Source organism: Streptomyces sp. NPDC001604 (genome assembly GCF_042893475.1).
Lineage (GTDB): Bacteria > Actinomycetota > Actinomycetes > Streptomycetales > Streptomycetaceae > Streptomyces.
Genome location: NZ_JBIAUY010000025.1, coordinates 1 through 55,517 on the forward strand (window position 1 = coordinate 1; position 55,517 = coordinate 55,517).

Here is a 55,517-nt window from a genome sequence, read left to right on the forward strand (position 1 = left end):
CGGTGTGTTGTGGGCGATGTTGCGTGATGGGCGGCCGTACGACTCCGGTCCGCCGGTTGCGCAGGTGGCTTGACTTCTTCATTAAGACACCTGCGCCCCCAGGGCGGAGAAGAACGCCACGATTCCGTTCGCGGCGCCGAGGCCGAGGGCGGCGCCGGCCGCGACGACCGCGCCCTTCTTTCCGTTGGCCTCGGCCTGGTGACCGCCGGTGTGGTGGCCCCAGGCCCACACGCCGAGCGAGACGGCGAGGGCGCCGACGACGGCGATGATCCCGAACATGTTGATGCTGTTGACGACGTTCTTCAGCACGGACAGGCCGGGGAGGCCGCCGCCCTGGGGGGAGATGCCTGGGTCAAAGGCGAGGAGGACGGCGGCGCGGTCGGCGAGAGGTATGGGCATAGGTGTGGCGGGGCTCCTTGCGTGCGCGGGCCGTACAGGGGCCGGCGGAAGGGAAAGATAGAGGGGAGGGGTGCGCTCGCGGCGCGTGAAGAGGGCCCGGCGGGCGCGGGTCCGGGAGGTGTCCGGGCGGCGCGCGGCGTCAGAGGACGCGGCGGACGGCCAAAATGTCCCAGTCCTTGATCGGGGTGATCCGGACCGGTTTCGAGGTGCGCGGCGCCTCGATGACGAGGCCCTCGCCCATGTACATGCCGACGTGTTCGGGCCGGGCGGCAGTGCCGCGGCTGAAGATCAGGTCACCGGGCTGGAGGTTCTTCGCCGAGACGGCCTTGCCCTCGCCCACCTGCGTGTACGTGGTGCGGGTGAGGTGGACGCCGGCGTGGGCGTACGCCTGCTGCATCAGCGAGCTGCAGTCGCAGCGGCCCATCGGGTCGGGGCCGTAGGCGTTCGTGCACGAGCCGCCCCACTGGTAGAGCGTGCCGAGCTGGTGCATGGCCCACTCGATGGCCGTGCGGGCCTTCGGGGCGGCGTCCTTGGGGATCGTGTATCCCTTCGGGACGCTGCCCTCGGGGATCCGCCCGAAGGACGTGCCGTCCGTGTCCGGCGTGCAGCTGCCGGAGCGGGACTCGGCGTCCTTGGCCTTGGCGGGTTGATCCTTGTCGGCGTTCGGGAACGTGGCGGCGATGGCCTTCTGCAGCGCGGTGGCGAGGTCCTCCCACTGCGCGTAGCCGTCGGGGTAGCCGGATTTCTGGACGGCCTGGGCGGCTTGGGTGACCTGCATCTGCTGCCAGCCGTCGACCTTGAGCAGGGCCTTGTAGAAGCGTTCGGAGGCGTAGACCGGATCGCGGATCTGCTGCGCGGTGCCCCACCCCTGGCTGGGGCGCTGCTGGAACAGGCCGAGGCTGTCCCGGTCCCCGGAGTCGAGGTTGCGCAGCCGTGATTCCTGCATCGCGGTGGCAATCGCGATGATCTGCCCCTTCTTGGGCACGTCAAGGCTGATGCCGGTGGCCACGATGGTCTGCGCGTTGGGGATCTGCTCGGCCGGAAGGTCCAGGGCCTGGATGTGGACATCCTTGCCGGACGCGCCGTCGAGGAGCTTGGTGACCGCCTTGGTCACCTCACTGGTGTCGATGCTGGTCAGGCATCCGCTGAAGGACGCGGTGGTCGCGGCTTGGCTGGAGGACGCCATCGTCATGGCGGCGCCCGCGAGGAGGAGGGGGGAGAGGACGGCGACGCCGATGCCGGCGGCTATGCCCTTCAATCCGGTCCGCCTCCCGGTAGGCGGTCACGGGCCGGCGGACGGATCGCGGGCAGGGGAGGGTAGAGCGATGTCACAGCGAGGTCCTTGGTGAAGTCCCGGCGGCGCGTGCGTCGTTGAGGAAAGGGCGCGACGTCCGGGTGGTGGGTCGTTCGGGTGGCCCGGGTGCCGTTGCGAGTTGCCGCTCGCACCGGCACGGGGCGTCGGGTCAGATGGGGCAGGACATGGGGGTACCTCCACGAAGGCAGGGGGGCGGGGATGCGCCATCGGCGGTGGCCGCCGGGCAGTTCCAAAACAGTAAGGCCGGATCCCCGGTTGCCGAAATCGTGTCTGATCAAGGCTCTGTTTCGGGGTTTTTGGCGGCGATAGCGCTCAACCGGGGATCGTGCCCTACAGTTTTGGCTCCTCCGCTCGCCCTTTTCACGTCGCAGACCGCGGAGCCGTCCGCCCGCATGCGGTTCCTGTGGGGTCATCCAGGCGAGCTGGAGCGTCTCTCTCATCTCACCCGACCCGAATTGGGGTATCTCTTTGCCTTTTTCCCTGCACCAGGGCGACGCACTTAGCGTCCTCGCCGAGCTGCCGGACAACTGCGTCGACTCCGTCATCACCGACCCGCCGTACAACTCGGGCGGACGGACGGCGAAGGAACGCACGTCCCGGTCGGCGAAGCAGAAGTACACCTCCGCCGACGCCGGTCACGAGCTGCCGGACTTCACCGGCGAGAACATGGACCAGCGCAGTTACGGCTACTGGTTGACCCAGATCATGACCGAGGCGCACCGTCTCAGCAGGGTCGGTGGCACGGCGCTGCTGTTCACCGACTGGCGGCAGCTGCCGATCACCACGGATGCCATCCAGGCCGCCGGCTGGCTGTGGCGGGGCGTGCTGGCCTGGCACAAGCCGCAGGCCAGGCCGCAAAAGGGCAGGTTCACCCAGAACTGCGAGTTCATCGTCTGGGCGTCCAACGGGCCGATCGACGCCGCCCGCAACCCGGTCTACCTGCCCGGCCTCTACAGCGCCTCGCAGCCCAGCGGCAAGGCGCGCCAGCACATCACGCAGAAGCCGGTCTCCGTCATGCGGGAGCTGGTGCAGATCGCTCCGCCGGGCGGCACAGTGCTCGACTTCACCTGCGGATCCGGCTCGACCGGGGTCGCGGCGCTGCTGGAGGGTCGCGATTTCATCGGCGTCGAGAAGACAAAGCACTACGCGAAGATCGCCGCCGACCGTCTCACCGAGACAGTGCAACAGACCCTTTCCCAGGATGACTTGACCCTCACTGCCTAGGCTCTCCCTGGCGCGCGGCGCGGTCGGCGACGCGTTTCACGCGTGTTCCCGCCGCGCTGCGCGCAGCGTTATAGCAGCGAAGTCCCGGTTACCGAAACCGGGGATTCTCCGGATGGTTGGAGCCGCAATTCACGCCCTATGGCTGCGGCCCAAGGAGGACCCTTTTTCGTGCCTGAATCCATAGACCCCTCGGAGGACGCGGAGACGGAACCGGTCCGGATACCCGACTCCCCTCTCCTGCCGGAGGACGCAGAGATGGAGCCGGTCCGGGTGCCGGAGGCCGGTCTGGCGAGCGTCCAGGCGGACGTGGCCAAGCTGCTGGCACGGTCCGCAGAGCAGGGCCGCCAGATCGACAGCCTCTCCGCCGCACCACCGCCGGACTCGCCGTTCGCCGCCTACGCGCTGCCGGGGTTCGCGGGCCTGCCGCCAGCACCTGCACCCCCCGAGCCGCGCCCGATCCTTGAGCTGGAGGGCGAAGAGTACGAGGACGAACTCGACTCCCTGTCCGATTGGGTCGATGACTTCCTTCTCCGGGTCTACGGGGCGGAGGTCACGACCGCCGCCCCGTGGTGCGAGCAGTGGCAGGAGCACGCCGACGTCGTCGCCTGGCTTCACGCCCTGTGGCTGGCCTACCAGCAGCACAAGGACCCCGAAGCCGGACTGTCCGGGCTGTTCGTATGGCACCGGGACTTCCTCACCCACGCCATGGCCACCGTCCGAGCCCCCGGCGGGCCGCTGTCCGCGTGCATGACCGATCCCGACCGGCCCGCGCACCGCCTGCTGCCCGGCCCTCGTCCCTCGAACCGGACCACCTCCGCCACCGAGGAGGCCGAGGAACACGGCGGCCACGAGGAGAGCGGCGAGCCGGGCCAGGCCGGCGGATGACCGGCCACGAGGACCGGCCGGCGTTCGGCCTGTCCTTCGACCCCCGCGCCCTGACCGACCTCCTCCAAGCCCCCGGGGACATCCGCGACATGGCCCTGGCCCAGCTCCAGGACATCGTCAACGCCCGCCTGTTCGGCGCCAAACTGACCCGCGACCTCGCCGGGTGCCGCAAGGTCTACGTCGATCACCGCAATGCCTGGCGCATCGTCTACGCCCAGCGGCCGGCACCCGCGAACTCCACGCACACCACCGAGATCCACGTCGTGGCCGTACGCCCGCGCGAGGCGCACGACGTGTACGACACCGCCCGCGCCCGCCTCGGCATCCGCCGGCGCCCCCTGGGCGAGCGCACCCACGCGGCCCGCACCCGCTCGCCGCAGCTGGGCACGCGCCAGCCCGTCCCCAAGCCGGGACCGCCGCCCTACGCGATGCCCGGCCTTCCCCGACCCGCACTGCCCCCGACCCTGAAGGGCCCCGTTCGTTGACGCAGTTTCCCACCCTGATCGACCAGGTCGCCGCCGCCGTACTGGCGCCGGCCCAGGCCAGTGAGAACCCGTACCACCGCGCCATCCTCGACGTGTTCGTCGAGGTCCAGGAACTCGACCGGAAGCTCGCCGAGCTCGCCGCCGCCGAGCGTCCCGGCGTCAGTCCCGCTGAGCAGCTGAGCACCCTGACCGACCTGCTGGTCGAACGGATGGCAGCCGGCGCCGAGCTGAGCGCGCTCCTGGCCACCTCCTGCTGCTGCGCCGCCGCGTACGAGGGCGATTACCCGGCCGAGTACGAGCCGCTGGACGACGAAGAGCTCGACTTCGACCCGGACTTCGACGACGTCGAGGAGCCCGACTTCGACCCGGATTTCGAGGACTTGGAGGGGTTCGACGACGCCGAAGGGCCGGACGGTCTGGACGGCGCCGACGACCTCCACGAGGACGCGTGCGAGGAGTTTCTGTCTTGCCCCAGCCGCCCGCAGACGATCGTCCACGCCTGCCTGACCGTCTTCGACGACGCGGGCGCCCCGGATTACGTGAGCACCGCTCAGCTGGTCGAGCGCCTGCGCGACCTGCCCGGCCAGGCTGACGGACGCTGGAGCTACGCCGACCTCACCCCGCTGCGGCTGGGGCTGCTCCTGCGCGGCTACGGAGTGCAGCCCTGCAAGCCGCGGGCGGCCGATGGCAGCCGCTACCGGGCCTACCGGCGCGCCGACCTGCTGGCCGCCCGCCCCACCTGCTCCTGCTGACGCATCCCGCCCTCGCCCGCACCCGGAAGGTGACGGAGGCGGATTGGGCCCTGGTTGCCGCCTTCCACGCGCAATGCTCCGAGGAAAACCTGCTGCGCCGCTGGGGCCGCACCCGCCTCACGCGTCGCGACCTGTCCCGGCTGCTCGCCCACGCACAGTGCTGGATCGCACTCGGCACGGACAACCGGCCGGTGGCCCTTGTCAGCGTCGGTCCCGTCAGCCGGGAGCCGGGTGTCTTCGACCTCGGACTGCAGGTCGTCGACCACCGCCAGCGTCAGGGCATCGGGACGGCTCAGGCCCGGCAGGCCGCCCGCCTCGCCCAGCTTCGAGGAGCCCACGCCCTCTCCGCGTTCACGCAGGCGTCCAATGCGCCCATGCTCCGGCTTCTTGACCGGCTCGGCCCGACGTCGCACACCCGCGACGGCCCGTACGTCGAGATCCGCGTCGCCCTGGAGGCGCTCGCCCCGGACCCTGAAACCCCACCGCCATGACCTCACCACCGTCCGGTGGGCAGATACCCACCGCCCTCGACCAGCGGATCGAGACCGCCGTGGGATACGGCGTCGAGGAGCTGCGCAGGCACCGCGCCGGCGGACTGCTCGACGCATCACACGCCGCCCTGGCCGACGCGCACCGCGAGCTGGTGGCCGCCGAGCGGGACGTCACCTTCTACCGGGTGCGCCTCGCTCGTCTCGCCTCCAGTGAACTGCCTGTGGACCAGGCGCTGTTCACCCGGATCCACCGCACGCTCGACCAGCTGGCGCAGGCCGCCGGCGTCCGCGATGCGAAGCAGACCGCGGCAGCCGCGGTGCTGGAGCCGATCGAGGCCGCCGCTCCTCGGCAGGTGCCTCGACAGATCGCGACGAAGGACGTCGCGGCCCTGCTCGCCATCGCCCAGGGCGCGAAGCTGCACGAGCACCTCGTCACCCACCGCCTCGCGGTGGCGACTGGCACGCGCACCCGCATCACCTACGCCCAGCTGCAGCGCCTGGAGGCGATGGGCCTGGTGGAGCGCAACAGGGCGCACCCGGTGCAGGCCGGGCAGCCCGTCGCCCTCACCGACGCCGGCCGCGCCGCGCTCACCATGCCCCGGCGCGCGGGCCCGCCCGGGACCACGCCCGTGCCCCTGCCGCCGGCCCTGACCGCCGTCTCCCGTACACGCCGCTGAACCCACGCGCCCGCGCCGCGCGCACGGGCGGCGCAGGCGTCACGACCGAAAGCACCGATGCCCCACCACGAACCCGATTTCCGCCTCGACGGATACGAAGCCGTCAACGACCACGTCGCCGACCAGTTCTGGGGGCACATCGGCAGCGAGCAGGACATGATGACCGTCCTCGCCGAGCACCACAGCGAGGATGCCGAGCACAGCTTCTACCTGATGCACAACGGCGCCGTCGCCTGGGGCATCCCCGGGGATCCGCAGCTCGTCGCCCTGCACCTCAAACGCGACCCGGCCACACGCACCTACCGCTTCGCCCACGAGGAACTGCCGCTGCCGGCGATGGCCCAGTCCTGGCTGATCGCCCGCGGCTGCCCCGAGGAGACGATCCTCCTGCCCGACGGCATGGGCACCAAGGCCGCTAACGAGGCCACCCGCGTGCTGGAGCAGCGCCTGCGCAGCGACGGCGACCACTTCGCCCTGCTCATCAGCTACACCCACGACAGCGACCCGATCCAGACGACCGTGATGCTGCGCGCCCTCGACGAGAAGGCGGCCATGCCCTTCCGCGTGCTGCTCGAAGAGGTCGACCCCGTCGCGTGGACGCACACACTGCGCGAGGGCGGCTTCACCACCTTTGAGGCCGCCACACAGTGGTGGGAAGCGCACTGGAGGGGCGAAGAGCCCCCGCTGCCGACAGCCTCCCCGGCCACCCGGCCCGCCACCGCCGCCCCCGGACTGCCGACACGCCCCGCCCCGCCGCGCGGACCGGGCCGCTGAACTCCCGCTAAACCACTGGCATTTCACTTTCCTGCCCCGACGAAATGCCATCAGCCGTGTGCGAGGCGGCGCGGAACATAGCACGCAATCCCCGGTTACCGAAACCGGGGATTCTCCGGACTCTTGTTCACAGCCCGCACGGCACCCGCCTGCGGCTGCTTCTCCCGTATGCCCTTTCCTCGAAATGGAGCTCAATTCCCCATGCGCTCAACCCGCATAGCCATCTCCGCCGCGCTGCTCGGCGCCCTCGCGCTGCCGCTGCCGCTGGCCTTCACCACCACCGCGAGCGCCGCACCCGCGCAGGCGCCCTCCGTGATCGACCCGACCTGCACCAAGCCCGGACCGTGGACGCTCAGCACCAAGGCCGTCACCATCCGCGCCAAGGCGTCCGTCAACTCCGAGGCACTCGGGATTCTGTACCGAGGCCACAAGTTCACCGTGCACAAGACCAGCGGAAAGTGGCGCTACATCACCGACAGGACGACCGGCGTCAAGGGCTGGGTCTCCGCCAAGTACGTCTCCCGCCCGTCCGGCGTGTGCCTGGACTAGCCCACCGGCACCCCATTTCCCATTCCCACACCGGAATTACCGAAACGAAGGGAAGTTCTTCGTGCTCGACGCCAGCGACGACGTGATGAGCGTCATCACCGAGCGCATCGAGGACCGATTCCAGATGCCGCTCGCCGACCTGCGCCGGGCTGTTGAGGCGGCACCCCAGGCCGATCCCGAGGCCACCACCGTCGTGCACTGGTACGGCCTGCTCGCCGAAACGCAACAGGCCCTCAACACCGCGGAGGACGCGCTCGTCGAGGCGCTGGGCACTCAGCCGCCCGACGTACTCGACGACCCCGTCATGGAGTTGGCCCACCAGGTCAATGCTGCTGTCGCCGCCCGCGACGGCCGCGTCATGGTCGTGAAGTACCTCCTGGACCCCAACGCTCCAGGCAAGCGCGGCCCCGGGGTGTGGCGCGGCGCGTCTCCCGCCGCCCGTCGCGCTCCGGCCCTGCCTACCTCTGCGCCCACGCTGCCCAGTGCGCGGAACACCACGGCGCGCGGGGCCACGCGGTGAGCGTCATCAAAAGGTCCAGCAGCCGTGATGCGGTGCTGCAGGAAGCGTTCGGCGCCGAGGTAGCCGACTTGTACGCGCAGGCAGCGCGCGGCGAGGCGAACGCTGCACTCCAGCGGGCACTGGAACTGCGCAGCTTCCTCGCCATCGCCGAGGAGCAGGTGGCCCGTGTCCGTGACCGCGTCCATGCCGCCACGGCCGCCGACGGCGACATGGACGATCTGTCCGCCGACGCCATGCGGATGGACGCCCAGTGGCTCGAGGCGGCTCTGGCCGGCCGGAACGGCTACACCGCCGCACTCGACGAGCTGCTGCGCACCATGCCTCCGACGACCGAAGTAGCGGGGTCACGCGCCGGGTTGACTCCCAAGATCGCCGCCACCGCTCCGCCCGCCCCGGCAGCATCCCGCGCCGGGGCGGTGCGGGCCCGACGCCCCTGAAAGTCCACCGATTGCCCCCGTCCGACCCCTCGTCCCACGCCGTTTCCCAGCTCGTCGCCCAGCGCATCGAGGCGCTGTTCGGACAGCCGCTCGCTGAACTCGAAGCGCTCGCCGCCGCCACCCCCGAGACCACCCTGCTCGGCGCCTTGACCGGCACCCACAGCGACCTGACCCTCGCCGAACGCAACATCGCCTTCCAGGTACAGCGGCTGCGCGAACTCACCGCCCCCGAGCGGGAGATCGGCCCCTTTGACGCCGGTCACATCCTCGACTGCGCCCGGCGTCTCGCCGAGTCCGTCGCCGCCCGCGACGCCTACGCCAAGAGCACCAGCGCGGTCCTGGGCGGCCTGCGCCGCGTGTCCGCCCCGGACACCCACCCGCCGGCTGCGCCGGTACCCGCCGCCCCGGCAGCGACCGCCTCCCGCACCCGCTGATCCACCCGTACCGCTTGAGGAGCCCCTTTCTTGGCCACCACCGCGCCGCCCGCCACACCGAACGATCTCTTGGGCGTCACCAAGACCCTGGACCTGCTCGCTCCGCGCTGGAGTGTGTGGGTGCTGATGACCGTCTCCTCACAGCCGCTGCGCTACACCGAGTTCAAGCCGAGGCTTCCATGGCTGGCGGACGGGCAGCTCCACCCCCGGCTGCGTCACCTCACGAACGCCGGCGTCATCGAGCGTACGGAGTACGCGCCGCGCCATGTCACCTACGGCCTCACCAGCCGCGGTGCGGCGCTGCTGCCCGTCCTCATGGTGATCGCGTCCTGGGGCGACAGGTACCTGGAGAAGGAGATGGTCGCCAACCAGCACACCAGCGAGGTGGAGTTCGAACGGATCGCACCGGCCCAGAACATCGACGACGCCATTGCGCTGCTCGTGCCGAGGCACGCCACCCCGATCCTGTTCTCCCTGCAGGCCCGGGGCACGGCGACCGCCAAGACGCTGGCGAGCGAAGCCATGCCCGGCTACGGCCTGACCGCCGTCTACAAACCGCTGGAACGCCTGGTCGACGACGGCCTCGTCACGCCCACCGGAACCGGCGGATACCGGCTGACCGCGAGCGGCCGGGCACTCGCCCCCGTCTTCCAGGCGATCTCCGCCTGGGCCACCGCCCCGGCCACCGAAGCCGATGCCCGTCGGCCTCGGGAGCTGGGCGGTGCCCCGTCGCAGAACCGTTCCGGCCCGTGGGCTACCACCCCGACTCGCCTTCCGGCACCGCCAGTTCCGGCCCCAGCGACCGCTCCTTCCGCCCTGACGACCACGCCTGCGGAGGGTCCGGCGTGGAAGTCCGGCGACCTGTTCTCCCACCAGATACCCGCCCGCCCGATCTCCCCGGCAGGAGGCCCGCGCCGATGACCCGCCCCCTGCCCGAGAACCTCCTGCACGAACGACGCGCGATCAGGACCCTGACCCTGCCGGGCCTGATACGCCTGGTCACCGAGATCGACGACAACGGCCCCATCAGCCACCGGCGCGGCTCCCTGCAGGGCGCCTTCGGCGACCTCACCCCCGGGCAACTGCGCCATGCCGTCGACGCCGCACGCGACCTCGGCCTGGTCCACACCGACGAACAGGCCCCCGACCGCTACCGGCTCACCGCGAGCGGCGAGGCCCTGGCCGAGGTGTATGACACCGCGGCCCGCTGGGCCCGCGCCCGCCATTTCCCCGACACCAGCACCGACTTCGTCACCCGCGTCCAGCACACCCTCCAATTGCACAGCCGCAGCCCGCACGCGTCCGGCCCAAGTCCGGAGCCGTCGGCGCCGCAGGAGGCCCTGACCGAGTTTCTGCAGGCGAACCCCCGCGTCCTGCACCACGCCGACGCCCGCTCCGCGCAGCCGCCGGCAGAAGCGGGGCGCGCTGCGTGAGATCCCGTGTCGGACCGCGGCACGCCCGCCGCCCAGTCCCCACTGTGCTGCGCGGCATCTACCTGCCGCGCAGCACGGACGCCGCCGCGTTCGCCATGGCCACGTACGGCATCCCGCTGCTGGTCCTGGCCACCACCAACTCGGCAGCCCTGACCGGACTTGCCTTCGCACTGGAATGGGTGCCGAGGCTGGGGGCGTTCGCCTTCGTCGGCGCCCTGGTCGACCGCCATGGCACCACCGCCGTGCTCCGCTCCGCCTCCGTCGCCCGAGCATTGGTCGTCCTGGCCGCCGCGGTCCTCCTGCCGAGGCAGGAGGCGGGGCTTGGGGCGACGGTCACCGTCATGGTGCTCGCCGCGTCCACCGGGATCCTCACCGAGTGCGCTTACATCGCGGCCGAAACCGCGGGCGGAGTGGCCGGCCGAGCGGCCGGCGCCCGCGCGCACCGGGTGCAATCTGTGCTGCTCGGCATTGACCAGGTCGCCACCCTGTTCGGCCCCGCCCTGGCCGGCCTCCTGCTCCAGTGGACCGGTGCCAGCGGCATGCTGCTGGTGATCGCCGTCTTCTCCCTGCTCACCAGCGCCCTCGCCCCGCGCCAGTACCTCCGCCCGGAGCCCGCCGCGGTACAGCCGGTCGGCAAGGGGCTGCGCACCGGTTGGTCGACCTTGCGGGCACTGCCGGCGCTCGGCTGGCTGGTGGCCGGACTCACCGTGTCCAACCTGGCCGTCGGCCTGCTGCAGGCCGCAGCCCCGGTGATCATCGTCAAGCAGCTCGGTCACTCCACAGCCGACGTCGGGTTCATCTGGTCCATCGCGGCCGTCGCCTCGCTCGGCGCGGTGGTGCTGTGCCGCCGGGCGATTGACCGCTTCGGCCTGTGGCCGGTCGGCGTCGTGTCCGCCACGATCGCCGCCACCGCCTGCCTGGCGGTCTCCTTCGCCGGCACCTACCACGCCTATCTCGCCCTGATCGCCGTCCTCATGGCCGGCGAGGGCGGCATGACCGTCGTGCTGCGCACCCTGCGCTCCCGCCTCATCCCCACGGACGTATTCGGCGCCACCCTCTCCCTGACGATCTTGGTGCTGCTGCTGCCCTTCCCGCTGGCCGGCGTCCTCGTCGCCGTGGTACCGCCCGCCCAGCTCGGCCACGTCATCACCGGCTGCGCCGTGCTCCAGGCCACGGGCCTGGTCACCGCCTTCGCCCGGCTGCGCGCCACCCCCGCCCTGCGCACCTCCTTCGCCTGACCGACCTCCTGCCCACCTCACGGAGACCCGCCATGCCCCTGTCCCACGCCCCGTCCGACCAGCTGGTTCTGCCGATATCCCGACCGTCGCTTCGAGCAGGATCCCGGCCCACGCTGACCGACCGGTTCCTGGCCTTCGACGCCGCGCACCCCTACGTCTACCGCGCGTTGGAGCGCCTGACAGCCGACCGGCTCGCCACCGGAGCCACCCGGGTCGGGCTGAAGGCGCTCTTCGAGGACCTGCGCTGGCAGCTGCCCGCGGGAGTGCGCGGGCTGAACAACTCCTTCACCGCCCTGTACGCCCGAAAGCTGATCGACGACCACCCGCACTGGGCGACTGCCTTCGAGCTGCGGCGCCGCCGCACCCTCTGACCCCGGCCGCCTGCCGTCAACCTCCTCTGTCCTGCCACTGTTTGGAGCCTTGTTGTCCTCTCGCCCAGTCGTCCTGGTTGTCGCAGCCGCCGACATGGAGGCCCAGCTGTACCGCGGCACCTGCCTGGAAAACGTCGCCGCCCACTACGACGTCGTCCTGATCTCGGGCGCCGAGCCGACCTGGGAAAAGGAGCTCCTCCTCGACTACGCCGTCGCCGACCCGACCAACCTGGCGGCACTCGTCACGGCTGGACGCGCGCTCGCCGAACGTTATGAGCTGGCCGGCGTGGTGACGTGGACCGAGTGGTACCTCGTCCCGGTCGCCCGGCTCGCCCGCCAGCTCGGCCTGCCCACCACGGCTCCGGAAGCCCTCCAGGGCTGCCGCAACAAGCACACGAGCCGGAGCCTGTTCGCCCGCCACGGAGTTCCGTCGGCCGTATCCGTCAACGTGCGTACCGAGCGGGAGGCGACCGATGCCGCCGCGCTCATCGGCTATCCCGTCGTCCTCAAACCCGCCGCCCACGCCGCGAGCATGGGCGTCATCCGCGTCGATTCCGCCGACGACCTGCCGGCCGCGTACGCCCTCGCCGCGCGCACCGCCGGCCACGGGGTGGAGAGCACCCAGGTCCTGGTCGAGGAGTACCTCGACGGCCCGGAGGTGAGCGTCGAGTGTGTCACCCACCGGGGCCAGACCACCGTGGTCGCCGTCACCCGCAAGACCGTCGGGATGCGGCCCTTCTTCGAGGAGCTGGCGCACGTGGTCGACGCGAACGACCCGTTGCTCGCCACCGTGGCTCCGGTCGCCGTCGCGGCCCTCGACGCCGTCGGCATCACCGACGGCGTCAGCCACGTCGAACTCCGCATCGTCAACGGCCACCCCCGCCTGATCGAGGTCAACGCGCGCATCGCCGGCGACATGATCGGCCACCTCGTCCACCTGGCCACCGGCGTCGATCTCGCCCGCGCCGCCGCCGACATCGCCTGCGGACGGACCCCCGACCTGACGCCTACCCGCCACCAGGCCGCGGCGATCCGCTTCATCTACCCCGCCTACTCCGGCACCCTGACCGCCTGCCGTGTCGCGAAGCCCACCGGGGGAGTGGAGCGCGTGCGTTTCCAACGACAGCCCGAAGACCAGCTCTTGCTCCCCCAGGACGGCGGCAACCTGTTCACCGCCCGCATCGGCTATGTCATCACCACCGGGCCGACCGCCACGGCCGCCCAGGACCGCGCCCAGGAGGCGTACCGCCACCTCGACGTCCAGGTGGTCGCCGCCACGCAGACGGCTCCGGCCACCGGGGAACAAGCCGCGTGAGGAAGACCGTCGCGATCGAGGTGGTGCGCAGCCGCCGCCTGCTGATCGGGTACTTCGCCGGCCTGGGCGTGGTGATGGCCGTCTTCGGCGCTCGTATGCCCGCCGTCCAGGCCGCCGCCGACGTGAGCACCGGAGGGCTTGCCCTGGTCCTGCTGGCCGCCGCCCTCGGCATGGTCGCCGGACTCCAGACGGGTGGGCGCCTCGCCCGCCCGGCCCGCCTGCCCGCGCTGCTGACCGGCGGCGCCATCGCTCTCGCCGCCTGCCTCGCCGTCCTCGGGGCCTGCTCCACTCTGGAAAGTCTGTGCGCGGCGGCGTTCGTCTTCGGCATCGCGCACGGCGTCCTCGACGTCACGGCCAACGCTGCGGCGGTCCGCTGTCAGGACGCCCACGGCCGCCCCATCATGGGTCGGCTGCACGCGAGTTACAGCCTCGGCGCCCTCCTCGGCGCCGCGCTGGCCGCGGCCACCACCCACACCTCACACGCCGTTCTGTTCACCGTGGTCGCCGTCTGCGCCGCGGTGGCGGCCGGAGCCACGACGGCTCCGACCCGGACTCTCGCCAGCTTGGGACTCAAGCCCGCTCACCATCCCGCTGCACAGGGCTCGGGCGAACGCGGGGGCCAGTCGCGGCCCCGCGTGTGGCTGCTGGGCGGCCTGGCGGCGGCAGCATTGCTGGGCGAAGGCGCTGCTGCCGACTGGGCTGCCGTCCACCTGCACGACCTCGGCGCGACGGCCGCGACCAGCGCTGCGGCATACGGGGCCTACAGCGCCGCCATGGCCGCAGGCCGCCTTGCCGGTGACCGGCTCACCGCCCGCTTCGGCGCGTCGGCCGTCGTACGCGCCGGCGCCGCTTTGGCCGCGCTCGGCCTCGCCACCGGACTGGCCGGCTCCACCATCGCCTTCGCCCTGTTCGGCTGGGCGGCCTTCGGCCTGGGCCTGTCCGTCACCATCCCCAGCCTGATCACCGCCGCAGGCGTCGGCGGACCCCGCGCGGTCGCCACCGTCGCGGTCACCGGCTACGCCGGCCTGCTCGCCGGCCCCGCCCTCATCGGCGCCCTCGCCACCGTCACCGCCCTCCCACACGCGCTGCTGCTGCCCGCCCTCCTCGCCGTAACCGTCGCCGTCCTCGCCCCCAAAGCCCTGGAGAGACCGACCCCTTGACCCGCACCTCCGACTCCCGGACCGGCGTAGAAGCCCTGATCCTCGACTACAACGGGGTTGCCGGCCTGCACCCCCCGGCTGCCATGTGGACCCGCCTGGCCGACCTCGCCGAGTGGCCCGACCGGCATCTCCCCTCGTTCCAGGACGCCTTCTGGGCACCCCGCAACGCCTACGACGCAGGGCAACTGAGCGATCTCGCCTACTGGGCCAAGGTGCTCGGCCACCACCCCGGCCCGCGCTGGCTGCGCACCCTGCGCGATGCCGACACCGCCCTGTGGACCCGCACCGACCCGCACGTCCTCAACATCCTCTACCGCGCCCGGGCCGCGAGGCTGCCGATGGTTTTGCTCTCCAACGCCCCGGCCCACCTCAGCAACGTCCTGGACGCCACCGACTGGCGGCACGACCTGATGACCGACGCCCTGTACTCCGCCCGCCTGGGCCGGTGCAAGCCCGACCCGGCCGCGTACGAACACGCCCTGGCCGCCACCGGCGCCGACGACCCGGCGCGCGTGCTGTTCGTCGACGACCGCGAGGACAACTGCCGGGCCGCCGCCGAGCTGGGCCTGCCCACCCTGCACTACGCCGGCCAACCCGCCGATCTGGAACAGCAGTTGCTGCCCGTCCTGGCGGACAGCATCGGTTCCTGACGGCACGCCGCTCTGCTCACCATCAGCCCCGACCCCAGGACTTTCGTGCCCAACACCGAAGAGATCGACGGCGACGTCTATGTATCCCCGCGCTACCTGGCCGGCAGCACCTGGACCGGAGACCCCGCTCTGGAGCCGCTCCTCGCGCTCGGCTTCGACCTCCGCCACGACGAGCTCGGCAACGTCTATGTCACTGCGCCCGACCACCGCGTCCGACTCGGCTATCTACCCGAGGGAGAAGACGACGGACTGTGGCGGATCAACGCCTACCGCGACCGGTTTGGCCCACCCGCATGGGGTGTGAGCTTTAACGACATGGCGCCCACGGAGTTCGCCGCAGCCTTCACCACCGCCCTCGCCCAGGCGTACACCGCCGGCCCCGACACCTACCTCGCCGAGCCCGACCTCAAGGACCCCGAGCTCGGTGCCTTCGACGCCGTCGTGCCGCTCATCAAGAACGGCTGGCAGTTCCAGCGCCCGCGCTGGGGGGTGATGGAACTGCAGTCCGCAGATGGGATGGCCACGTGCGAATACGCCACCGGCCGCCTCGACCCGCAGAAGGAACTCACCACCCTTGAGGCCCGATGGCACCTGTGGGGCGGACCGAGGAGCGGCTACGCCCGCTGGTACGCCACCGCCACCACCAACACCCCCACAGCCCTGGTGAAGGCCATCACCCAGAGCGTGTCCGACCCGGAACCCCTGCCGCGCTGGAGGGACTCGATGCTCCCCGGGCTGCGCGAGGCCGCACAGCTCACTCCCGTCACACCGCCCGCGCCCCCCGTTCCGACACCGCTCGACGTCCGGCGTACCGCCCCCCGCCGGGCGCCCGCGCTGAGCACGCGCAGCATCCCGCGCTGGAGCACCACGACAACTCCGTCGGCAGTCCTGCCCGCCCGGCGCTCCGGCCCCCGCCGCTGACCAGATCCCCTGCGTCCGAGAGAGTCTCCTTGGCCCTGCACGCCCAGCAGTTCTTCGACGACGTCATCGAACTGTCTTTCCACCAGTACGCCGTCGTCGGCACCACCTGTTACGCAGTCCCGCAGCCGAACTCGCCGCTGCGGCTGCGGATCGACTTCGCCCCGACCATCCGCCACGGCGAGTACGACGGACTTCGCTTGCGCGTCGTCCACCCTGAGTACGGCGTCCTCGACACCGCGATCCTCCGCTTCGCCGACCACGGCACCTTCGCCCGCCGCGACGCGGCTCGCGACCTTGTGCCCGGCCGAGACGGCTACGCCGTCATCCGCGACTGGCACGCCCACAACAGACAGCCACCGTGGCACGGCGCGGACGGCACGGGGCTACGTACCGCGATCGAGCAGTACGCCCACTTCTGGTTCCCGCCACCTGCCGCGTCCCGTCCGGCAACACGACCCGTCGCCCCGCCCACACCCACCACCGGGGCCTCTCCCCGCACCCGCTGAACCGCCTACCACGCCATGGAGTCTGGATGTCCCCGCCCCACTGGTTCCGCTCGCACCGACGGCCACCGGCGCCGACTGCCGCGGTCCCCGGCCCGCCTGCGCCTGCGGGCCCGAACGGTTTCTGGATCACCGACCCCGACTTCCGCGACCGGCTGCACAGCGCGACGCTGACCCTCCTCGACATCGTCGAGGACTGCCTCAACGACGACCTCCCGCTCACCGACATTCTCGACGGCGCCCGCGACCACGCCGAGCACCTGCTCGGCGTCCCCCGCACCTACGGCATCCTCGTCGAAGCCGAGGCCGCCGCGCAGATCGTCCAGGCCGCCGGCCTGGACGCCGGATCCCCCTTCGGCCTGGCCATCGCCCAGGGCCTGGCCGGCATCACACAACTGCCCGTCGAGCGGCAGCAGCAACTCGTCCGCGCCGCCGCCCGCCGCTACGCGATCACCGCACCCTCCCGTTCAGTAAGCGGACCGCCCACTTCGCCCCCGCGCCCGGCGCCGGGCCGCTCCCGCTGAACCACTGACCCGCATGCCTGCCTTGCCAGTTCCCTTGTATCCCTTGGAGAGTTCCTTCTTGCGCATCCGCTCCGCTCGTACCCTCCCGGTCGCTGTTGCCGTCGCCGCCACGGTGACCGGCAGCCTGTCCTGGGCGCCGACCGCCTCGGCCCAGAGCACCGATCCCACCCCGTCCGCATCCACGTCCCCGACTCCGCGCAACGCGGCCGAGCCGGAAACCGGCGGAGTGGCCATCCTGAAGAAGGACCCCACCGGCGACGTGCTCGCCGGCGCGTCCTTCACCCTCCTCGACTCCGCGGGCACGGAGACCGCCACCGGCAAGACCGACACCCAGGGCAAACTCGCCTTCACGGACCTCGCACCCGGCGTCTACCGCCTCAAGGAGACCTCCAGCGGCAGCAACCTGTACGACACGGTCGACGACCAGGACGTCATCGTCACCCCCGGCACGGACACCCCGATCACGATCGTCGACCCGTTCAAGGCAGCCAAGGTCCTCCTGCAGGCCAAGGACTACAAGACCGGCAAGCTCCTGCCCGGCGCGACCGTGAACATCGGCGCCGGCACCTCGACACTGCTCACCCTGACCACCGGAGCCCAGGGCACGGCCTCCGGAGAACTGCCGATGTCGAGCCGTAAGACGCTGTTCTGGGCAAAGGAAATCAAGGCCCCCGCCGGCTACGACCTCTACAAGCCCGCGAAGACCTTCACCACTGGGCCCGGTGCCCCCGTCACCGTGACCGTCACCAATGCCAAGACCGACACCACGCCCAAGCCCGCCCCGACCGAGAAGCCCACGGGGCAGCCGACCGGCAGCCCGGCCACGTCCACGGACAACCCGACCGAGAACACCCCCGGCACGTCGAAGCTCAACCCGACGGCCACCGACACGCCGGACACCGCCTCCTCGCCTGCCCCGACCGGGGACGGGACGGAATCAGCGTCCCCGAAGACCGCGGTCGGCTCCCTCGCCCACACGGGCGCCGACGCCACTCCCTGGCTCCTCGCAGGCGCTGGCCTCTTGGTCACCGGCGGCATCGGCGCGGTCGTCGTCGCGCGCCGCCGCACCGACTCCGAGCCCGAGCAGGGAGAGAACGCCGAGACCAACTAACCGGCCTTCCTCCAATACCAGGCCCCCGGGACCCAGTCCCGGGGGCCTGGTGCGTATCCGCCCTCCTGCGCCACCAGCGGCTGACCGCCGCGCCAGTCACGTCCCGCTCCTCGACTCGCCGCCGTTTTGCCCGTTGGCGTGTGTGATGCGATGCCGGTCGTACGCCTCGACGATGGCTAGAACCTGCCTACGCTCCGCCTCCGACATTTCCTCCAGGTAAGCGAGCATTGCCCGCGTCTCGGGGGAGCGGCCAGGGCGGGACGTGATTCCCATGAACTGTGCGGCGGAGGCGGCCTGGACGAGGGGGAGCGCCAGGTCGAGTCCTGCGGCAAGTGCCCGCAGTTCGGGCAGCTGAGGGGGCGTGACGGACAGCTGTTTCTCCAGGCGGTCGACCCAGTTGTACCCGATCAGCCCGCTTTTGCCCGTGAGAGGGTCGACGCATTCGGCTGCCAAGCCGCGGAGGCTCAAGCGCAGCTCCGCGCGTCGGCTGCGGACCAGGTCAGCCAGCTGCGTCTCGACATGCTGTTCGGTTTCCCCCGCGGCGGCCATCCCTGTCACCTCGATCCTTCCAGCGGCAAACGGGGCGGAGCGCTGGCCGTGCAGCCGCCGGCGCGTCATCCGTACACCATCGCGAATCCGTCGATCTTGTCAACGCAGTTCCGTACTGGTCACCCACCTTGGACGCGGGCCCCAGCCTGACGCGGTCAATGCTGCTGGGGCTCCGTGTCCTGTCGATCCCGGCCGTGGCGAGCGGTGGAAATGCCTGACGTAGTCGCTTGATCGCAAGGGGTCTGCGGCGCATCAGGGGCCCGATTTAACTCGGTGAGCGGAACAGTCTCGCTATCCGGCCCACCCGATCTCGCGTACCTCGATCGCCCCAACATGCGGCATGAACTGGATCCAGCAGCGAGCCCCGAACGCCTCGCGAATCTCCTCAACGCTGCCGGGGTCCCTCACATCAGGCCACACCCGCGGCGCGGCGCGCACCTGCTCAACGAGTTCCAGAACCTCCCGCAGAGCCTCCGTCGGCAGCTCGCCCATCACCTCGGAGGCCAGCTCCTCCACCACCACGCCGTACCGCATTGCGCACCCCGTGCTCCTGATCATTTCTCAGCACCGTACGACTTGCTCCACAGATGGATGCCATCCTGTGGATAACTTCTGGCAGGGTCTGTTCAACTCTAGGGTTCGGTAGCCCGCCTGAACTGTCGAGGGTGACTCTGTGTGACAGCGGGCGGCTGGTCCTCATGAGCGCTGAGGCCGACTGGGAGCTGCTTGGTCAGACCTACCTGTGGGAGGTGTCTCCCGGTACCGTGGGCATCCGTACTCCAGAGTTCAGTGCGAGAGGTAGACGGATGCCGAAGACGACGGTGGACGTCGATCCCAAGCTTCTGGCGGCTGCCAAAGCGCGTCTTGGTACGTCCACGATTAAGGACACCATCAACGCAGCCTTGCGGGAGGTCGCAGAGCAAGGAGAGCGCGAGGAAGCCATTGATGAGGTGGCCGCCATGGTGAGGGGCGGCGACCTTGATTGGAATGTCCTCGACGAAAAACAGAAGTACAGGGCGACTCCTGCCGGTGTCGCATCAGAGGATACTTCATGTTCCGTCGAGGGCGCCCAAGTAGAGGGCTCTGTTGATCTTGCGTATGAAGTTGCGAGCGAGTTCGGGAATCGCGACTTCGGCCTTGTGGAGTTTAAAAGCGTTTCCCGAGCTCCCGAAAGGGTTGGCCCCGTCCCGGCTAAGTTGAGATGGCATACCCCGGCCTCATTGGTGACTGAATTTGACAGGCATCTAGCGTTGGTTAGTGCGGCGCTGGAGAACCTGCCGTCGCCCGAAGTTCTTTCTGCGGCCAGGAACCTGCAGATCAGCGACCCGACTATGGGTAGTGGGGCATTTCTGCGGGCTGCCATGGATCTCGCCACGCATCGCGTCACTGACAAGGATATTCGCGCAATGCGGGCGGCGATCCAGCGCCTTCAGATTCAATACTCGCCTCTGGGTGCTCATCCAGATGATGAGACCAAAGGCACCCTTAAATCAGTCGACGCCGTGCTTCAAGACCTGGAGGCGCTTGCTGGTGCACTTGACGTCGATGATGAGGCCGCCGAGTGATCAGGTACGTGATCGATACGTCTGCCGTGCACCGCTTCTTTCAGGATCCAGGTCTCTACCCGACATGGAGATCGGTCATTGCTCGTGGCGAGGTGGGCATCATCCCGCTTATCGAGTTTGAGATTTGCTACTCCGCACAGAAGGCCGGCGATCGCGTCAAGTTGCTTGGTTCGCTCGCTAAGCTGTTTGAGTCCTTTACGCCTGGACCGGAGGTGTACAACGCAGCTCGAAGCATGCAGGAGGCCCTGACAGCCAAGGGGGCGCACCGCTGCTGTAGCCCCGTTGACCTCGTACTCGCGGCCACGGCCCATGTGGAAGACCTGGCTGTGCTTCACGTCGATAAGGATTACGAGACCGTTGCCCGCTTTTGGCCGTCGTTCAAGCAGATACGGTTCGACACAGGGCAACCGCTGTAGCTGCGTCCGCGAAGGATCTCTAATCCATCTGCTCAACGCTGACCTGACCACCCACGCTGCTCGATGCCGCGACTATGTCCGGGAGGTGAGGAGGAGTCCGATGCCCACGATGCAGAGGGACAGCGCTCGCGCCCGACCCGCAGTGCCGGGCGTGATGCCCGATGGTCTTCAAGATGACCTGTCGAGGGTGCTGTGAAGCTTCGTTTCCCTCGGATCGTCACCTGAAGCGCCCTGGCTGATGGGCCCGAGCGGGGCCTGCGAGTGCGTACGCGTGGTGCACGATCATGTTGACCGAGCCGCGGTCACGCTCGATGTGCCCTTCCAGCAGCACCGCAGGGGCGCCGAGGACTGCCTCTCGCGTGCGTTCCCAGACCGGGGGAGAGAACACCAAGTTGATCATGCCGGTCTCATCTTCCAGGGCCCCGAACGCCACTCCCCTGGCTGTCGGGGGCCGTTGGATGTACTTGGCCAGCCCGCCGACCCGAACCCGGGTCTGGTCGGCCAGGCCACGGGCCTCGCGCGCAGGCTGCGCCCCCTGTGAGGCCAGCAGAGTACGGAGGTGCTGCGCGGGGTGGTTGGTGGCGCTGGCGCCGGAGGCGTCGAGGTCGGCGGCGGTGGCCTCGGCCGCGGTCATGACCGGCAGCACCGGCGCGGGCGCCAGGTCGTCCAACCCCGGCAGGACGTCCTGGATCTCGCCCGTATAGGCGCCGGCCGACCACAGGGCGGTGCGCCGGTCAACGCCGAGGCCGTCGAACGCCCCGGCGGTGGCCAGCTGCTCCATCAGCTTCGCCGACAGCCGCGTACGGCGGGCGACGTCGGCCACCGACCGGAACGCCACGCTGCCGCGCGCGGTCAGGATCCGCTCGGCGATCTCCTCGCTGATCCCGGTCACCGAGGTCAGCCCGCGGCGGATCGCCGGCCGCCGTTCCGGCTGATCGGCGAAAGGCTCGAGCGTGGCGTGCACGCCGGAGCGCTGGATGTCGACACCGCGGACCTCGATGCCATGTTGCTTGGCATCCTGGATGAGCGTCTGAGAGTCATAGAAGCCCATCGGGAGGTGCGCCATAATCCCCGCCAGCAAGGCGTGCGGAAAGTGGTACTTCACCCAGGCGCTGGCGTAGATGATGCCCGCCATCGACTGGGCGTGAGACTGCGGGAATCCGTAATCCGAAAACGCTTCTATCATGCCCACAATGCGCTCGGAGGCGGCCTGGTCGATTCCCTTGGCGGCCATCCCAGCAAGCAGTCGTCCGCGCAGCTGCGCCACCCTTTCCGGAGAGTGTTTGGCGGCTATCGCCTTACGGAGACGGTCCGCCTCGCCCGGGGTGAAACCCGCACATTCGATAGCCAGAGCCATGGCCTGTTCTTGCCACAAAGGGACCCCGAGCGTTTTGGCTAGTGCCCGCTCGGCGAGCGGATGCGGATAGGTGACGGGCTCCAGTCCGGCCCGCCGCCGCAAATACGGATGCTTTGATCCGGCCTGAATGGGGCCCGGCCTAATGATAGAGGCGGCCACCGCGAGGTCGTCGAAACATCGTGGCTGCAGCTGCGGCAGGGTCGAGACCTGCGCCCTCGACTCGGCCTGGAACACGCCTATGGTCCGACCTGCGGCAATCATGGCGTACACGTCCGGGTCGTCCTGCGGAATCGAGGCCATGTCCAGCCTGATTCCGTGGTGTTCGGAAATGAGATCGCACGCGGTGTGCAATGCGGCCAGCATGCCCAATCCCAGGATGTCAATTTTCAGAAGTTGAGCGGCGGCCACATCGTCCTTATCGCCTTGCAGTACCGATCGCCCTTCTCGGGTGGCCCATTCCACCGGCATGATTTCCCCGATGGGCTGACGGGTCAGCACCATCCCTCCGACATGGATGCCCAAATGCCGCGGCAATGTATGCAGTTGCCCCGCGAGTGAGCGTACATCGTCGGGGATGTCGGCCTCGGGCCCTGGTGGCTCGTGGTGAATGTGGCGGGTCATCTCATTGATCCGTGCCATGGGATAGCCGAGGGCGCGCGCGGAATCCCTCACACTCAGGCGGGGTTGGTAGGTGATGAGGTTCGCCACCTGGGCGCAGTGCGACCTGCCGTATTTGGCATACAGGTACTGGATCACCTCCTCGCGCCGGTCGTTCTCGAAATCGATATCGATGTCCGGGTCGGTCTTTTCGGCGTGCAGAAATCTCTCGAAGAGTAGGCCGTGCCTGAGCGCGTCGACGCTGGTGATGCCGAGCACGTAGCAGACCACCGAGGAGGCGGCGCTGCCGCGCCCCTGGCACCAGATCCCCTGCTCGGCCGCGTACCGCGTGATGTCCCAGCAGATCAGGAAGTAGCCGGGCATGCCCATGTCGTTGATCACGGACAGCTCGTAGTCGAGCTGTTTCCAGGCCGCGTCGGCTGCCGGGTCGGTGCGTGGCCCGTAGCGGCGGGCGCAGCCTGCTTCGGCGAGGTGACGCAGATAGCTGTCGGGGGTGTGCCCGGCGGGCACCTCGAAGTCCGGCAGCTGCGGGCGCAGTTTGCTCAGGTCGATGACACTGTTGCGGGCGAGGTCGACAGTGGATACGACGGCCTGCGGGTAGCGGGCCATCAGGATGCTCATCTCCTCGGCGGTGCGCAGATGCGCCGTCGGAGCCGGAGGCAGTTCCCCGATCGCGGTGTCGAGGCTCTCGCGGCGGTGCAGTGCGGTCAGCGCCGCCGCCAGCCGTGCCGAGCGCGGGGCTGCGTAGCGGACCGCGTTCGTGGCCACCACGGGCAGCCGCCATCGCTCGGCCGCCGTGTGCAGGGCGGCGTTGCGTGGACCGTCTTCGGGCAGTCGGTGATCGACGAGTTCGGCGTGCAGATGGGTGCGGCCGAAGAGGTCCACGAGCCGGTCGATGCGTGCGTGGACGGCGTCGCTGTCATAGGCCGCCTCGCCGACGACGGGGCAGCCGGTGAGGATCGCCCACTCTCCCTCGTACGCGGCAGCCGCGAGCGCGTCGAGGTCGTAGACCGGGGCGTTCTTGGCGCCGGCCAGCTGCCCGGCGCTGATCGCCGCGGACAGGCGGGTGAATCCCAGCAGGCTGCGGGCGATCACCACGATCGACCCGAGGTCCTGGTCGAGGGTGAGTTCGGCGCCGTAGATGGTGCCGATGCCGTATTCGCTCGCGGCCTCCGCCAGACGTCTCGCGCCGTACAGCCCGTTGGTGTCGGTGATCGCCAGGGCCTCGATACCGAGGTGGACGGCCTCGGCGACCAATGCCTCCGCGTGGTTGGCGCCGAAGAGGAACGAACTGGCGGAGTGCACGTGCAACTCTGCCCAGCCGCCGCCCACGGGCGTCGGCGCGGCGCGCGTTCCGGGGAAGTTCAGCACCCTCCCGCGAGGGTCAGCCATAGAGGGCCTCCACCGCCCAGCGGCCGTCCTGGATGTGCAGCAGCCAGGCACGGCCGTCCGCGCAGGCGACTTGGAGACGTGCCAGGCGGCGGGCCTGCGCGGGGATCCACCAGTCCTCCAGCACCGGCCACGGTCCGGTCCACCCGGTCACCGCCACCGGCGCGGCGCCGTCGATGGACAGCGCGGCCGGGGTCTGGGTGAGCAGGGTGCGTCCACTCACCCCGACCGTGCCGCCCTCTGTCCCGACCAGCTGAGCGGGGCGCGGGGTGGGGTAGACGACTGCCGGATGCGGGGCCGGCAGCCGGCCCGGCCACGTCCCCTCGACCAACGGGCGCGCACGTGCATCGCCGTACGGGATGTGCACGATCCGCTCGCCCGGCCCGCGGCCTCCGGCGAGTTCGGGGCGCACCACCGCGCGATGGCCGAGCATCGCCTGCAGCTGTCCTGCGGCGTGCTCCAGTTCCTCCGGCGCGATCCGAGGCCCGAACAACAGCGACTGCCGGCCGGTGGCCGCCGACAGCCCCTCCGGGATAAGGCGCAGTGCGGTGATCCCCGCCTCGGAGGCGTCGAGCTGTCCGGTCTCGGCCCAGGCGGCGATCTGCCAGCGCACGCGCTCGGCCACCGCCAGCGCAGAAAGACGCCCCTCGTGCCGCCACACCCTCGACAGGCGCACCCCGCCCGTCAGTTCCGCTTCGACCTGCAGCCTGGCGCACACCGCGCCGGCCCCCGCAAGACGGATGTGGAGCTGTTCGGCGAGGGCTTTAGCGATGAACGCGACCGGCTCAAGATTGTCCTCGGGCGGCTCAAATGCCTCGGCCACGCTGTAGTCCACGTCCGCCCCCGACGTGTTGAGCGGCCGGGCCTCCAAGCCCCTTGCGGTGCGCTGGGCCGCGGCGGCATCGTGACCGAACCGGCCCAGCACCCGATCACTGGGCAGCGCCGCGAACGCCCCCAAGGTGGTAATGCCCAAGCGGGGCAACAGCTGAGACAGCCGAGGACGGCCCAACACACCCACCGGATACGGAGCCAGAAACTCGGCCGTCTGCCCAGCGGGCACCAGTTGGCCCACCTGCCCGGCGCGGACCGCCAGGGCGGCGGCGAACACGGTGTCCGCCGCTCCGGTACGTGATTCGATCCCGGCCTCGGTGAGCACGGTGGTGATGTGCTCCACGAGAGCCGGCTCGCCGCCGAAATACCGGGCGGGTCCGCGCGAGGGCAGGGCGATCAGCCCGGGGCGCAGGACTTCCATGTGCGGAGCGATCCGTTTCTCCAGCAGGCGCAGCACCGGCTCGAACGCCCGCGTCTCCGCTTCAGGGTCCCGGTCGAGCAGCCTGAGCTGGGGGCAGCGCCCGGATGCCTGGCGTACCCGCATCCCCCGCTTCACTCCCTGCCGGCGGGCCTCCTTCGAACAGGCCATCACCCGTTCCCGCGCGATGATCGCCACAGGTTCGGTGTGATCCGCACCCGCGGCCACCACGGGCCAGTCCATCGCCCAGATCACCAGTGCACGCACGGCCGACTCACCCCGCGGTGATGGGCCGCAGCGGCACCACATCCACGTCCACACCGGCAGCGGGCTCGGCAATGAGCTCTACAGAGCCGTCCGGACCCGGCAGCCACATTTCGGCATGCCGCGGCTGCGCCGCCGCGCCCCGACCGGCCACCACCAGACGGACACGGCGGCCGGCCAGCAGACCAAACCCGTCCCCGAGCCCCTCCCAACGAGCCTCGGCCACCCGCAGCCGCAGCTGCGCCTCCGGCCAGTCCTGCCAGGTCAGCAACGTCGTACCGGAACGCCGCACACGGGCCGCAATGCGACGGCTGGTCCGCAGGGCCACCTGCCCCACCGGGCCGAGCAACACCACCGGCGCCGCCTCGCACACCGTCGCCAGCACCTCGGGCCACCGCCATCCCGGCTCCGGTACGGCCAGCCCGCACGCCAGATCCAGACCGGCATCCGCCGCAGCCAGCCCCCCGAGCTGCGGCAAACCGACCGCCGCCCAGGCCCCGCCGTCGACCGCGGCCTCCGCGGCCAACGCGATCAGCAAGGGAAGGTCGCCCCCAGCACTCACCACCGCCCCGTGGGGCAGCCGCCCGCCCGGGAGCAGGCTGGAGAGCGTGCTGGACTGGACTCCGGTCGCCTCCGGAGTCCCTCGCTCACCAGGCGAAACGACGCGCATGAACACATGTTCGATTCCCTGTGCGAGAAATGCAAGCCGCCGAATGTCATGTCACTCCCACTGTCCTGTGCCATCGGACCTTGAGCGCGTGCCTCCGAACTCTGACCGCGTGGCCTCAGGTGGCCAGACCTACGGCAACGAAGGGCGAGGCGTCCTCGTTCGGGTGACATCCCGCATGCGGGACCGTTTCTGCTGGTCATGCCCCCTGCATGGTCAACAAATCCTGGTGGCGCACCGCCGTCACCGTGGCCGCTGCAGCCACCGCTTTGCTCGTCCCGGCAGCAACCGGAACCGCTGCACCCGCTACGACGCACCTGCCCTCCACGGCCCCGCCCGTCCGCGCGGCGACGCTGCCGGAGCCGCCGCCCGTGGGTGTGGTTCGGACGGAGCTGGCCGGGCTGCACGTGGCGCCGCCGCATTCGATGCAGGGCTACAGCCGGGCCAAGTTCCCCCACTGGATCAAGCAATACGGCGAGTGCGACACCCGCGAAGTCGTCCTCGCCCGCGACGGCCAGGACGTCAAACAGGACGAGATGTGCCGTGCGATCTCGGGGACGTGGTACAGCGAGTACGACGGCGAGACGTTCACCAACTCCGGCCAGCTCGACATTGACCACGTCGTGCCATTGGCCAACGGTTGGCGTTCCGGTGCTGACACGTGGACCACACCACAGCGCAGGAAGTTCGCCAACGACCTCGTCCATGCGCAGCTGATCGCGGTCTCCGCCCGCAGCAACCGCCAGAAAGGCGATCAGAGCCCCGATCAGTGGGCGCCATCACGGCACGCCTACTGGTGCACCTACTCCCGGGCATGGGTGGACATCAAGCACCTGTACCGCCTCAACGTCACCGAACCAGAGAAGGCCAAGCTCAGCGAGATGCTGGACACCTGCGAGCAATGAACCAACACCAGCAGCCGGCGCTGACGGGTCAGGTCACCGCCGGCCCCGGCGGAGCCATGACCGTTGAGGTCGGGGTCATCACTGGCGACCTCACGGTCACGACCACCGACGCAGGCGACGGCACCGCCGCCATCAGCGTCCAGTACACCGGCGCCGACGAGTGGTACGTACTGGAAGGAAGCCCTGTAGCGATGCCCGAAGACGGCCTGGCCGCCGTCCAGGGCGCCGTCATCAAGGCCATCCGGGCGGGTGGCGCGGCCTGCGCTCCCAGCCCGGGCCGGGCATAGCGCCGAATCGACACGCCCCTCCGCTGCCAGGTCAGCAGAGCAGCCACAGCAAGCTGCCGGCCATAGCAGAAGGGCCTCGCCCTTCGGCCCTCAAGAATCGATGGCACGTGCTCAAGGTCCGATGGCACAAACCCACGAGCCCTCGCTACCGACTGCGGTTGACGGCTCCGGCCAGAGCCGTGGCGGTCTGGAACGACCACGACGGGCGCCGACCTGTCCGCCTGGCCCTGCCCGAAGTCGCCCGGCACATCTCGCCGCCGGGCGGCAGTGCCCGCGGAGCAGAAGACGGGCAGTCGAACGCGCGTGCCTCGCTAGGCTGCCGCAGTGATCGAGTCCCCGTCGCTGCCCGGCGACCCCACCGAGCTGCACCTGCGCATCTCCTACGACGACGAACTCTGGGACACCCCGCAGGCCGACACGCTGGAGCGCTGGAACGTCGCCGTCCTGCACCGTCGGCCTACGCATGACGGCGGGCAGGGCCAGGAGGAGGGGAGGGGCTTCGCCACTGCGGGAAGCCCGTCGTGCACGACGGAGGATGTCGCCGTCGGGGAGATGACCTTCTACCGGGTGCATCTCGACCGCGGCCGGAATGCCTACTGGGCCATGGAGGAGGTCTCCGAGGAGCTGTACGAGATCGCCCAGGTCCTCCTCGACCCGCAGACGGGTTCCTTCACCAGCGAGGTCGGCGAGCTGCTGGAGTACGTCGGTTCCGCTCTGCTCGTCATGGATCGGGTGAAGCTGGATCCGCCGTGGCGCGGGCACGGCCTGGCGGCCGTACTCGGTTGCGAGGCGATCCACCGGCTCATGCCGGGTTGCCGGGCCATCGCCTGCTCGCCTGGCGTCACCGACCTGAGCAGTCAGCGGCTGACAGAACGGTCCGAGTGGGACCGCGTGAACGCCAAGATCGCCCTGGGGTGGCAGAGCCTGGGGTTCCGCCTCTATAGGGACAACGTCTATTTGCTCTCGCCGGCCTCGCAGGATCTGGAGGAGCAGCGCGGTGCACTTCGGGGGCGGCTCGCGGAACTCGGTGCCTCCTGGCGGAGCGCGACGGCCGCACCGTTCTAGGAGTGAGGGAGGGGTCCACGCTGCGTCAGCACGGGCTCGCTGTTCGGCGTCAGATTTCGCCCCCTCGTTCCAGCCGCACTGGGTGCACCGCACTCCCGCGTACAGGTCATCACGAGAGTGGTCCACCCCGCTCCACCCCTCCAGTTTTGAGCTTGGTGCCCCACACTTGAGGCAGCCCACGGCCACGCCGTACCCGTGGAAGTATTGGTAGCCGAGGCCCGATTGCTGGACGGTCTGCTGCATGGCCTTGACGAGGTCGGCCTGGGATTCGATACCTACGAGTTCTCGCGCGGCGCGATCTACATCGTCGTCCGTCAAAGAGACCCACATGATCCGCCGTAGAAGAGCTGGTAGCGGGGTCTCGTCGAGGAGTACGGGAATGACCCGGACTGAGTCATCGTCCAGGCTGCGCGTCAGGGCTGTCTCCCACTCGGTGTTCACCCATCGAGACTTGGAGGCGTTCTCGGACCAGAAGACCATCACAGTGTCGACCACGCTCAGAGCCTGGTTGACCTTGCCGGGGATGGTGTCTCCGGGGCGGATCTCCCAGGAGTCAAGCCATACGTCGACACCAAGCAGCCGCAGCCGGGCGGCGAGCGGCTTCACTGCGGGCTTGTCGCGGTGGTTGTGCGAGATGAACGCGCGCATGGGCTTGAGTTTCTCAGCTCCGGCATCTAATCGTCAAATCGACGAAAACTCCCGAGCTGGCACGTGTTCGCAGAGGCGGTCGCGGCCTTCGTGGCACGGATAGCTGGCTACCAACCGCCGGGGAGTCGGACTTGCGGTCGAGCTGGAACACCGCCACGCATGATGTTCAAGCGTGGCGAAACAGTGTGAGCACCTTCCTGGTACTGCGAGGATCGTCCGCATGGACCGCAAGGACTATCTCGGCCAGTCGATGATGCAGGCCGCCGTACTGCCGGCACGCGCCGCCTATCTCATCCGCGCGGGCAGCGATCCCGGTTTCCGCCAGGCAGTGCAGGAGGCGAGCACCCGGTGGGGCGGGATGACCGAACCCATCCTCGCCGTGCCGGAGAACGGCGAGATCCCCGACGAACTGCGCGAGACCGTAGCCACGGCGAAGGTCGAAGCCGTCGTCAACGTGGACGTCGACGGCGCCGACGCCCAGCGCGCGGCTGCAGCCTTCGGCCTGCCCTGTGTCCGGATCGCCCAGATCGACCAGGCTGGCGCCGCGATGTTCACCTGCCACCCGCTGCACGTCAACCCTCCTGTGCAGCCGTCCACCCTGCCGGTCGTCGCCGTGGACGGCGCGCCGCTGTGGCAAGTGGCCGCTGCCGGCCTCCTCAGCGAGGACCAGGCAGACGAACTGCGGCGCACCGCTCTCGCCGTTCGCTCGGGCCTGCCCGACGAGTACGGCCGGACGCAGATGTATGGAGCCACCCATCTGCAGAGCACGATCGCGCAGTTCGGCGAGCACCGCAGCAACGCCTTCGGTTCGCTGCCCGCTGCGGTGTGGGTCACTGAGCCCGACGACGTCGAGGACTGCGTCGCGTTCTGGAACGCCCGTGCGCTACGGCCGGTCAGCCACGCCGGGATGCCCATGGTGCTGCTGCCCACCGGAGAGGTTCAGCACTGGCTGGGTCTCGCCCAACAGCTCGCCGGCATGCTGGGCCGACCTGCGGAGTTCTCCCCCGATGTGATGCTGCTCAGCAGAAACGTCCCCCGGGAGAAACTGAACGAGATCGCCGAGGTCCTGGAGTTGCAGCGCACGGAGGGGGAGGTCCGGATCGGCACACAGTTCCCCACTCCCGCGCTTCGGCAGCCTCCCTTCACGTACCGGACCGGCCTCGATCCCCGCTCGTGGCTGCTGAGGGAGCGTGAGTACGGGTTGTCGACCTCGTTCGACGTGCACGTGTTCGCCGGGGACACGAGCACACTTCGGTTCACCTCGCCCGTCCACTTCCACACCCAAGGCAGTTGGGCGCTGGTCCGGCTGTGGGGCAGCCCGCTCGACGGCCTGCCCCGACGCGACTGCGTCGCGTCGCTCGTCGAGAAGAACGCGCAATGGCGTGGGGACAGCATCCAGCTGCGCACCCCCGCGCAGAACGACTACATCTTCGCGCTGACCGTGCCCACGCTCGCACGGGCGACCGAGGCCGTGTTGGAGCAGGCGAGCGCCCGTCACGCCCTCTCTGACAAGGGCAAGCTCGGGGTCGTGTTGCAGGCTCAGGCTGTCATCGCCGCTCTCCTCGAACCAGGTGTCTACGAAGCCGTGATCGCCCTCACGACTCCCCGGTCCAAGGAACTCCTCAAGGAGCTGCGGAAGATCAGGGCGGAAGGGGCGGACGACGACGCGCAGCTGGTCGAGCTCGCCTCAATGTGGGGTGGCCGCGCCGAGCGCCGGTATCGCCCCACCACGAAGTTGGAGCTGTCGCCGCAGCGGGCCTCCGAGGCGGCTGAACGCCTGTGTGAACTCGGTTGGGCCGAACGCGGGGTGGAGACCAACTGTGCCCAGTGCGGGGTCCGCACCTTCCACCCCTTCGAACAGACGCAGCGCCGACCGGTGTGCCCAGGCTGCTCCTCGCCATCCCGGTACGAGACCACGGCGGACGGCCTTTCCGTCTTCTACCGGCTCGACGGCTTTGTCGACCGCGCCAGCGACCAGGGTCTTCTTCCCCACCTGCTCGTGATCGCCGAACTGACCAAGAAGGAGCCGAACTCGTACTTCCTGCCCGGCATCGACCTGTGGTTCACCGACCAGACGCGCGGCGAGGCCGATGTCTTCGGCCTCTACGGCGGGCGCGTGCTGTCCGGCGAGGTCAAGACGTCCGCGTCCCAGTTCACGACGGACCAGCTCACCCACGACATCGCCCTGAGCACCCGCTTGGACGTCGACATCCACCTACTTGCTGCCGTCGACACCGTTCCCCAGACGACTCGCGAGCAGGCCGCCAAGCTTTGCTCCGACGCTGGTCTGGATCTCCTCGTCCTCGACAAGAGCGAGCTCCGCCGCTCCTGACGGTTAGTCGGCCAAAGGCGCCATGTCGGTCTGTGGGCAGCGGGCGCCTGGCTTCGTCGTCCACGGACAGTTCGCCTGTGGCAGACAGGAAAGAGCCCACGGGGACTGGTGATCGCCGCGACACCATGTCAACCTAAACGACCTTCCCTAAACCCCAGGTCAGAGAGGTGATGCTGTGGCATTGGATGCGATGCAACCTGGATTCGCCACCACGGTCGCGGCCCTGCGGCTCCGCTCCTGGAAGCTCGGTGCCGGCCAGGCGATGGAGGTGATCGACCAGTTCTCGCAGGCGGATTTCACCCACATCGTCGACGACCGTGCCGACGTGCACGTCAGCTCCCACGACGGCAGGTTCTACCTCGGCTACTTCCCCAACGGCCGGCCCGGCGGCGCCGACGAGGACTGGGTGACGGGCGAGGGCTGGGTCATCGCGGTCACCGGCACCGCGAACGTCCCCGGCTACCGCATCGCCTTCGGCACGGACACGCCTGCGGAGATCGTCGCCGATGCCGTGGCCCGGATCCTGTCCACCTCCCGCCCTCTGTGACGGGCACGTCCGCCCTTCATTTATTCGCACGCCGCGTACCCTGCCCCTGCTCTCGCGGCCTCGTCCGTTAACGCTAGGAGAACGCTTTGGCCCTGCACACGCCCGAGATGACCGTCGGCGACGTCCTTGACTTGCTGTCCGCCTGCGACCGCGATACGCCCGTCCGTCTCGCGATCAACCCCTTCTTTCCCATGGCTCACCGTCTGGGTGGCGTGGAGAAGTCGGTGGACGAGCACGGCCGGCCGCTGGTCTACATCGCCGAGTCCCCGGAGGCCGAGCAGTTTGGACCCCTGCCGCCCGCGGTGGCCGTCGCTTTGACCTGGCAGGAGCCGGTCGAGGCGCCCCCACGCCGCCGCCGCGGCGCAACCGGCCCGAACGACGGCCAGTGAATTACCCCCTGAACTGACGGAGGCGCCCCTGCACCCGCACCACCCCATCGATCCCTACCACCCCCACTCGCCGGACCCGACGTACTGGGTCATGCCGCGCCACCTGGCCGGCGATGATGGCGTCCTCGCCGAGCGGATCGGCGACACTCTGACCGGCCTCGGCTGGCACATGTGGCCGACCTCCCGCAACTCCCTGCTGTATGTGAGCCCCGATGGCCTGCGCGGCGCCGAGTGGATCCTCGCCGCCTACCCGTTCGAGCTGGGCGGCCTCCCGGTGGCCTGGCAGCTGTCGGCCCGTCCGCACGCTGCCTCGGCCCTGACTGAGTGGAACGCGTACTTCACCGCCGGCGTGCCGCATGAGGCGCTCACCGACTTCCTGCTTGCGCTCGATGCCAGCGAGACCCCCGATGCCGGGTTCGAGAACGCCGAGTCGGTACTCACTGCGCTCACCGCCCGGGGCTGGCTGCGCGACATGGACCGCCCGCATACAGCCGCCACCGACCCAAGCTTCTCCACGAACGTCTCGCTGGAGATGCTGCCGCCGCTCATCCACGACGCCGACCCCCGCGATGACCTTCTGGGATGGCAGGCGTGGGCGGAGCCCGTGCTCGGGGCGCCGTACCTGTGGTGTGCCAGCTTCAGCGCGAGCGCCCCGCATGAGCTGGTCGCGGCCTTCGCCTCCTCGCTCGCCGCACCCGGCCCGGTAGCGCGCCGCACGCTGCCCGTGGGAGCGGAGGACCGTCTCACCGTCGTACGCCGCGGCTGACGAGCTGCTCATCGCCGCTGACCGAGGCGAGGGATCAACGGGCGTGATATCCCTCGCCCCGAGGCCCGGTAGTTCCGTGCCCTTCACGGGAGCGGAACCACCGGGCCTTCGCCGTACCCCGTCAGCAGGGCACCTGACAGCACCCTGGAACCAAGATCAGCACCGTGCATAGGATCGCCGTCGTGGCAGACAAAGTAATCGGCAAAGGACCCCTGCGCGGCTACCTCCTGGAGGAGGTGCTGGCCTGGCTGTTGCGCTCCAGCGGCTTCGAAGTCCTCACCGCCGACGACGACCAGGACAAAGAGCCGTGGAAGGTCCTGAAGGAGGACAAGAACGGTCTGCTGGTCCGCGGGCGCGGGGCATGGCACCAGGTCGACGCGCTTGGACAGTTCCGGTACGTCCCACCGTTCTCCCTGCCTGTCCGCCTGTTCGTCGAGGCAAAGTACCTGACCACCAGGCCAGTTGGTCTGCCCACGGTACGCAACGGCCACGGTGTGATCCACGACGTGAACGAGGGCGAGATCACCACGCTCACAGCCCCGGGGACCGGCCGGCCACGGACGCGATACCGCTACAGCTACGCGATCTTCTCCACGTCCGGCTTCAGCCCGGAGGCGCAGGACTACGCGCTGGCCCATCAGATATCCCTGATCGACCTTTCCGCACCGGACTTCGCCGTGCTGCGGAATCTAGTCAAGAAGACTGCCGACACGATTCACGCAGTGCTCGAAGCGACCCCCGCAGCCGAGCGGCCGAAGGTGCGCGATATACGGGCGTATCTTCGCGGGCCGCTCCTGGACATAGACCCGGGCGAGGTGGAACTGCCCGATGCCATTCGCGGCCCACTCGATTACCTGGCGCAGACCCTGTACAGCCGGGCGCACCTCGGTCTTGTCCTGGCCTTTCCTGCAGCTCCATTCGTCCTGGGCCTGGCCTCGGACAATCTGTACGGCTTCGTGGCCTATGCGAGAGCGCACCCCACGCACGCGGTGCGCCTGCGCCGCAGCAACCAGACAGCATCACACCCCGTTTGGGAACTGCGCTCCGCAGAGCATCCCGAGGCATACGCGTTGCGGTTCGGGCTGCCGGAGCGGGTGGAAGCCTGGATCGTCGAACAGGACGAGGGCATGTCCTCGCGAACCCGGTACGTCAAGCGCAGCATGCTGTCGACCATGACCCTGTACTGGATGCACGGGGAACACGCGGAGACCTTCCAACTTCGCTACGAGCCAGGCGAACTGCGTCTCGACGGCTGACCGCCCGAGATGACCAGGCCCCGGTGTCCGGGCCTGTCGGGAGGACCGACCGGACACCGGGGCGGGATGGGGGAGCGGGTCAGTGAGCGGTGCGCGCCTTGGTGAGCGCCTTGTCCAGGTGGGCGTCCACGAGGCCCGGCGAGCCAGAGACGATCACCAGGACGTTGCCGGTGCGGATCGCCGTCTGCTTGACGACGCTGCGCTGCCCGCCGGCGGAGAACGTGAGCAGCTGGCTCCACTGCTCGTCGCCGAGGTCGGGCGCGGCCGACCTCTCGGTGCCCACGTCGACGACGGTGCTGCCCGACGTCACCTGGTAGGTGGGGCAGGAGAGCATCGCGTCGAAGACCTTCGAGATGCCCTTGGACAGCTTCGCGGCGCTGTCGCTGTACAGCTCCTCGCTGACCTCGGAGCTGCTGCTGCCGGTGTAGGCGAAGGACGCCTTCGCCTTGCGGGTGAAGTCGAGGCCGGAGCCGGTGGCTGTGCCGCCGCCGAGCTTCTCCAGCGCCGGGCAGCCGATGACGGTCACGTCGTCGTCGCGGCGAGCGGGCTCGGCCTTGAGGGTGTAGCCCTCGCCCAGGTCGCTCTCGTTCAGCAGCCGCTGGTTCAGCTGGGCCGAGGACAGCGGCGCAGATGGCGAGGGCGTGCTGCCGCCCCGGTGCGCGGGTGCGGAGGACGCGGCCGAGGAGTCGGCGGGCTCGGCGTGGCTGGAGCAACCGGTCAGGGCGAGGACCGTGAAGACGGCGCCGAGGCCGAGGAAGGTCGTGGTGGAGCGGCGCATACGTGAAACCCCTTGGGTGATGCGAGACGGATGGTCTGACCAGGTCGGCCCTCCGGGTGCCGACGAACGCAGGGGTGGGGGAAGGGGTTTCGCGCTCTCAGTGGCCGAGGTGGCGCAGGCCGTCTTCGAGGGTGGGGTGGAAGTGGTCGACCGGACCGGAGTTGCGGTTGTACCAGGCGGTGTCCAGCCGGGTCTCCTGCGTCTCGTGGCCAGCCTCGCAGCGCAGCCACACCGAGTCGTCGCGCATGTTGAAGACGATCCAGTTCCGGTACGCACCGCAGTGGCACGCGTGGACTTCGCCGTCGATGACGAGCGGCAAGTCCCAGCGCATCATGAAGCCCGATACGTCCTGGCGGCACGGTGCCTGGAACTCCGGCGGCAGGAAGTCGGGCACCACCGTGGTGTCGCTCGGCGCGTCCGGGGCCGGCGCGGCGGCCGGGACGGGTGCTTCGGGCCACTGGGTGTGCATGGCCAGCAGCGCTTGGCCGGCACGCTGGGCTTCACGGAACTCTCGGTCCGCACGGTTGCGTCGGAACATGCCGTCTCCATCTCTGTCGTCTCGCCTGCACGAGGAGAGTGCCGCAAGTCCCTGACCTGCTGCAACTCTAAGATTGTTGAATTCAACGGGAGTTGGCGGGACGCTCCTTGCTCTTCGTCGGACGCTTCGCGGCAGGCCGGGTTGCGCTGGGCGCGGTGGTGGTGTGCTCGGGCAGGGTGGATGCGTCGGCGGGCAGGTCGGCCATGCGTCGCAGCCGCCACACGAGGACGTCGCTGATCGACTCGGCGGTGCCCAGTTCTCGTCGTTCGGCGGCCTCGGCCAGGAGCGCGGCCGGGTCGTGCCCGGCGCGCTCGACGTCGGCGAGGGTGGAGGCCAGTGCGTACCAGCCCGGCTCGGCGAGGACCTGCTCGGCTAGCTCCGGCACCGCCTGGCGCAGGTAGGCAGTCTGCTTGCGTTGCAGGGGCAGGGACATGCGCCGGCCACGGTCGCGCATGACGCCCAGATACATCGGTGCTGTGGCCTGGTAGGCGGCGCGCAGGTGCTCGGCGGCCTGGCGGGCAGCAGCGGCCTGCTGGGCGTGCCCCTTCATGGCGTGCCAGTGGGCGGCGGCGGTGACCAGGAAGAACACCATGTCGATCAGCATGGCGGTGGTGGCACCGTCTTCCACGCGCCCGAGGGCCTGCCCGCCCTGGACGAGGTTCCGGGCAGCTTTCCGCAGACCGTGGGCGTGTTTGCGTTCGGCCCGGATGTGGGAGCGGGTGGCCCGCTCGAACGCGAAGGCGGCGTCGCGCAGTTCCTGTCGGGTGTGCGCGGCCGAGGTCTTGGCCAGCGCGTCGAGGACTTCGCCGCCCGCAGCGATCAGGGCAGAAATCTGCCCGTCCTCACCCTGGTCGATGATGAGTACGGCCTGCCAGGATGCCGTCGTCGCTTGGCGGCGCGCGTCCGAGGGCCTGATGCGTTTCGACCCGGAGGAGCGGTCCGTGGTGGCGTCCTGGTCGGGTTCGGAGGTGCCGCCCGCCCATCGTTCGCGGATGCGCGGCAGGGAGAGGTCGGGCGCGAGAGTGGAGCCCGAGTAGTAGATCGGCTCCTGGTCCTCGTTGCGGTCGTCGGACAGTGCGACTTTGTAGCCGAGCAGGTCACCGGAGGGTGCGACGCGCTGGTGGACAAGGAGGCCGGCGGCGGTCAGGCGGTCGAAGAACTCCTTGTCGCTGGTGACGCCGGCGGCGGCGCGGCGTACCGTCTCGCGCAGTTCTTCGCGTGGCGTGCGTTCCTTGCCCTGGCGGTTGGCTTTGTGGCGTTCGGCACTGCTCGGGTGTTTGGCGGCGGTTCCGTCGCCGACGTTCACTCGCCGTAGTCCGTAGTCGATTTCGATTTTCCGGGCTTCCGCCTGGGCGCGGGCGCCATCGCGGCGGATGCGGGCCTGGCGGCCGTCGTGGCGGACGACGGTGGCGATGATGTGGATGTGGTCGTCGGCATGGCGGACAGCCGCCCAGCGGCAGGCAGCGTCGTCGCCATCGGGGGCGATGCCGGTGGCGGAGACCATGCGGCGGGCGATGTCCGCCCACTGCTCGTCGGTGAGAATCGGGTCTTCGGGGGCGGCGCGTACGGACAGGTGCCATACGTGCAAGGCGGGCCTCTCGTCTTCGGGCAGGGCCATGACGGGCTGGTCGAGCAGGAGCTGCAGGTCGGCTTCTGTTGCGTCTGGGTCGCGGCCGGGGTCGGGGGCGAGGCTGTCCCATGCGGCGACGAGGTGGGGATCGATGTGCTCCTCGGCGTCGCCGGGGCCGTACAGGTAGATGAGTAGGCCGAGGGTCTTGTCGCCCATGTCGTTGACTGAGGGGATCATGCCGCTGGACGCTCGCTGTCCAGGTAGTGCTGGATGAACCCGTGCACCTCCAGGCGAACCTGGTCGACACCGTCGAGGACTGCTCGGGCCTGCGGCGCCAGCTCGTCTCTGTTCAGGGCTGCAGCAACCTGGTTGAGGTTGTTGCCGATCCGGCTCAGCGCGGGGCCCAGGGCAAACAGCTGCCGCTTCATTTCGCGTTCGCCGGCGACCTCGGCTTCTGTACGGGTGAGATCGCGGGCGGCGCTGAGTGCGGCATGGGCGAGGAAGCCGGACGGTGTCATGGCACACGCTGCCGCCGCGTCGAGTACGGACTGCTTCTCAACGTCGTTGAAGCGGCTGGTGATCCGATGCCGGCGTTTGCTGGATTTGGTCTTCGGCTTGCGATTACGTGCGGGCGGCGGGCTCGGCGGCGCACTCGCGTGCTGGGCGCAGTACGGGTTGTGGCACGGGTGAGTCGTCTCCTCCTTGGGATGCGAGCCGCCCTCGGTCGCATCCCCACGGTCCAGTGCCCCCCGGCGCTGGACCGCCTCCGCCACCCCCGGGGCGGAGGACGCGAGAGTCGGACTCCCAACGGGAGTCCGACTCTCGCACCAACTTGCTCCCGCTGAGGTCGAGTTGGCTTCCGGCTCGTCGGGCGCGGAAGAGGGGCTTGTCGTCGGACGTGTCATCAGGTGTCGTTCCTCGTGGTGCGGACTTGGTGCTGGATCTCGGCGGCCAGATCGACCATGGCGGTCGCGCCGGCGAGGACCAGGACGGGCGATTCGGGCCGGTCCTGGACGAGCCACTGGCCGGTGGGGGTGAGCATGGCGGCGTGCAGCAACTGGTGGTGCACGAGCACGTCCGCCCAGGCGGCGGCTTCGGCGATCGACGGGACGTGCGTGCGCGGGTGGCGGGCAGAAATGGCGATCCCTCCGGGGCAGGAGCGTTGGCCCGACCGAGGCCGGGCCACCATGCGGAATGCGGAGTCAGGCGCGCGACCTGCTTCTTTGCAGGCGTCAGCCGCACTCGCGACAGCGGTCGAGGTGCGTGTTCAGGGCCCGCGCCATGTTCCGCTTCACCGAGACCGCGTTCTTCGCGCTGGTCTTCGCCGGCGTGGATCCCTGGTGGCGCTCGGCGTGACCGCGCAGAAGGCGGGCGTCCCGTTCGAAGCCGGCCTTGATGGTGGCGAATCTGTGGCAGGTCTTCATCGGGCCGTTCTCCCTGTCGCGGTGCCCGCCTCGTCTCGCAGCAGTTGCAGGAGCCGCGTGATGTTCTCGTTCCGGCCCCCCGCGAGGTTTAGGGAGCGGAGGATCTCCCGCAGCTGCGGGCGCGTGATGACCGCATTTCCGTCGCGCTCCAGCCGTGCGGGTATGTGGGGACGCACCAGCTCGGCCGTCTCTTCGAGGCTCAGCTGTTTGCGCCGAGGGCGGTTGGGCTTCCCGCCGCCCGGCCGTCTCTGCTGCGCCTTCGTCTTGGGCGTCGGCTTCCGGCGCACGGGGACGGTGTGGGGACGGTCCCTTTCGGCGTCGGTCCCCGTGTCGATGTCGGGGTTTTCGCGGTCCCCGTTGTCGTTGGGGACGGTGTGGGGACGGTCCCCTTCGGCCTCCGTCCCCGTTTCTGTGTCCGGGTGTTCCCGGGCCGCGTCGTCGTTGGGGACGGCTGCAGGGGACGGTCCTGCACCGCTCTGAGCAGCGGCTTCATGGTTGTCCGCTGCATTGCCCTCGATGTCGGCGTCGGCCTCTTCGGCCCCGGCGGGCTCGTCGCCTCGGTCCCCGGCCGCCGCCGTGCCCTCGCTCAGCTGGCTCGCATCGGTGTCATTGACCCGGTCCCCGTTGTCAGTGGGGACGGCGTGGGGACGGTCCCCATCGGCGTCCGTCCCCGTCCCCGATTCCGCACGGTCCCCGTCCCCGCGGTTCTGGAGACCGTCGTTGCGGACGGCGCTCAGCCGCCGACCCACCTGCTTGTCGCCCGTCGGCAGCGTCACCGGGGACGGGCCGACAGGGGAGCGGTTCTCGTGATCGGAGTCCGGGACGCGCACGGACTGAGCCCAGGGCGACGGCAGATCGACGGTGGCGAGGTCTGCCGCGTGCCGGCGGGCGGCCAGCTGCTCCAGGAGAGCCTGACGCTGCTGAGGATCGCTACCGACCCCGGCTCGGGTGAGAGCCGACTGGAGCCGGCGCGTGATCCTGGTGTCCTTCTCGCGATCTGCTGCCGACATCCCGGCCAGCCGGGAGGCCAGGGCCACTGCCCGCCGAGTCGCGCGGTCTTTGGTGATCTGCGCGGCATCGCGATTGCGGGTGGCGATGCCCAGACGGGAGAGCAGCCGCTCCCGTGCTTCACGTCCAAGCGTGGCCAGGAGCCCCTGCGAGGCGGCATCCGGCTTGTGCAGCCGCAGCTCGATGCCCATGGCCAGGTGCCAGAGCACGGCCGCCATGACCGGGCCGACGAAGGCCCGTACGGTGCCGCCCACCGTGCCCGACTCGGCGTACGCCGGGATGACCTGCACTCCGGTGATCACCCAGACCAGGACGCCGGGCAGGCCGGGCGCTCCCTGGGTCTTCAGGTTCTGCCGGGCCATCAGCGCGGTCGCGAACAGCGCCGCCTCACCTGCGCTGAACATCATGGCCCGCTCCACCGTGCCGGCCATGTCGAGGTAGTCGGCGGCGAACCGCCAGCTGGTGTCCCCGGAGTAAACCGTGCAGTTGAGCGCGGCGAGGGCCGCGACCCAGACCGCGGGTGTGCCGACGCGCCGGCCGTCCGCTCGGTGCCGGTTACGCCGGATTGACCAGCCGGCAAGCGCGAGGGCGAGTAGCCCGACGGCCGCGACGGCATAGACGGGTTCGATGCCGTAGGGCAGGGACAGGGCGATGGTGTGAGTCATGCGGCCTTTCGGAGAGCGGCGATCAGGGAGTCGGTCTGCACTTGGCGGGGCACCTGCACCGGCGAGGTGACGTCCTCGTCCTCGGTGGTCTCCTCGGCCGACTCGGTCTCGTCGGCCTGGTCCCAGTAGCGGTCGCGGTCGGCGACGGCGTGTGCGGCGTTGCGCATCAGGTCGCGCGCCCAGTCGAGGTTTTCGAGCCGTAGGGCGTAGGCGAGGCGCTCGGGGCTCCAGCCGCGGACGTAGGCGTGGCGGGTGACGGCCTCGCGCTCGGCGTCGCTGAGGTGGATGTCACGCCCCTCGAAGGCGGCCTTCACCCGGCTGTAGTCCAGGCGCTTGTTGACCTTGGCGTGCCAGGGGCGGCGCTCGTCCTCGGTGAGCCCGCCCCATATGCCCTGGCGGATCTCGTTGTCGAGGGCGTAGTCGAAGCACGCCTTCTTCACCGGGCAGCTGCCGCAGATGGTCTTGGCCGCGTCGATGGCCGCGCGGTTGCGGGCCGAGGGGAAGAACAGCTCATCGATCTTCTTGGCCGGCAGGCCGTGGCAGCGACCGCGTTCCTGCCAGCTGTGGTCGGCGATGCCCCGGATGGTCGGGGTGGGGGTGTCGTTGGTGGTGATGTGGCGCAAGGCAGTCTCCGGAAGTCGCCTCGGTCGGCGCGGGTCGCTCGGCACCGGTGGCGGCCGGGGTGCGGCGGGTCGCTGCAAGGCGGGCTCGGGGTACGGCTGGGCCGTACGCAAGGCGGAACGTTTCTGTGGAGAAGGGAGGGCTGCGGTCAGGTGCCGGACGCCTGTGCCTGTGCCGCCAGGGCGCGGTCGATGCGGCCGGGGTGGGCGGTGGCGCGGGGTGCGTTGCCCCGGGCGGTGCCGTCGAGGGTGATGCGCCGGCGGCGGCAGGGCTCGCCCTTGTCGGCGTGACACCACTCGCACGGCACGGCGAGGGCGTCGGGGCCCCCGGCGACGATGGCGGCTTCGCGGGCGGCACGGGCCGGGCGGTAGGGGGCCAGCTCGGCGCGGACGGCGGGTGGGATGTAGGAGCCGACGGCGGCCAGCTGGTCCTTCAACCCGGGTCGGTGGCGCCCGGCGGTGATCCCGCGGTGGGCCGAGGGAGCGGCGTGTCCGGCAGCCACGGCGTCGCGCGCCGCGAGCAGCTCGGCTCGCCAGGCTCGCGGATTGTCGGGGTTGGCTGCCGGGGTCGGGTCGGTGTGCCGGGCCAGACGCTCGCGGCGGTGCGCGTGCCATTCGCGGGCCACGTCGGCCGGCAGGATCGGGTACGGCGAGATCACGATGCGCTTGCGGACGATCTCGCGCACGTCCCAGCCCTGACCGGTGGTCATGGGTATGTCGCCGAGTAGCTCGTGCCACATGGCGAGCTGGTCGCGGGCCTCGCCCGCGTCGGTGCGGATGGTGCGCGGGTCCAGGCGGCCGACGTAGGCGAGCACGGCAGCAACTTCGCGGCGGTCCAAGGTAGTTACTCCGTTCCAGTCGGTTCATCGACGGCGGCGAGCAAGGCGGCCGTGTGCAGGTCGGCCTTGGTCATGCCGGCCTGCGGCGCGGGGGTGCCGCCGGGCAGGGCGTAGAGGTGCGGGCGCTGGGGCGTGGGGCTGTGCTCGCGGGCGATCCAGCACCGCCAGTCGGCAGCCCAAGCGCTGGTGGGGCGAGGGCTCCAGGCACTGCGGTGGTGGCGCCACTTCGCGTCGGCCCCCTGGAGGCCCTGCTCGCCGAGGCGTGCGAGATGTCCCTGCTCGTGGGCCCAGGACAGGCTCGCGTCGTCGACCTGCCAATCCGCAGCGCAGGTGAGGTCGGCAGCGCCACTGCTGCTGTACCTACGGTTCACCTTCGGTTCACTACGGTTCTGGGGGTCAGGTTCAGACCCGGAGGGGGGTCGGACTCTGACCCGGGGAGGGGTCAGGTTCTGACGCGGGGGTGCAGATTCCGACCCGGTCGGATCCTGACGGTGGGGGTCGGATTCCGACCCGGTCGTGGGCCAGATGCCGTGCCTGCGTAGCCGCTCGATGTCCAGCGCAGGCAGTGGATCGGACGTGCTCGGGGGCTCGACGTACGCCTCGGGGTCGTCCTGGCGGGCCGCCGCGACCTTGGCCAGCCACGCGGCGGCGCGCGGCAGCCGGTAGACCGTGCTGTGCTGCGGGCCGTCGAGGTCGTCGAGCACCTCCAGCTCGCCGGCTTCGGCCAGCGCTGCGATAGCGCCGCGCACGGCGTTGCGGCTGGCGTTCGTACGCTTCATCAGCGAGGTGAGGGACGCCCAGGCGACGCACTGCTCGTCGGGGATCCGGTCGGCGATCGACAGCAGGACCAGCCGTGCGTTTCCGCGGCTGGCGCTGTGCTCCCACGCCCATTCGCGGGTCTCCCGGCTCATCGGGTCACCGCCCAGGCGGGGCGGGTGCCGGAGGCCGGTTCCGGCGCGAGGGCGCCGGGCAACTGGTGCGCGGGCGGTGAAGCGAGGGTGGCTGCCGCGCTGGCCGGGGGTACCGGCCCTTTGCGCAGGGCAGGCGGCATGTAAGACTCTCCTCCGTGGTGAACCCGCGCCGGTGTGCCTCGTGGAAAGGGCCGGTGCGGTGTAGGTGGGTAAATCTCCGCCCTTGCCGGGGCAGGAGTACCGCTTGGCGTTCGGCGTCCGGGAGTTAGCGCTCCCTGGGCGCCGTCGCTGTATCCGGGGCTATCTCACCCGGCTGGATCATGTGTTCCGCATGTGGCTCCTGGCGTCGTCTGCCGCCGGGCGGGGGGCCCGGCGAGGGACGACGAACATATGCAGGCGCTGCGGCAAGATCCAGACCTTGCTAAAGGACTCTCTACAAGTTGCACCGCAGGGCGGCGGCACCTGCGCCTGCGGGTGGAGGCGGCAGGCCGTGACACAGGCAGCAAACTGATCGCCTCGACGTACCCGGAGAATGACCCTCACCGTGTCCCCTCGCGCCTCGTGACACAGCGCGGTGCAGTGGCGAACCGTACGAGGTCGGCGGCATCGACCACCACTGCGCGATCGGCGGCACCCGCCATACCGAGGCAGTCGGCGGCGAACCGCCGGCTGGCGTCGGCGATGCAGGCGGTGACGGTTAGGCACGCGCCCCACAACGCCGGCGCAGATACCCGCGCCGTGCCGCCGCGGGTGCGGCTGCACAGAGCCGGCCGTTCAGCTATGAGCATGGCGAGGGCTGGCCGCGCACCGCAGTTCCCGGATGGCCTCACGGAATTACCCACGCGGACATCGCGCAGGTGATGGAGCGCTCCCACTATTGCCTCTATACCTTCCATTCGAAGATCAAATTCGTCTTGCAATTACAGGCGCGACTAATGCCCCCAGGTGTAAGTGACACGTGTCACACATGTCATGTGTGACGCCCGGGAGTTGAAGCCCCCTTGGGGGTGGGCGCTGTTTATGCGGGCCTATGGCGCCCGGTTAGATCACGCACTCCGTATATCGCTCGTGTTGCAGACCTTGCTGTCGGACTTTCTGTGGGTCGTGGGGGGTATCGGCGCGTCCCGCTGTCGGCGCAGGCAGCCGACCGAGATGCCGGCAGCGGTATGGGCGCCTCGATGTTCTTGCAGATGATCTTCAATTTTCCCTCCCTCGTGTCGCACGCCGCAACGGCCTGTTCGGTCGTCTGGTCGGAGCGATCCAAGTCGCATCTGGCCAGGAGGGCTCGTGCTGATCCAGCGGGGGCACCGTTCATGACCGTTTCTCCGTGGCTCACCCCCGTGACCTGCGGTCCGTTCAATGATGGACAGATCTTGGGCTTGGTCCGGTTCATCCGTCAATGCGCGCAAACGATCACGGCGGAGTAACGAGATGCCTGCCCGGGCAAGGCTCAATACGCGCCAGTGGCGTTCAACTTGCCTATTCGCGGCCGGACTTTGCGAGTCCTCTGGGCGGCGCCGCTAGCAAGCGCTCTCACCACGCTCTGGGGACAAGTCGGTCAAAATTCGATGACCGGCAATCTTCTGCCGGTTGCGCAGTGCGATCATCGTTCTGCTATGTGACGCAGGAAACAGTGCCTGATTGGCATTTGCTTGGGGGGTTGCGTGGCTTGATCCGGATACAATCTGGCGGGATCAGAACCATTCATGCGTGGACTGCGAGGAAAGTGGCATGCCTGGGGTCGTAAAGGATGGCGGCGGTGAAGGAGGAATCACCGGGGTCGGTGTCCTGCTGCGCGCCTTCAGGGCTGCCGCCAGTACCAGGCTCGGCCGCCCGATCCTCCAGAGAGAAGTAGCCGACGCCCTCCATAGGAGTGAGCGCTGGTACCGGGACCTTGAAAGCGGAATGATCACCCGGACCTTCACCCGTCACGAACTCGACACCATCGGCACATTGCTCGGACTCGACCGGGTCCAGCGACGTGCGCTGTTCCTGGTCAGCAATGGCGGGGGCCTGTCCAGCCTGGAAGCCGAGGAGCCGCCGCGCATCAGTGACGAACTGCGGCTCCTGCTGGACCAGCAGCCCTTCCCCGCGTACGTCGTCGATGCCAACTGGAACGTCCTGGCGGTCAACATGGCGATGGCCGCGCTGTTCCCGTGGTCAGCCGTGCCCGGGGCCAACCTCATGCGGTGGCTGCTCCTCAGCGCTGAAGCGCGGGATCAGCACCTGAATTGGGAGGCCGACGCGGAGGTGTGCGTCCGCATGCTCCGCGACGCGGCTGTCGACCGTCCCCACGACCCAGACCTTCAGCAGCTCATCACAGACACCCGCCAGAACCCCGCCGTACGCGACCTGTGGACCCGTGGCGCAGCCGACTTCGCTGACCACTATGACGGCCACGTGCTTCGGATGGTGTTCGACGGTCAGGTGACCGAACTGGTCACCCACGTTCTGCAGCCCGCCGGTCTTCCTGGTTGCCGCATGACGATCCTGACCCAGCGTTCACCCCGGGAGTCAGCAGGCGAGCAGCCGGTCCAGGCGGAGTGATGGGCCCCTCGGCCGATAGGTCATCCGCGGCCTGGTCGGGGAATCTCCGTCGGGCGGCGCCCCCGAATCGGCCTCGGTCAGCCGGTCGCTAGGAGGCCCGTGGTGACGGTCTCCTCCGAGCGCCAGCAGATTGTGGTGGTGCAGTGGCCATGGCCGACCCGCCGCTTTGGCGCGTACGCAACCGGATGTCGTCGATAGGTAATTTTCGCAAGCCCACAGCCTGACTTCAATAATCTCGCAACGATGAGAGTAACCACCCGCTCGCGCACCGTCGCGGAGAAGGTTCAATTGCCGACCTGGCGCCGCCCGTAGCAATACTGCGTGGCCATTGTCACCCTTCACGGGAGGGGGAAAGATAATAGAATGGGCCAATGATCATTCGCGATGCACGCGGCGGACAAGTCCTCCGCATAGGAGACCCGGGGCAAGGGGTCCATCTGCTGTTCTCCACGCCGGAGCGGCCGTACGGAACCGATCCCGCCCTTGAAATTCCCGTACAGGTCAAGGGCTTCTGGGTGGACGTCCAGGAGTTGATCCAGACACTGGATGGTGACGGCTTGGTGGAATTCGTCTCATCACTGGCTGACGAATCGAGCAGTTGGAACGAACCTCGCACCTGGCAGTCCAGTGAAGGGCAATTGAAAATATCCGCGCAGCGTTCGGATGGGCGGATCGCCCTGACGTGGGGCGTGTGGGGAAAGGTGGCTGGTGGGTCCGAAAGTTCCTGGTACTTCGAGACCGTTACATCGCACAGGGATGAGCGGGAGATGCGCGGAATTTCCGAAGCGTTTCAGGCTCTATTTTCTGGAAAGCCTGCGGGAATCGCCTGAATGAGCGCCGGCACCTCAGATGGTCTGCCGCTGCAAGTGCCTGCAGCGGCAGACCGCTGGACTGGCCCATCAGCCAAGGGCAGCGATACGTGCCCAAGGCGGCATGCCTCCGGTCGAGGCTGACCCACAATGGGCGGGCCAACGGATCCTTGTGTCATCACAAACCGCATGCCCGACTAGTCGAGGCCCCCGGTCTCCTTGATGTGGGCGACGAAGGCGCCAACAATACGCGGTCGAGGCGCGTCGGGAACCGGTGTTGGCGGCATGCCCTCCTCCAGTCCCCACTCGGTGTTGAACATGACCGTCATGCCGGTCGGCACCATGCAGTCCTTCAGCCAGAGCGCGAACTCGGCCGCCAAGTGGGCGTTGCAGTCCAGAACGGCCACCCCTTCGGATGACAGTCGGGCCAGGCCCTCCATCTGTTCGTCGCCAAGGGTGATACCGAAGTGCATGGACGAGCCTCTGACTGGCCCGCCAGCCTCGATTCGGATGAACTCGTCGGGGTTCCGCTCGCGCAGTTTGACTTCGAGGCTCTCGAACGTCAGGCCCCAGGTCTGCTCCTCAGCCGGGGTGAAGACGTACATGGTGCGGAGTTCCGCGATTTCTGCGGGTTCCATCGTGGGTGCGGTGCTTCCTGTGTGGCGGTATGGGGTGGTGTCAGGGAACGTAGCGGGCCTGGCCGCTGACGCCGTAGGCGGCCATCATGATGCGCCAGTACTGGACTGCTTCCTGGTTGTTGGTGACGGTTTCGACGCCGCGCATCTCCGTGTTCCGCGGGTCATGCAAGGCGGCGGCGTACTTGCGAAGCTCTACTCGGTCCTTGTCGTAGAGGAAGTCTCGGTCACCGGTGGCATGGTTCTTGCGGAGATCTTCCAGAGAGCGGTAGCAGCGCTGGTCCGGTTTGTTCACGTACTTCGCTTCGACGGCCATCCCGTCGACGTCGCGGAATCCGTCCACCATCAGCGTGCTATTGGGGCTGAGGCCCGGCGGGATGTGGACTTCATACTCGGGATAGCCGGCGACCCGCCGCTGGTAGGCGACCTCGGCCGGCCGGCCCCCGGAGAAATCGCCCTGACGCAGGGAGTCCAGCCACATCTGGAAGTTGTTCCGCTGCCCTGGTGTGAGTGGAGGGAAGCGGGGGTTGGGCGGTGTGCCCGGAGGGATGGGCTGCACGCGCGGGCCGTTGGCCGGGCGGAAGACGGCAGGGACCAGGAGCGGGACCCGAGTTAGGGGTGCCAGGAATGGGGGCAGCCCGGGCACGGCGCTGTCGTTGTCCGGCCGCGGCATCTTCACCTTCGCCTTTGAGCTGTCCAGAGCTGGCGGGATCTTGCCGAGCGCCGCGATCTGCATATCACTGGTGACGAGTTCGTGCAGTCCGCCGTCGTGACCGTCCCCTCCGAACCGTGGCTGCTCCCACGGCCAGAGGGCCTCGCCGGTGGGGTCGGTCTCCTCATACGGCAGCCGCCGTTTGGCGGTCTCTATGTGATCGGCATAGGCGTCGCATGCTTTGGCGATCATCGTGCAGGCGGTGGGCAGGTTGGCCATGAGGGTCTCGTCCTCGCTCACCTCGCTGGGCGGCGAGCTTTTGCCGACGAACTTCCTGAAGAACTCCTCGACCCTGTCGGCGGTCTGGCCGACCTCGTCAAGGGTGGCGCGCTGCCATGCGGACTCGGAGTCCCAGTACGCGTCATGGAGAATCTTGGCCGCGGCCCTCCAGGTGCCCGCCACGGCACGGCACTTGTCCGGCTGGCCGAGGAAACGCTCGTTGAACAGGTACTGATCAACGCCGCTGGTCTCACCGACGACCTCGGGCAGGTCCTCGGCGTGGTGACTGCCGAGCGGGGAGCAGTCTGGGCCTGACGGCTGCGCGCCGACGTCCGGGCCCTGAGGGCTTTGACCGAGGAGCTCGGCCGCGATATGGCTTTCCTGCCGCAGGTATGCCTCGGCAGACTTGAGCAGCGCCCCCGCCCCGTTGGCCATCACCTGATGAGCGAACCCGGCCTTGTCGAAGACGGTCTTCACGGCCGCCTTGTACACGGTAGCGAAGGCCCGGCCCGCTTCATCGTCGCCGGCCATGCCCCCGTGCTCGCTGAGTTCGGTGGAGAGCAGGCTGAGCATGTTGTAGATCAGGTCCCGCAGATCTACCAGCGACCAGGATGCATTGACGAAGTTCTCGGTCTGATGCCGAAGATCCAACATCCCTCCCCGCGAAGCCTGACATGCACTCAGGGAAACCGTACACGGATGCGAATGGGCGCCCCAGAACACCGATGACCTCGCGCCACATGGATTCCTGCAAGACCCAGGTGAACACCTTCAGGTTTCGGCGCGAGGGCACTCGTGATCGCTCACCCGCCCGGCGTCGAAGCCGTGGCTCGTGCCAGGGCGATGGTGGGTCCTGCGGCGGGCGCGCCTGTGGACCGGTTTATCGCTGCTGGGCCATGAACCAAAGGCGATGAGCGGCTTGTGCCCACGCGGCCTCAGTATCCGGCCCGTCGTACACCGCCTCCAGCTCCGCCAGAAGGGCCTGCCCCTCGGCGAAGCGGCCCACGGCAAGATCCAGCCAGACCAAAATGACGCGATCATCTGCGAAATGCGCCCCTCCCGCTGCGACCACGGTGTAGGCCGCCCAAGCGGCCTTGGGCAGGTCATCATCCGGAGAAGGAAGGTTGTCGCCGGATGAACGCATGAGGGTGTCTACGCGATGCAGGGTGGCCAGCGAGGCCGCATCCGCCAGGGCCGGCAGCTTGGCACCTTGCAAGGCTCGGGCATCCCCATCCACCAGGTCGTGCCACGAGCGCCCCTGCAACTGGAGCGATTCGCCGGCGTCCAGAGCTCTGTCGTCGGGGACGCAGCCATGCGCGAGAAAAAGATGGGACCGCTCAGTGCTCACGGCGCGAGCCGTGGCCACCGCACCCAGCGGATACATCCACGCAGCCTGCAGGCCGGTCTCCTCCGCCAGTTCGCGGCCGGCGGCGTCCGCTGGTTGCTCGTCCTCCTCGATGAGGCCCCCGGGCAGATCGGTGATCGTGCCGTGCAGGTAGTGATCTTGGGCGACCATCGCTACCTGGCCACGGTGGATGGCGAGGACGCGCACCGAGTCCGGCGCGGCTACGTGCGGGTATTCCACGGTGACGCCATCGGGCCGTACTGCCTGATCAACCGTGAGCCGGATGCGGCTGTGCGGTCCGCCGGCAAAGAGGATCCGGCTGTGCCGCTTGCGCCATTGGCCGTCACTGTTCATGCTCGGGAACCCTATCGGCCCGGCGGCTGGAGCCTGCCCGTAGAGCGATCGGGGGCCTCTATACAGGCTGTGCGGGTGAGCCAGATGCACGGCACCGTTTCGGATCGGCGGAGGCAGCGTCCTGGATGCCCTCGTACGGCAGCGATCATGATCCAGAGCCCAGACCACCCGGATCGTGTTGGCAGACATCCATGGTTACGCGGTCGATGGTGTCCAGCAGGCGGCGACCCTCCTCCGTGAGTATTAGGTCCCGGTCGGCTGAGTCGACGAGCGCGGTCATCCCACGGATCAGGTAGCGCGTGAGGGGCCCGCCGGCGTAGCGGGGGCGTCGGCCCTCCGGTGTCAGACGTACCTCCCGCAGTGCCCGTCGCAGCCGCATGGAGCGGGTTTCCCGCTCTTCGCGTCGCGCCACTGCGCGGGCGAGGGGGAGAAGGTTGTTGTCGGGGATCGGTGCGTGCATCAAAGCCCGCAGGTCGTGCGCCGTGCTGGTGGCGGCACTGTTGTCGACGAGGTCGGTGACCCGGTCCCGGTATATGTGGTGGGCCGTGTGGTGCTCAATGATGAGGTCGTTGAGTTGGCGTAGTTCCGAGGTGGCGTCGGAGTGCCACAGGATGAGTCGCTTGAGCACGTTCACGGCCCAGGGCGCGTCGGAGGTCGCACGGAACGGACTGGAGCAAGGACATTGCAGGGTCAGCGGCCCGCCCCAGGAGCCGACGACAGTGAGCTGCTTGTAGTTGCCGCAGGGACACGCGAGCGCCTCGACCCCTTCTTTGGGCAGATACGACGGTGGTGCGAACAACTCATCGGCCATGACCCTGTTGTGCCAGTCGGCGTGAGCGTCGTGCCATTCGACGAGGATCAGGCGCGGAGCGGCAAACCGCCATTCGGCCTCTGCAGCGGATCGAGCAGGGGCAGGATCGAACGGTTCCGGCTCGCTGTATGCGTCGTCCAAGTGCCCGGGCTCCTTCGCAGTGAGTCTTTTTCACGGTAGCGCTCTGGCTTATGCACGTGCAGCTGCACTGGACACCTAACTGGCTATGACGCCAGGAGGATTGGTGCCCGTGACCATCAAGCTGCCTGTTCTGGCGGTGTGTTCAGTGGCTGGGATGGCCGGTGTACAGGTCGAAGCACAGGGTGCCCAGGGTGGAGACGAGCTCTTCCAGGGCGCGGATGTACGCGCGCAGTGCGAGGGGAAGGTGGGTGCGTTCCCACCGGGCCACATCGTGTTGCCGCTGTGCCCACAGCTCTTCAAGGCCGGACAGGGCCGGCGTGCTGTCGTCCAGGGCGTTCCAGACCAGACCGATCGCCAGGCCGAGGGGCTGTGCGGGGTTAACGTCGAGTTCGGCCTCGCCCCTGTGGTGGTCCTGGACGGTCCGGAGTGTGGCGCGGAGGTGTCCGATCCGTACGGCCCGCTGGATCCAGGCCGGCCCGCCGATGTGGGCGGGCAGTTCGGGGCTGTCGGGGGGCGCCTGGAGCGTGGGCAGCAGTTCGGCCGCGGCCTGCCGGGCCTGGGCGTGGGGTGTCCACTCTCCGGCGTGCAGTTGGGCTTTGGCGTCGGCGACGGCCTTGGCGGCGTAGTCGACGGCGGACTGCCACCGCGGCGGCTGTCCGTCACGGAACGGTCCGGACTTCAGGTCCCGGCAGCGGTCGCCCAGCAGCAGCGGCGCGGGCTGCAGGCTGGTGGTGTCCTGGGTGTCGCGGAGTTCACGGTTGTCGTGCAGGTCGCGGAGCTGATGCCAGGTCGCGATCCCCCGGGCCGCATCCAGCAGTTCGTCCTCCCGCTCCCGCAGCTCCTGCCAGGAGCCGGTGACGGGCGCGGGGTCCCAGCCGGGCAGCGGGTCGGCGAAGAGCCGCTCGTGGAGGGCGCCGCCCAGCCACCACAGGGGGTGGGTCAGATCCACGTCGTCGACCAGCCGCCCCTCGCGGCGGGCCGCACGCCACACGGCCAGCGCCAGAAGCCGGTTCGCGGGCAGCCACGTGTCCTCGCGCTCGCTCACCGCCTCGGGAGTGGAGGAGGCGCCGGAGGCGTACAGGTCGAGGTCGTCGGCGTGGTAGCCGATGTGCCGTTGGGTCAGGACCCATGCCTGGCGCTCGGCCCGGGTCCAGGCATCCAGACCGTAGGCGCTGCGGTGCATCTCCTCCCACGCCTCTTCGTCCAGAACGACCTGCAGCGCCGCGGTGCGCCAGATCACCGTGTGGTCGGCAGCGGGCTCGGCCAACTGCACCTCGTAGCCGTGCGGCAGGGGACCGCCCGACAGGTCGCGCCGTTCGTCGTCGAAGAACCAGGCGGGGGCGATCACCGTGCCGGTGGCGTCGTCGAACTCCCCGCCGACGCCCTCCACTTCGGTGCCGGCCGCCAAGGGCCCGTGCAGCTCCTCTTCCAGGGCATGACAGACCGCGTCCACAGCCAGGCCGCGGCAGACCACGACGGCCGGCTCCGCGGAATCGCGGGCGAGACCGCGCGTCATGCCATCCCACCGATCCTTCGAAAGAGGCTGGTGGGGGTCGGCGAGCCAGGTGCGGGTCAGCCACAGCCAGGCGGCGAGGACCGGATCGCTGCTGTCGTCCACCGTGGCGGGGTCCGTGTCCGTGGCCAGGGCCAGCTCCTCGCCGACCAGGGGGATGGCGAGTTGTCGGACACCGCCGTCCAGGCGCGACAGATGCCACAGCAGCGACCCGAGCGTCACCGCCTCCACGCCGCCCGCGCTCTGGCGGCCCAGCGCGGCTAGGGCGATGGCCAGCACGTTACGGGTGCCGGTGTACTCCCAGTTGTTGTCGGTGACGGCCATGGCGGTGGACGCCAGTTGCTGCGCCCTGGTGACTGCCAGAGTCCACTGCCGCTCTGTCATGCCGCGCCTTCCTCAGCCGACGAGTTCACACTGTCTCGCTGCCGCATACTCCCACGTGGCCCGAACAGCGGGTGCACCCCCGTATCCGTATCTCGTCAGGGGGCACCACGGTACGGCGCACCCATCGAGGACCGGCGCCGCTCGACAACTGGCCCCTGTCCGCGTTCCAAGCCGCTGGCGGCACGGACACCACGTCCCGCCCGGACTGGCCTTTACCGGCTGCGCATGGAGCGGGTCACTCCGGGCTCAGGCCGCCACGGTGCCGGGCCGGCTGGTCGGGCCAGCGGGTGTGGTCGAAGTCGTGCACCCGCACCCGGAAGAGCTGACCGTCTTCGACCAGGTTCACATGGAAGGGACGCACCGGCTCGACCGGGGGCACAGCTGGACGGTCACGGTGCTGTTGCATTGCCATCTCCAGCCAGCCGGCGAGTTGGGCCGCGTAGTCGTCCAGGTTTCCGCTCCTGGGCGGCAACGCGGTCTGCTGGCGCCCGTACGACGGGTTGGCCTCGCGGTACGACCACTGCAGCCAGCTGTAGAGCAGGGAGGGAAATAGCTCCACCGGGGGCGAGGGAGTCTCGCTGGTCATGGTGAGCAGCATGCCGCGGTCGTCGTCCGGCGGCGCGAGGGCCGAGCGAAGCCCGATGCGGCAGGTGCTCTCGTCGATCAGAGCGCCGGCCGTACGCGCATAGGGCAGCTGCGCCATGAACCGGTCCACGACGAGTTCGGGCGCCTCACTGGCGCCCACCCAGGCGGCGACCGCTGGTGACGTCAACGCCGCACGCGGGAGCGTCCCGGCGCCGTGCCCGCTGTCGGTAGGGCGGGGGGTCACAGTGGTCAGGAAGCGGGTCAGCAGTGTCTGATCCGGTTGCGGAAGCGGCTCGGGCGCGTGCCGGCCCAGGTGGACGGTCAGCTCCGAGCCGGTGTCGTCCACGACGTGCGCGTCGATGCGGGCGTGTCCCGTCCACAGTCGCTCGCCACGGGCTGCGTCCTGCATCCAACACCCTCCTGCCTGCCGGTGCTTGAGCCACCGTACGCCATACCCTTCGCCGTCTTCGCCGATGTCACAGGCGGCAGCTGCACCCCTGTTCCCCGGGTGAACGCCCCGCCACGCCGCGATCCTGGGAATCTGGCGCGGTGGCTTGCTCTGCCGTCTTCGCCGGTCTGTGTGCGGTCGCCGACGACGAACTCACCAGAGTGACGTCGCAGGGGATGCAGAGCAACACGGGCCATTCTCAAGGACGATGAACGTGCCTGCTGTCGATCGAGGCCGAAGAGGGGGACGGCTTGAGGAACTCCGAGAAGCGAATCGCCATGCTGGACGTGCTGTGGGAGCACGAGCAAGCCGCGCACGGGGCGTGGGCGCTGGACCACGCGGTGCCCGTCCCGGTCCAGCAGCAGGTGGAGGCGCTGGTGGGCGAGGGACTGGTCGAGCTGGCGGACAGACAGATCCGCGCGGAAATGTCCGCGCGCCTGTCCCGGCCGGTGCGCTGGGCAGCGCGGCTGACCCCCTACGGCCGTGACGTTCGCACCTACGCGCACGCCCGCCCGCCGCAGCCCACCGGCGGACCCGAACCCGGGCCCGGAGAACAGCTCGTGGAGCTACGGCCGGCCCAGATGGACGCCGTACGGGTCTTCGTCAGCCTCGCCCGCGACCTAGCCACCGGACCGGCCGAGGGACTCGCCGAGCGGGTGCGCACCGCCCCGTTCAGCCGGAGCGGCAACTGCTGGCAGCTGTGCCTGACCGAGGAGCAGACCACCTCGGTCGCCTACGCGCTCTACCTGCACCGGCTCAGCCGCTCGGAGGCCGAGGCCAACCGCTTCGCCCGCGACTACAACATCGTGTACCGGACCGTCCCGGCGACCGGCACCCCGGTCCCCGTCATTCTGGGCCGGCGCACCAGCGGCGCGGACGATGCATGAGCCCTAGTCCCCATGGTGCTCGGGCGCGTGTCCAGGTGGGCAGGGGTGCGCCGGGCGGCTGCCCGGCATCACCGCCCGGACAAGCACACGGTTCAGGAGTGCACGGCCGAGGGCGGCGCAGGCGGCACCTCATGCGGTCCGGGCAGGTAGGTCTGCTGCAGCGACTGCAGCCACGCGGGAATGTCCGCGGAGCCCAGCGTGTACAGGTTCTGCTCGCGGCGTGGCTCGATGACCTGACCGGACTCGTGCGCGTGCACGGTCTTCGCATCGGTGCCGCAAGCCCACCATTCCGCCGGGAGCCGGCTGCCGTAGAGCGTGCGCTCGGCGGCGTACCGGTACTCGATGGTGAGTGACTCCACGTACAGCAGCTGGTCGTCCGGGGCGGTGGACTCGGACAGGACGTTGTCCAGACGCCAACGGGTGTAGGGGTGATGGCCCTCAGCGAAGCGCACCGTGACGTGCTTGACCATCTCCACGGTCCGGGCCCCTTTGGGCCCCCACCAGGACTCCTGCCAGGACACGTCGACCTCGGCGACCTGGATGTCGTCGTTGGCCAGCTGATAGCGGCCGTAGGACGGATCGTCCTCGGGGCGGTAGGTGACGACGTACCGCTCATTCGGCCGCGGTGAGGGGTCGGTCGGGTGGTCCCTCGTCGGGCCCTGCACGTGCACCGCGGCGAGATGCGGCACCCGGCCCGCCCAGGTGGCGTAAATCCACTTGCCCAGCTGCCAGGCCCCGCAGTCCATCGCCAGTGAGTCGTCCAGCGTGTTCAGGTACTGGAGGTGCAGGTGCTCGTCGATCCAGGCGTCGAACTGGGCGAAGGCGGTGTGCACTTTGGCCGACTCGTCGTCGGTGAGGTTGTCCTCGGCGACGACCTCCAGCTGCACCGTCCACTGATGCTGGTGGGGATGGTGGCATAGGTGCCAGGACGGCAAAGTCTGCTGGGTGTGGACCGCGGCGAAGTCGCCTTCGCGGGTCAACGTCATCATCGGCTTCTCCCCACAGACTTCGATCAGGACCGGCCTGAACGAGCCGCCGCAGGACCCCGTGTTGTGGACGGCCTGGGGCAGCCCGTCAACGCCCTTGCCCTAGACGGTAGACGATCACAAGGCACCGCTGTGATCGAACACCGAAGTTTGCCGGAAGACTGGCGGCCCGGCTCGTGCTGGTTTGTCGTTCTCCGCCACCGATGTGTGCGAACATCTTCCAGCGCAGCCAGCGGCCGGGCAGAGGGGTGAAGCCGGTGATCACCCACGCCACCAGGCCAAGGGTGACGGCGATCTGGACAGCGGACAGCACGGAAGTGTGCATGGGCAGGAACCTCCGGGTGGGGAGGG

Annotated in this window: 60 protein-coding genes and 1 pseudogene; 35 read left to right on the plus strand and 26 right to left on the minus strand. The window is 69.3% G+C overall.

Annotation, left to right across the window (positions count from 1 at the left end):
- Positions 1-81: 81 nt before the first annotated feature.
- Together ACFY1E_RS42550 and ACFY1E_RS42555 are read right to left on the minus strand one after the other, a co-directional pair.
- On the minus strand, positions 82-399 hold the full coding sequence (locus ACFY1E_RS42550) for a DUF6112 family protein (RefSeq protein ID WP_389086530.1): 318 nt from the start codon (positions 397-399) through the stop codon (positions 82-84).
- Between the two features lie 139 nt (positions 400-538).
- Entirely contained in the window at positions 539-1,657 is a 1,119-nt protein-coding gene (locus tag ACFY1E_RS42555) for a C40 family peptidase (RefSeq protein ID WP_389086532.1), read from the minus strand.
- A 525-nt stretch (positions 1,658-2,182) separates the two neighbouring features.
- On the opposite strand from ACFY1E_RS42555, the gene ACFY1E_RS42560 reads away from it, so the two are divergent.
- From ACFY1E_RS42560 to ACFY1E_RS42665, 22 genes are all read left to right on the plus strand, one after another.
- Positions 2,183-2,938, plus strand: a complete 756-nt coding sequence (locus ACFY1E_RS42560) for a DNA-methyltransferase (RefSeq protein WP_389086535.1) — start codon at positions 2,183-2,185, stop codon at positions 2,936-2,938.
- Positions 2,939-3,193: 255 nt separating this feature from the next.
- Positions 3,194-3,823, plus strand: a complete 630-nt coding sequence (locus tag ACFY1E_RS42565) for a DUF4913 domain-containing protein (RefSeq protein ID WP_389086874.1) — start codon at positions 3,194-3,196, stop codon at positions 3,821-3,823.
- On the plus strand, positions 3,820-4,308 hold the full coding sequence (locus ACFY1E_RS42570) for a hypothetical protein (RefSeq protein ID WP_389086537.1): 489 nt from the start codon (positions 3,820-3,822) through the stop codon (positions 4,306-4,308). Before ACFY1E_RS42565 ends, ACFY1E_RS42570 begins: the two co-directional genes overlap by 4 nt.
- Positions 4,305-5,060 (plus strand): DUF3631 domain-containing protein, encoded by a 756-nt coding sequence (locus tag ACFY1E_RS42575; protein ID WP_389086540.1) that lies wholly within the window; start codon positions 4,305-4,307, stop codon positions 5,058-5,060. Before ACFY1E_RS42570 ends, ACFY1E_RS42575 begins: the two co-directional genes overlap by 4 nt.
- A 29-nt stretch (positions 5,061-5,089) precedes the next feature.
- Positions 5,090-5,551 (plus strand): GNAT family N-acetyltransferase, encoded by a 462-nt coding sequence (locus ACFY1E_RS42580; RefSeq protein WP_389086542.1) that lies wholly within the window; start codon positions 5,090-5,092, stop codon positions 5,549-5,551.
- Complete coding sequence (locus tag ACFY1E_RS42585; protein ID WP_389086545.1) at positions 5,548-6,228, plus strand: hypothetical protein; 681 nt, start codon at positions 5,548-5,550, stop codon at positions 6,226-6,228. The genes ACFY1E_RS42580 and ACFY1E_RS42585 overlap by 4 nt, the downstream gene beginning before the upstream one ends.
- 57 nt (positions 6,229-6,285) lie before the next feature.
- A complete protein-coding gene (locus ACFY1E_RS42590) occupies positions 6,286-7,002 on the plus strand; it encodes a hypothetical protein (protein ID WP_389086547.1) in 717 nt (238 codons plus the stop codon).
- Between the two features lie 201 nt (positions 7,003-7,203).
- Positions 7,204-7,551, plus strand: a complete 348-nt coding sequence (locus ACFY1E_RS42595) for an SH3 domain-containing protein (protein WP_389086550.1) — start codon at positions 7,204-7,206, stop codon at positions 7,549-7,551.
- Positions 7,552-7,612: 61 nt separating this feature from the next.
- Positions 7,613-8,071 carry a hypothetical protein gene (locus ACFY1E_RS42600; RefSeq protein WP_389086552.1) on the plus strand — a complete coding sequence of 153 codons (459 nt, stop codon included), beginning with the start codon at positions 7,613-7,615 and terminating at the stop codon, positions 8,069-8,071.
- On the plus strand, positions 8,068-8,508 hold the full coding sequence (locus ACFY1E_RS42605) for a hypothetical protein (RefSeq protein ID WP_389086555.1): 441 nt from the start codon (positions 8,068-8,070) through the stop codon (positions 8,506-8,508). The genes ACFY1E_RS42600 and ACFY1E_RS42605 overlap by 4 nt, the downstream gene beginning before the upstream one ends.
- A gap of 11 nt (positions 8,509-8,519) precedes the next feature.
- The gene (locus ACFY1E_RS42610; protein ID WP_389086557.1) at positions 8,520-8,942 is read left to right on the plus strand and encodes a hypothetical protein; all 423 of its coding nucleotides are present in this window, start codon (positions 8,520-8,522) and stop codon (positions 8,940-8,942) included.
- 30 nt (positions 8,943-8,972) lie between these two features.
- Complete coding sequence (locus ACFY1E_RS42615) at positions 8,973-9,863, plus strand: winged helix-turn-helix transcriptional regulator (RefSeq protein WP_389086560.1); 891 nt, start codon at positions 8,973-8,975, stop codon at positions 9,861-9,863.
- Positions 9,860-10,375: a hypothetical protein gene (locus ACFY1E_RS42620; RefSeq protein WP_389086562.1), complete on the plus strand. Its 516-nt coding sequence runs from the start codon at positions 9,860-9,862 to the stop codon at positions 10,373-10,375. The genes ACFY1E_RS42615 and ACFY1E_RS42620 overlap by 4 nt, the downstream gene beginning before the upstream one ends.
- Positions 10,372-11,613: an MFS transporter gene (locus ACFY1E_RS42625; RefSeq protein WP_389086565.1), complete on the plus strand. Its 1,242-nt coding sequence runs from the start codon at positions 10,372-10,374 to the stop codon at positions 11,611-11,613. Before ACFY1E_RS42620 ends, ACFY1E_RS42625 begins: the two co-directional genes overlap by 4 nt.
- A gap of 32 nt (positions 11,614-11,645) precedes the next feature.
- Positions 11,646-11,984, plus strand: a complete 339-nt coding sequence (locus tag ACFY1E_RS42630) for a hypothetical protein (RefSeq protein ID WP_389086567.1) — start codon at positions 11,646-11,648, stop codon at positions 11,982-11,984.
- A 94-nt stretch (positions 11,985-12,078) separates the two neighbouring features.
- Positions 12,079-13,299: an ATP-grasp domain-containing protein gene (locus ACFY1E_RS42635; RefSeq protein WP_389086876.1), complete on the plus strand. Its 1,221-nt coding sequence runs from the start codon at positions 12,079-12,081 to the stop codon at positions 13,297-13,299.
- Positions 13,296-14,459 carry an MFS transporter gene (locus ACFY1E_RS42640; protein WP_389086570.1) on the plus strand — a complete coding sequence of 388 codons (1,164 nt, stop codon included), beginning with the start codon at positions 13,296-13,298 and terminating at the stop codon, positions 14,457-14,459. Before ACFY1E_RS42635 ends, ACFY1E_RS42640 begins: the two co-directional genes overlap by 4 nt.
- Entirely contained in the window at positions 14,456-15,109 is a 654-nt protein-coding gene (locus ACFY1E_RS42645; RefSeq protein WP_389086572.1) for an HAD-IA family hydrolase, read from the plus strand. Before ACFY1E_RS42640 ends, ACFY1E_RS42645 begins: the two co-directional genes overlap by 4 nt.
- Positions 15,110-15,154: 45 nt before the next feature.
- Positions 15,155-16,030, plus strand: a complete 876-nt coding sequence (locus ACFY1E_RS42650) for a DUF317 domain-containing protein (RefSeq protein ID WP_389086575.1) — start codon at positions 15,155-15,157, stop codon at positions 16,028-16,030.
- 29 nt (positions 16,031-16,059) lie between these two features.
- Positions 16,060-16,536, plus strand: coding sequence for a hypothetical protein (locus tag ACFY1E_RS42655; RefSeq protein ID WP_389086577.1), 477 nt, complete (start codon positions 16,060-16,062; stop codon positions 16,534-16,536).
- Positions 16,537-16,562: 26 nt separating this feature from the next.
- Positions 16,563-17,057, plus strand: coding sequence for a hypothetical protein (locus tag ACFY1E_RS42660; protein ID WP_389086579.1), 495 nt, complete (start codon positions 16,563-16,565; stop codon positions 17,055-17,057).
- Between the two features lie 58 nt (positions 17,058-17,115).
- Complete coding sequence (locus ACFY1E_RS42665; protein WP_389086582.1) at positions 17,116-18,168, plus strand: SpaA isopeptide-forming pilin-related protein; 1,053 nt, start codon at positions 17,116-17,118, stop codon at positions 18,166-18,168.
- Positions 18,169-18,264: 96 nt separating this feature from the next.
- Here ACFY1E_RS42665 and ACFY1E_RS42670 read toward each other — a convergent pair whose 3' ends face one another.
- Both ACFY1E_RS42670 and ACFY1E_RS42675 read right to left on the minus strand, forming a co-directional pair.
- Positions 18,265-18,786: an XRE family transcriptional regulator gene (locus ACFY1E_RS42670; RefSeq protein ID WP_389086584.1), complete on the minus strand. Its 522-nt coding sequence runs from the start codon at positions 18,784-18,786 to the stop codon at positions 18,265-18,267.
- 222 nt (positions 18,787-19,008) lie between these two features.
- Positions 19,009-19,251: a hypothetical protein gene (locus ACFY1E_RS42675; RefSeq protein ID WP_389086879.1), complete on the minus strand. Its 243-nt coding sequence runs from the start codon at positions 19,249-19,251 to the stop codon at positions 19,009-19,011.
- 272 nt (positions 19,252-19,523) lie between these two features.
- On the opposite strand from ACFY1E_RS42675, the gene ACFY1E_RS42680 reads away from it, so the two are divergent.
- Together ACFY1E_RS42680 and ACFY1E_RS42685 are read left to right on the plus strand one after the other, a co-directional pair.
- Positions 19,524-20,282, plus strand: a complete 759-nt coding sequence (locus ACFY1E_RS42680) for a hypothetical protein (RefSeq protein ID WP_389086587.1) — start codon at positions 19,524-19,526, stop codon at positions 20,280-20,282.
- Positions 20,279-20,698 carry a PIN domain-containing protein gene (locus ACFY1E_RS42685; RefSeq protein WP_389086589.1) on the plus strand — a complete coding sequence of 140 codons (420 nt, stop codon included), beginning with the start codon at positions 20,279-20,281 and terminating at the stop codon, positions 20,696-20,698. The genes ACFY1E_RS42680 and ACFY1E_RS42685 overlap by 4 nt, the downstream gene beginning before the upstream one ends.
- Before the next feature lie 217 nt (positions 20,699-20,915).
- Here ACFY1E_RS42685 and ACFY1E_RS42690 read toward each other — a convergent pair whose 3' ends face one another.
- From ACFY1E_RS42690 to ACFY1E_RS42700, 3 genes are read right to left on the minus strand one after another with little or no spacing between them, the layout of a single operon-like run.
- A complete protein-coding gene (locus tag ACFY1E_RS42690; protein WP_389086592.1) occupies positions 20,916-24,044 on the minus strand; it encodes an error-prone DNA polymerase in 3,129 nt (1,042 codons plus the stop codon).
- Positions 24,045-24,057: 13 nt separating this feature from the next.
- Entirely contained in the window at positions 24,058-25,578 is a 1,521-nt protein-coding gene (locus ACFY1E_RS42695; RefSeq protein ID WP_389086594.1) for a DNA polymerase Y family protein, read from the minus strand.
- 7 nt (positions 25,579-25,585) lie between these two features.
- Entirely contained in the window at positions 25,586-26,245 is a 660-nt protein-coding gene (locus ACFY1E_RS42700) for a hypothetical protein (protein WP_389086596.1), read from the minus strand.
- Positions 26,246-26,454: 209 nt separating this feature from the next.
- Here ACFY1E_RS42700 and ACFY1E_RS42705 point away from each other — a divergent pair, with 209 nt between their 5' ends.
- The 3 genes from ACFY1E_RS42705 to ACFY1E_RS42715 all read left to right on the plus strand — a co-directional run bounded on the left by ACFY1E_RS42705 (position 26,455) and on the right by ACFY1E_RS42715 (position 28,499).
- A complete protein-coding gene (locus tag ACFY1E_RS42705; RefSeq protein WP_389086599.1) occupies positions 26,455-27,147 on the plus strand; it encodes an HNH endonuclease family protein in 693 nt (230 codons plus the stop codon).
- Positions 27,144-27,434, plus strand: coding sequence for a hypothetical protein (locus ACFY1E_RS42710; protein ID WP_389086601.1), 291 nt, complete (start codon positions 27,144-27,146; stop codon positions 27,432-27,434). The genes ACFY1E_RS42705 and ACFY1E_RS42710 overlap by 4 nt, the downstream gene beginning before the upstream one ends.
- Before the next feature lie 324 nt (positions 27,435-27,758).
- Positions 27,759-28,499, plus strand: a complete 741-nt coding sequence (locus ACFY1E_RS42715) for a hypothetical protein (RefSeq protein ID WP_389086889.1) — start codon at positions 27,759-27,761, stop codon at positions 28,497-28,499.
- A gap of 291 nt (positions 28,500-28,790) precedes the next feature.
- Here ACFY1E_RS42715 and ACFY1E_RS42720 read toward each other — a convergent pair.
- Positions 28,791-29,147 (minus strand): annotated as a pseudogene (locus ACFY1E_RS42720) (toll/interleukin-1 receptor domain-containing protein); the annotation flags it as partial.
- Between the two features lie 220 nt (positions 29,148-29,367).
- Here ACFY1E_RS42720 and ACFY1E_RS42725 point away from each other — a divergent pair.
- The 5 genes from ACFY1E_RS42725 (at position 29,368) to ACFY1E_RS42745 (ending at position 34,437) form a co-directional block, all read left to right on the plus strand.
- Positions 29,368-31,479 (plus strand): hypothetical protein, encoded by a 2,112-nt coding sequence (locus ACFY1E_RS42725; protein ID WP_389086604.1) that lies wholly within the window; start codon positions 29,368-29,370, stop codon positions 31,477-31,479.
- Between the two features lie 190 nt (positions 31,480-31,669).
- Positions 31,670-32,026: a DUF317 domain-containing protein gene (locus ACFY1E_RS42730; RefSeq protein WP_389086606.1), complete on the plus strand. Its 357-nt coding sequence runs from the start codon at positions 31,670-31,672 to the stop codon at positions 32,024-32,026.
- Between the two features lie 92 nt (positions 32,027-32,118).
- Positions 32,119-32,415, plus strand: a complete 297-nt coding sequence (locus tag ACFY1E_RS42735) for a hypothetical protein (RefSeq protein ID WP_389086881.1) — start codon at positions 32,119-32,121, stop codon at positions 32,413-32,415.
- Positions 32,416-32,506: 91 nt separating this feature from the next.
- Positions 32,507-33,181, plus strand: coding sequence for a DUF317 domain-containing protein (locus ACFY1E_RS42740; RefSeq protein ID WP_389086608.1), 675 nt, complete (start codon positions 32,507-32,509; stop codon positions 33,179-33,181).
- 164 nt (positions 33,182-33,345) lie between these two features.
- Positions 33,346-34,437, plus strand: a complete 1,092-nt coding sequence (locus ACFY1E_RS42745; protein WP_389086610.1) for a hypothetical protein — start codon at positions 33,346-33,348, stop codon at positions 34,435-34,437.
- Positions 34,438-34,516: 79 nt separating this feature from the next.
- Here ACFY1E_RS42745 and ACFY1E_RS42750 read toward each other — a convergent pair whose 3' ends face one another.
- The 10 genes from ACFY1E_RS42750 to ACFY1E_RS42795 form a co-directional block, all read right to left on the minus strand.
- The gene (locus ACFY1E_RS42750; protein WP_389086612.1) at positions 34,517-35,215 is read right to left on the minus strand and encodes a hypothetical protein; all 699 of its coding nucleotides are present in this window, start codon (positions 35,213-35,215) and stop codon (positions 34,517-34,519) included.
- A gap of 97 nt (positions 35,216-35,312) precedes the next feature.
- On the minus strand, positions 35,313-35,753 hold the full coding sequence (locus ACFY1E_RS42755; RefSeq protein ID WP_389086614.1) for a hypothetical protein: 441 nt from the start codon (positions 35,751-35,753) through the stop codon (positions 35,313-35,315).
- Between the two features lie 82 nt (positions 35,754-35,835).
- Positions 35,836-37,560, minus strand: a complete 1,725-nt coding sequence (locus tag ACFY1E_RS42760) for a relaxase/mobilization nuclease domain-containing protein (protein ID WP_389086617.1) — start codon at positions 37,558-37,560, stop codon at positions 35,836-35,838.
- On the minus strand, positions 37,557-38,096 hold the full coding sequence (locus ACFY1E_RS42765; RefSeq protein WP_389086619.1) for a plasmid mobilization protein: 540 nt from the start codon (positions 38,094-38,096) through the stop codon (positions 37,557-37,559). The genes ACFY1E_RS42760 and ACFY1E_RS42765 overlap by 4 nt, the downstream gene beginning before the upstream one ends.
- 131 nt (positions 38,097-38,227) lie before the next feature.
- Entirely contained in the window at positions 38,228-38,512 is a 285-nt protein-coding gene (locus ACFY1E_RS42770; RefSeq protein WP_389086622.1) for a hypothetical protein, read from the minus strand.
- Between the two features lie 43 nt (positions 38,513-38,555).
- Entirely contained in the window at positions 38,556-38,747 is a 192-nt protein-coding gene (locus tag ACFY1E_RS42775) for a hypothetical protein (RefSeq protein ID WP_389086624.1), read from the minus strand.
- Positions 38,744-40,420, minus strand: a complete 1,677-nt coding sequence (locus ACFY1E_RS42780) for a hypothetical protein (RefSeq protein WP_389086626.1) — start codon at positions 40,418-40,420, stop codon at positions 38,744-38,746. Before ACFY1E_RS42780 ends, ACFY1E_RS42775 begins: the two co-directional genes overlap by 4 nt.
- Positions 40,417-41,043 carry a WhiB family transcriptional regulator gene (locus ACFY1E_RS42785; RefSeq protein ID WP_389086628.1) on the minus strand — a complete coding sequence of 209 codons (627 nt, stop codon included), beginning with the start codon at positions 41,041-41,043 and terminating at the stop codon, positions 40,417-40,419. The genes ACFY1E_RS42780 and ACFY1E_RS42785 overlap by 4 nt, the downstream gene beginning before the upstream one ends.
- A gap of 146 nt (positions 41,044-41,189) precedes the next feature.
- Entirely contained in the window at positions 41,190-41,879 is a 690-nt protein-coding gene (locus ACFY1E_RS42790; RefSeq protein ID WP_389086630.1) for a hypothetical protein, read from the minus strand.
- Between the two features lie 5 nt (positions 41,880-41,884).
- Positions 41,885-42,790, minus strand: coding sequence for a helix-turn-helix domain-containing protein (locus ACFY1E_RS42795; protein WP_389086632.1), 906 nt, complete (start codon positions 42,788-42,790; stop codon positions 41,885-41,887).
- Between the two features lie 1,731 nt (positions 42,791-44,521).
- On the opposite strand from ACFY1E_RS42795, the gene ACFY1E_RS42800 reads away from it, so the two are divergent.
- Both ACFY1E_RS42800 and ACFY1E_RS42805 read left to right on the plus strand, forming a co-directional pair.
- The gene (locus ACFY1E_RS42800) at positions 44,522-45,337 is read left to right on the plus strand and encodes a helix-turn-helix transcriptional regulator (RefSeq protein WP_389086635.1); all 816 of its coding nucleotides are present in this window, start codon (positions 44,522-44,524) and stop codon (positions 45,335-45,337) included.
- 371 nt (positions 45,338-45,708) lie between these two features.
- Positions 45,709-46,167, plus strand: a complete 459-nt coding sequence (locus ACFY1E_RS42805; protein WP_389086637.1) for a DUF6228 family protein — start codon at positions 45,709-45,711, stop codon at positions 46,165-46,167.
- 176 nt (positions 46,168-46,343) lie between these two features.
- On the opposite strand, the gene ACFY1E_RS42810 is transcribed toward ACFY1E_RS42805, so the two are convergent.
- The 6 genes from ACFY1E_RS42810 to ACFY1E_RS42835 form a co-directional block, all read right to left on the minus strand.
- Positions 46,344-46,751 carry a hypothetical protein gene (locus ACFY1E_RS42810; protein WP_389086640.1) on the minus strand — a complete coding sequence of 136 codons (408 nt, stop codon included), beginning with the start codon at positions 46,749-46,751 and terminating at the stop codon, positions 46,344-46,346.
- Positions 46,752-46,824: 73 nt separating this feature from the next.
- The gene (locus ACFY1E_RS42815; protein WP_389086642.1) at positions 46,825-48,366 is read right to left on the minus strand and encodes a restriction endonuclease fold toxin-2 domain-containing protein; all 1,542 of its coding nucleotides are present in this window, start codon (positions 48,364-48,366) and stop codon (positions 46,825-46,827) included.
- Between the two features lie 226 nt (positions 48,367-48,592).
- Complete coding sequence (locus ACFY1E_RS42820) at positions 48,593-49,411, minus strand: NUDIX domain-containing protein (RefSeq protein WP_389086644.1); 819 nt, start codon at positions 49,409-49,411, stop codon at positions 48,593-48,595.
- A gap of 145 nt (positions 49,412-49,556) precedes the next feature.
- On the minus strand, positions 49,557-50,363 hold the full coding sequence (locus ACFY1E_RS42825; RefSeq protein ID WP_389086646.1) for a hypothetical protein: 807 nt from the start codon (positions 50,361-50,363) through the stop codon (positions 49,557-49,559).
- A 142-nt stretch (positions 50,364-50,505) separates the two neighbouring features.
- A complete protein-coding gene (locus ACFY1E_RS42830; protein WP_389086649.1) occupies positions 50,506-52,260 on the minus strand; it encodes a hypothetical protein in 1,755 nt (584 codons plus the stop codon).
- A 235-nt stretch (positions 52,261-52,495) separates the two neighbouring features.
- The gene (locus ACFY1E_RS42835) at positions 52,496-53,254 is read right to left on the minus strand and encodes a hypothetical protein (protein WP_389086651.1); all 759 of its coding nucleotides are present in this window, start codon (positions 53,252-53,254) and stop codon (positions 52,496-52,498) included.
- A gap of 290 nt (positions 53,255-53,544) precedes the next feature.
- On the opposite strand from ACFY1E_RS42835, the gene ACFY1E_RS42840 reads away from it, so the two are divergent.
- Positions 53,545-54,180 (plus strand): DUF6417 family protein, encoded by a 636-nt coding sequence (locus ACFY1E_RS42840; RefSeq protein ID WP_389086654.1) that lies wholly within the window; start codon positions 53,545-53,547, stop codon positions 54,178-54,180.
- A gap of 92 nt (positions 54,181-54,272) precedes the next feature.
- Here ACFY1E_RS42840 and ACFY1E_RS42845 read toward each other — a convergent pair whose 3' ends face one another.
- Together ACFY1E_RS42845 and ACFY1E_RS42850 are read right to left on the minus strand one after the other, a co-directional pair.
- Positions 54,273-55,169, minus strand: a complete 897-nt coding sequence (locus ACFY1E_RS42845) for a 6-carboxytetrahydropterin synthase (RefSeq protein WP_389086656.1) — start codon at positions 55,167-55,169, stop codon at positions 54,273-54,275.
- An 85-nt stretch (positions 55,170-55,254) separates the two neighbouring features.
- Complete coding sequence (locus ACFY1E_RS42850) at positions 55,255-55,491, minus strand: hypothetical protein (protein WP_389086658.1); 237 nt, start codon at positions 55,489-55,491, stop codon at positions 55,255-55,257.
- Positions 55,492-55,517 lie beyond the last annotated feature (26 nt).

Excerpts from the sequence above, each read along its gene's own strand:
- ACFY1E_RS42550 (WP_389086530.1), bottom strand. The coding sequence starts at position 399 with ATGCCCATACCTCTCGCCGACCGCGCCGCCGTCCTCCTCGCCTTTGAC.
- ACFY1E_RS42565 (WP_389086874.1), top strand. The coding sequence starts at position 3,194 with ATGGAGCCGGTCCGGGTGCCGGAGGCCGGTCTGGCGAGCGTCCAGGCG.
- ACFY1E_RS42570 (WP_389086537.1), top strand. The coding sequence starts at position 3,820 with ATGACCGGCCACGAGGACCGGCCGGCGTTCGGCCTGTCCTTCGACCCC.
- ACFY1E_RS42585 (WP_389086545.1), top strand. The coding sequence starts at position 5,548 with ATGACCTCACCACCGTCCGGTGGGCAGATACCCACCGCCCTCGACCAG.
- ACFY1E_RS42590 (WP_389086547.1), top strand. The coding sequence starts at position 6,286 with ATGCCCCACCACGAACCCGATTTCCGCCTCGACGGATACGAAGCCGTC.
- ACFY1E_RS42595 (WP_389086550.1), top strand. The coding sequence starts at position 7,204 with ATGCGCTCAACCCGCATAGCCATCTCCGCCGCGCTGCTCGGCGCCCTC.
- ACFY1E_RS42620 (WP_389086562.1), top strand. The coding sequence starts at position 9,860 with ATGACCCGCCCCCTGCCCGAGAACCTCCTGCACGAACGACGCGCGATC.
- ACFY1E_RS42630 (WP_389086567.1), top strand. The coding sequence starts at position 11,646 with ATGCCCCTGTCCCACGCCCCGTCCGACCAGCTGGTTCTGCCGATATCC.
- ACFY1E_RS42635 (WP_389086876.1), top strand. The coding sequence starts at position 12,079 with ATGGAGGCCCAGCTGTACCGCGGCACCTGCCTGGAAAACGTCGCCGCC.
- ACFY1E_RS42660 (WP_389086579.1), top strand. The coding sequence starts at position 16,563 with ATGTCCCCGCCCCACTGGTTCCGCTCGCACCGACGGCCACCGGCGCCG.
- ACFY1E_RS42670 (WP_389086584.1), bottom strand. The coding sequence starts at position 18,786 with ATGACGCGCCGGCGGCTGCACGGCCAGCGCTCCGCCCCGTTTGCCGCT.
- ACFY1E_RS42675 (WP_389086879.1), bottom strand. The coding sequence starts at position 19,251 with ATGCGGTACGGCGTGGTGGTGGAGGAGCTGGCCTCCGAGGTGATGGGC.
- ACFY1E_RS42680 (WP_389086587.1), top strand. The coding sequence starts at position 19,524 with ATGCCGAAGACGACGGTGGACGTCGATCCCAAGCTTCTGGCGGCTGCC.
- ACFY1E_RS42700 (WP_389086596.1), bottom strand. The coding sequence starts at position 26,245 with ATGCGCGTCGTTTCGCCTGGTGAGCGAGGGACTCCGGAGGCGACCGGA.
- ACFY1E_RS42705 (WP_389086599.1), top strand. The coding sequence starts at position 26,455 with ATGGTCAACAAATCCTGGTGGCGCACCGCCGTCACCGTGGCCGCTGCA.
- ACFY1E_RS42710 (WP_389086601.1), top strand. The coding sequence starts at position 27,144 with ATGAACCAACACCAGCAGCCGGCGCTGACGGGTCAGGTCACCGCCGGC.
- ACFY1E_RS42725 (WP_389086604.1), top strand. The coding sequence starts at position 29,368 with ATGGACCGCAAGGACTATCTCGGCCAGTCGATGATGCAGGCCGCCGTA.
- ACFY1E_RS42730 (WP_389086606.1), top strand. The coding sequence starts at position 31,670 with ATGCAACCTGGATTCGCCACCACGGTCGCGGCCCTGCGGCTCCGCTCC.
- ACFY1E_RS42740 (WP_389086608.1), top strand. The coding sequence starts at position 32,507 with ATGCCGCGCCACCTGGCCGGCGATGATGGCGTCCTCGCCGAGCGGATC.
- ACFY1E_RS42750 (WP_389086612.1), bottom strand. The coding sequence starts at position 35,215 with ATGCGCCGCTCCACCACGACCTTCCTCGGCCTCGGCGCCGTCTTCACG.
- ACFY1E_RS42755 (WP_389086614.1), bottom strand. The coding sequence starts at position 35,753 with ATGTTCCGACGCAACCGTGCGGACCGAGAGTTCCGTGAAGCCCAGCGT.
- ACFY1E_RS42760 (WP_389086617.1), bottom strand. The coding sequence starts at position 37,560 with ATGATCCCCTCAGTCAACGACATGGGCGACAAGACCCTCGGCCTACTC.
- ACFY1E_RS42770 (WP_389086622.1), bottom strand. The coding sequence starts at position 38,512 with ATGGTGGCCCGGCCTCGGTCGGGCCAACGCTCCTGCCCCGGAGGGATC.
- ACFY1E_RS42775 (WP_389086624.1), bottom strand. The coding sequence starts at position 38,747 with ATGAAGACCTGCCACAGATTCGCCACCATCAAGGCCGGCTTCGAACGG.
- ACFY1E_RS42780 (WP_389086626.1), bottom strand. The coding sequence starts at position 40,420 with ATGACTCACACCATCGCCCTGTCCCTGCCCTACGGCATCGAACCCGTC.
- ACFY1E_RS42795 (WP_389086632.1), bottom strand. The coding sequence starts at position 42,790 with ATGAGCCGGGAGACCCGCGAATGGGCGTGGGAGCACAGCGCCAGCCGC.
- ACFY1E_RS42800 (WP_389086635.1), top strand. The coding sequence starts at position 44,522 with ATGCCTGGGGTCGTAAAGGATGGCGGCGGTGAAGGAGGAATCACCGGG.
- ACFY1E_RS42805 (WP_389086637.1), top strand. The coding sequence starts at position 45,709 with ATGATCATTCGCGATGCACGCGGCGGACAAGTCCTCCGCATAGGAGAC.
- ACFY1E_RS42810 (WP_389086640.1), bottom strand. The coding sequence starts at position 46,751 with ATGTACGTCTTCACCCCGGCTGAGGAGCAGACCTGGGGCCTGACGTTC.
- ACFY1E_RS42815 (WP_389086642.1), bottom strand. The coding sequence starts at position 48,366 with ATGTTGGATCTTCGGCATCAGACCGAGAACTTCGTCAATGCATCCTGG.
- ACFY1E_RS42820 (WP_389086644.1), bottom strand. The coding sequence starts at position 49,411 with ATGAACAGTGACGGCCAATGGCGCAAGCGGCACAGCCGGATCCTCTTT.
- ACFY1E_RS42830 (WP_389086649.1), bottom strand. The coding sequence starts at position 52,260 with ATGACAGAGCGGCAGTGGACTCTGGCAGTCACCAGGGCGCAGCAACTG.
- ACFY1E_RS42835 (WP_389086651.1), bottom strand. The coding sequence starts at position 53,254 with ATGCAGGACGCAGCCCGTGGCGAGCGACTGTGGACGGGACACGCCCGC.
- ACFY1E_RS42845 (WP_389086656.1), bottom strand. The coding sequence starts at position 55,169 with ATGATGACGTTGACCCGCGAAGGCGACTTCGCCGCGGTCCACACCCAG.
- ACFY1E_RS42850 (WP_389086658.1), bottom strand. The coding sequence starts at position 55,491 with ATGCACACTTCCGTGCTGTCCGCTGTCCAGATCGCCGTCACCCTTGGC.